General features: G+C 53.7%; 54 protein-coding genes. 36 read left to right on the top strand and 18 right to left on the bottom strand.

Annotation, left to right across the window (positions count from 1 at the left end):
- Nucleotides 1-64: 64 nt before the first annotated feature.
- Nucleotides 65-676 carry a MotA/TolQ/ExbB proton channel family protein gene (locus C8R21_RS07510; RefSeq protein WP_107762144.1) on the bottom strand — a complete coding sequence of 204 codons (612 nt, stop codon included), beginning with the start codon at nt 674-676 and terminating at the stop codon, nt 65-67.
- A 335-nt stretch (nt 677-1011) separates the two neighbouring features.
- Between C8R21_RS07510 and xseA the strand changes: the two genes are divergently transcribed.
- The 5 genes from xseA to htpX all read left to right on the top strand — a co-directional run bounded on the left by xseA (nt 1012) and on the right by htpX (nt 5834).
- Nucleotides 1012-2355 (top strand): exodeoxyribonuclease VII large subunit, encoded by a 1344-nt coding sequence (gene xseA / locus C8R21_RS07505; RefSeq protein ID WP_107762143.1) that lies wholly within the window; start codon nt 1012-1014, stop codon nt 2353-2355.
- A 251-nt stretch (nt 2356-2606) separates the two neighbouring features.
- Nucleotides 2607-2984: a DUF423 domain-containing protein gene (locus C8R21_RS07500; RefSeq protein ID WP_107762142.1), complete on the top strand. Its 378-nt coding sequence runs from the start codon at nt 2607-2609 to the stop codon at nt 2982-2984.
- Between the two features lie 68 nt (nt 2985-3052).
- Nucleotides 3053-4252, top strand: coding sequence for a THUMP domain-containing class I SAM-dependent RNA methyltransferase (locus C8R21_RS07495; RefSeq protein ID WP_107762141.1), 1200 nt, complete (start codon nt 3053-3055; stop codon nt 4250-4252).
- Entirely contained in the window at nt 4245-4748 is a 504-nt protein-coding gene (locus tag C8R21_RS07490; RefSeq protein WP_107762140.1) for a disulfide bond formation protein B, read from the top strand. Before C8R21_RS07495 ends, C8R21_RS07490 begins: the two co-directional genes overlap by 8 nt.
- A 204-nt stretch (nt 4749-4952) precedes the next feature.
- Nucleotides 4953-5834 carry a protease HtpX gene (gene htpX / locus C8R21_RS07485; RefSeq protein ID WP_107762139.1) on the top strand — a complete coding sequence of 294 codons (882 nt, stop codon included), beginning with the start codon at nt 4953-4955 and terminating at the stop codon, nt 5832-5834.
- A gap of 128 nt (nt 5835-5962) precedes the next feature.
- On the opposite strand, the gene C8R21_RS07480 is transcribed toward htpX, so the two are convergent.
- Both C8R21_RS07480 and murJ read right to left on the bottom strand, forming a co-directional pair.
- Nucleotides 5963-6763, bottom strand: a complete 801-nt coding sequence (locus C8R21_RS07480; protein ID WP_258192306.1) for an MlaA family lipoprotein — start codon at nt 6761-6763, stop codon at nt 5963-5965.
- Between the two features lie 357 nt (nt 6764-7120).
- Nucleotides 7121-8656: a murein biosynthesis integral membrane protein MurJ gene (gene murJ, locus C8R21_RS07475; protein ID WP_107762138.1), complete on the bottom strand. Its 1536-nt coding sequence runs from the start codon at nt 8654-8656 to the stop codon at nt 7121-7123.
- A gap of 208 nt (nt 8657-8864) precedes the next feature.
- On the opposite strand from murJ, the gene rpsT reads away from it, so the two are divergent.
- Nucleotides 8865-9128 (top strand): 30S ribosomal protein S20, encoded by a 264-nt coding sequence (gene rpsT, locus C8R21_RS07470; RefSeq protein ID WP_074973352.1) that lies wholly within the window; start codon nt 8865-8867, stop codon nt 9126-9128.
- A gap of 197 nt (nt 9129-9325) precedes the next feature.
- Here rpsT and C8R21_RS07465 read toward each other — a convergent pair whose 3' ends face one another.
- Entirely contained in the window at nt 9326-10129 is an 804-nt protein-coding gene (locus C8R21_RS07465) for a slipin family protein (RefSeq protein ID WP_107762137.1), read from the bottom strand.
- Nucleotides 10130-10142: 13 nt separating this feature from the next.
- On the bottom strand, nt 10143-11513 hold the full coding sequence (locus tag C8R21_RS07460; protein WP_107762136.1) for an NfeD family protein: 1371 nt from the start codon (nt 11511-11513) through the stop codon (nt 10143-10145).
- 114 nt (nt 11514-11627) lie between these two features.
- Here C8R21_RS07460 and C8R21_RS07455 point away from each other — a divergent pair, with 114 nt between their 5' ends.
- From C8R21_RS07455 to C8R21_RS07435, 5 genes are all read left to right on the top strand, one after another.
- A complete protein-coding gene (locus C8R21_RS07455) occupies nt 11628-13607 on the top strand; it encodes an aminotransferase class I/II-fold pyridoxal phosphate-dependent enzyme (RefSeq protein ID WP_107762135.1) in 1980 nt (659 codons plus the stop codon).
- Nucleotides 13608-13707: 100 nt separating this feature from the next.
- Nucleotides 13708-14880 (top strand): aspartate aminotransferase family protein, encoded by a 1173-nt coding sequence (locus tag C8R21_RS07450; RefSeq protein ID WP_107762134.1) that lies wholly within the window; start codon nt 13708-13710, stop codon nt 14878-14880.
- Nucleotides 14881-14963: 83 nt separating this feature from the next.
- Entirely contained in the window at nt 14964-15887 is a 924-nt protein-coding gene (argF, locus tag C8R21_RS07445; RefSeq protein WP_107762179.1) for an ornithine carbamoyltransferase, read from the top strand.
- Between the two features lie 69 nt (nt 15888-15956).
- Entirely contained in the window at nt 15957-17198 is a 1242-nt protein-coding gene (locus C8R21_RS07440; protein WP_107762133.1) for an argininosuccinate synthase, read from the top strand.
- A gap of 172 nt (nt 17199-17370) precedes the next feature.
- On the top strand, nt 17371-17856 hold the full coding sequence (locus C8R21_RS07435) for a YajQ family cyclic di-GMP-binding protein (protein ID WP_107762132.1): 486 nt from the start codon (nt 17371-17373) through the stop codon (nt 17854-17856).
- Here the strand turns inward: C8R21_RS07435 and C8R21_RS07430 are convergent, their stop codons facing one another.
- The 6 genes from C8R21_RS07430 to C8R21_RS07405 form a co-directional block, all read right to left on the bottom strand.
- Entirely contained in the window at nt 17857-18561 is a 705-nt protein-coding gene (locus C8R21_RS07430; protein ID WP_107762131.1) for a type 1 glutamine amidotransferase, read from the bottom strand. It lies immediately after the preceding gene.
- Nucleotides 18562-18621: 60 nt separating this feature from the next.
- Nucleotides 18622-19146: a FecR family protein gene (locus C8R21_RS07425; RefSeq protein ID WP_107762130.1), complete on the bottom strand. Its 525-nt coding sequence runs from the start codon at nt 19144-19146 to the stop codon at nt 18622-18624.
- Nucleotides 19147-19247: 101 nt separating this feature from the next.
- Nucleotides 19248-19667 (bottom strand): ExbD/TolR family protein, encoded by a 420-nt coding sequence (locus C8R21_RS07420; protein ID WP_074973334.1) that lies wholly within the window; start codon nt 19665-19667, stop codon nt 19248-19250.
- Nucleotides 19667-20431, bottom strand: coding sequence for a MotA/TolQ/ExbB proton channel family protein (locus C8R21_RS07415; RefSeq protein ID WP_107762129.1), 765 nt, complete (start codon nt 20429-20431; stop codon nt 19667-19669). Before C8R21_RS07415 ends, C8R21_RS07420 begins: the two co-directional genes overlap by 1 nt.
- A gap of 4 nt (nt 20432-20435) precedes the next feature.
- Nucleotides 20436-21107 carry an energy transducer TonB gene (locus C8R21_RS07410; protein WP_107762178.1) on the bottom strand — a complete coding sequence of 224 codons (672 nt, stop codon included), beginning with the start codon at nt 21105-21107 and terminating at the stop codon, nt 20436-20438.
- A 16-nt stretch (nt 21108-21123) separates the two neighbouring features.
- Nucleotides 21124-21636: a redoxin domain-containing protein gene (locus tag C8R21_RS07405; protein ID WP_258192305.1), complete on the bottom strand. Its 513-nt coding sequence runs from the start codon at nt 21634-21636 to the stop codon at nt 21124-21126.
- Nucleotides 21637-22149: 513 nt separating this feature from the next.
- On the opposite strand from C8R21_RS07405, the gene C8R21_RS07400 reads away from it, so the two are divergent.
- From C8R21_RS07400 to C8R21_RS07385, 4 genes are all read left to right on the top strand, one after another.
- Complete coding sequence (locus C8R21_RS07400) at nt 22150-22725, top strand: RNA polymerase sigma factor (RefSeq protein WP_074973328.1); 576 nt, start codon at nt 22150-22152, stop codon at nt 22723-22725.
- A complete protein-coding gene (locus C8R21_RS07395; RefSeq protein ID WP_107762127.1) occupies nt 22722-23099 on the top strand; it encodes a DUF3619 family protein in 378 nt (125 codons plus the stop codon). The genes C8R21_RS07400 and C8R21_RS07395 overlap by 4 nt, the downstream gene beginning before the upstream one ends.
- Complete coding sequence (locus C8R21_RS07390; RefSeq protein WP_107762126.1) at nt 23081-23446, top strand: DUF3106 domain-containing protein; 366 nt, start codon at nt 23081-23083, stop codon at nt 23444-23446. Before C8R21_RS07395 ends, C8R21_RS07390 begins: the two co-directional genes overlap by 19 nt.
- Nucleotides 23447-23588: 142 nt before the next feature.
- Nucleotides 23589-24005, top strand: coding sequence for an RDD family protein (locus C8R21_RS07385; protein ID WP_107762125.1), 417 nt, complete (start codon nt 23589-23591; stop codon nt 24003-24005).
- Nucleotides 24006-24132: 127 nt separating this feature from the next.
- Here C8R21_RS07385 and tldD read toward each other — a convergent pair whose 3' ends face one another.
- The 3 genes from tldD to C8R21_RS07370 form a co-directional block, all read right to left on the bottom strand.
- Nucleotides 24133-25593: a metalloprotease TldD gene (gene tldD, locus C8R21_RS07380; protein WP_107762124.1), complete on the bottom strand. Its 1461-nt coding sequence runs from the start codon at nt 25591-25593 to the stop codon at nt 24133-24135.
- 41 nt (nt 25594-25634) lie between these two features.
- Nucleotides 25635-26495, bottom strand: coding sequence for a carbon-nitrogen hydrolase family protein (locus C8R21_RS07375; RefSeq protein ID WP_074973319.1), 861 nt, complete (start codon nt 26493-26495; stop codon nt 25635-25637).
- A gap of 219 nt (nt 26496-26714) precedes the next feature.
- Nucleotides 26715-30557, bottom strand: coding sequence for a YhdP family protein (locus tag C8R21_RS07370; RefSeq protein ID WP_258192304.1), 3843 nt, complete (start codon nt 30555-30557; stop codon nt 26715-26717).
- Nucleotides 30558-30804: 247 nt separating this feature from the next.
- Here C8R21_RS07370 and glnE point away from each other — a divergent pair, with 247 nt between their 5' ends.
- From glnE to C8R21_RS07340, 6 genes are all read left to right on the top strand, one after another.
- Entirely contained in the window at nt 30805-33585 is a 2781-nt protein-coding gene (gene glnE / locus C8R21_RS07365; protein WP_107762176.1) for a bifunctional [glutamate--ammonia ligase]-adenylyl-L-tyrosine phosphorylase/[glutamate--ammonia-ligase] adenylyltransferase, read from the top strand.
- A 231-nt stretch (nt 33586-33816) separates the two neighbouring features.
- Complete coding sequence (locus C8R21_RS07360) at nt 33817-34728, top strand: PEP-CTERM sorting domain-containing protein (RefSeq protein ID WP_107762123.1); 912 nt, start codon at nt 33817-33819, stop codon at nt 34726-34728.
- A 490-nt stretch (nt 34729-35218) separates the two neighbouring features.
- Nucleotides 35219-36136: a branched-chain amino acid transaminase gene (locus tag C8R21_RS07355; RefSeq protein WP_107762122.1), complete on the top strand. Its 918-nt coding sequence runs from the start codon at nt 35219-35221 to the stop codon at nt 36134-36136.
- Between the two features lie 54 nt (nt 36137-36190).
- Nucleotides 36191-36394: a zinc-finger domain-containing protein gene (locus C8R21_RS07350; protein ID WP_107762121.1), complete on the top strand. Its 204-nt coding sequence runs from the start codon at nt 36191-36193 to the stop codon at nt 36392-36394.
- Between the two features lie 130 nt (nt 36395-36524).
- The gene (locus tag C8R21_RS07345) at nt 36525-37931 is read left to right on the top strand and encodes a phosphomannomutase/phosphoglucomutase (protein ID WP_107762120.1); all 1407 of its coding nucleotides are present in this window, start codon (nt 36525-36527) and stop codon (nt 37929-37931) included.
- An 89-nt stretch (nt 37932-38020) separates the two neighbouring features.
- Nucleotides 38021-38542: a low molecular weight protein-tyrosine-phosphatase gene (locus C8R21_RS07340; RefSeq protein ID WP_107762119.1), complete on the top strand. Its 522-nt coding sequence runs from the start codon at nt 38021-38023 to the stop codon at nt 38540-38542.
- Between the two features lie 163 nt (nt 38543-38705).
- Here C8R21_RS07340 and C8R21_RS07335 read toward each other — a convergent pair whose 3' ends face one another.
- Nucleotides 38706-41627 carry a ribonuclease E/G gene (locus C8R21_RS07335; RefSeq protein ID WP_107762118.1) on the bottom strand — a complete coding sequence of 974 codons (2922 nt, stop codon included), beginning with the start codon at nt 41625-41627 and terminating at the stop codon, nt 38706-38708.
- A gap of 491 nt (nt 41628-42118) precedes the next feature.
- Here C8R21_RS07335 and C8R21_RS07330 point away from each other — a divergent pair, with 491 nt between their 5' ends.
- Nucleotides 42119-43105: an RluA family pseudouridine synthase gene (locus C8R21_RS07330; RefSeq protein WP_107762117.1), complete on the top strand. Its 987-nt coding sequence runs from the start codon at nt 42119-42121 to the stop codon at nt 43103-43105.
- 122 nt (nt 43106-43227) lie between these two features.
- Nucleotides 43228-44178, top strand: a complete 951-nt coding sequence (locus C8R21_RS07325) for a S49 family peptidase (RefSeq protein ID WP_107762116.1) — start codon at nt 43228-43230, stop codon at nt 44176-44178.
- A gap of 262 nt (nt 44179-44440) precedes the next feature.
- Here C8R21_RS07325 and C8R21_RS07320 read toward each other — a convergent pair whose 3' ends face one another.
- The 3 genes from C8R21_RS07320 to C8R21_RS16400 form a co-directional block, all read right to left on the bottom strand.
- Complete coding sequence (locus C8R21_RS07320; RefSeq protein WP_107762115.1) at nt 44441-45163, bottom strand: SAM-dependent methyltransferase; 723 nt, start codon at nt 45161-45163, stop codon at nt 44441-44443.
- Nucleotides 45160-45756, bottom strand: a complete 597-nt coding sequence (locus C8R21_RS07315; RefSeq protein ID WP_181258877.1) for a Maf family nucleotide pyrophosphatase — start codon at nt 45754-45756, stop codon at nt 45160-45162. Before C8R21_RS07315 ends, C8R21_RS07320 begins: the two co-directional genes overlap by 4 nt.
- A 171-nt stretch (nt 45757-45927) precedes the next feature.
- Nucleotides 45928-46263: a hypothetical protein gene (locus C8R21_RS16400; RefSeq protein WP_258192312.1), complete on the bottom strand. Its 336-nt coding sequence runs from the start codon at nt 46261-46263 to the stop codon at nt 45928-45930.
- On the opposite strand from C8R21_RS16400, the gene C8R21_RS07310 reads away from it, so the two are divergent.
- The 13 genes from C8R21_RS07310 (at nt 46183) to C8R21_RS07250 (ending at nt 57326) form a co-directional block, all read left to right on the top strand.
- A complete protein-coding gene (locus tag C8R21_RS07310) occupies nt 46183-46512 on the top strand; it encodes a YceD family protein (protein ID WP_258192310.1) in 330 nt (109 codons plus the stop codon). The genes C8R21_RS16400 and C8R21_RS07310 overlap by 81 nt on opposite strands.
- Before the next feature lie 21 nt (nt 46513-46533).
- Nucleotides 46534-46713: a 50S ribosomal protein L32 gene (rpmF, locus tag C8R21_RS07305; protein ID WP_107762114.1), complete on the top strand. Its 180-nt coding sequence runs from the start codon at nt 46534-46536 to the stop codon at nt 46711-46713.
- A 54-nt stretch (nt 46714-46767) separates the two neighbouring features.
- Nucleotides 46768-47829: a phosphate acyltransferase PlsX gene (gene plsX, locus C8R21_RS07300; protein WP_107762113.1), complete on the top strand. Its 1062-nt coding sequence runs from the start codon at nt 46768-46770 to the stop codon at nt 47827-47829.
- Entirely contained in the window at nt 47826-48785 is a 960-nt protein-coding gene (locus tag C8R21_RS07295; RefSeq protein ID WP_107762112.1) for a beta-ketoacyl-ACP synthase III, read from the top strand. The genes plsX and C8R21_RS07295 overlap by 4 nt, the downstream gene beginning before the upstream one ends.
- A 149-nt stretch (nt 48786-48934) precedes the next feature.
- Entirely contained in the window at nt 48935-49885 is a 951-nt protein-coding gene (fabD, locus tag C8R21_RS07290) for an ACP S-malonyltransferase (protein ID WP_074973291.1), read from the top strand.
- 63 nt (nt 49886-49948) lie between these two features.
- On the top strand, nt 49949-50689 hold the full coding sequence (gene fabG / locus C8R21_RS07285; RefSeq protein WP_074973289.1) for a 3-oxoacyl-ACP reductase FabG: 741 nt from the start codon (nt 49949-49951) through the stop codon (nt 50687-50689).
- Nucleotides 50690-50874: 185 nt separating this feature from the next.
- Nucleotides 50875-51111, top strand: coding sequence for an acyl carrier protein (gene acpP, locus C8R21_RS07280; RefSeq protein ID WP_074973287.1), 237 nt, complete (start codon nt 50875-50877; stop codon nt 51109-51111).
- Between the two features lie 33 nt (nt 51112-51144).
- The gene (gene fabF, locus C8R21_RS07275) at nt 51145-52392 is read left to right on the top strand and encodes a beta-ketoacyl-ACP synthase II (protein WP_107762110.1); all 1248 of its coding nucleotides are present in this window, start codon (nt 51145-51147) and stop codon (nt 52390-52392) included.
- 10 nt (nt 52393-52402) lie between these two features.
- Nucleotides 52403-53395, top strand: coding sequence for an endolytic transglycosylase MltG (mltG, locus tag C8R21_RS07270; protein WP_107762109.1), 993 nt, complete (start codon nt 52403-52405; stop codon nt 53393-53395).
- A 248-nt stretch (nt 53396-53643) separates the two neighbouring features.
- Nucleotides 53644-54594, top strand: a complete 951-nt coding sequence (locus C8R21_RS07265) for an HpcH/HpaI aldolase/citrate lyase family protein (protein ID WP_074973280.1) — start codon at nt 53644-53646, stop codon at nt 54592-54594.
- A 220-nt stretch (nt 54595-54814) separates the two neighbouring features.
- Complete coding sequence (locus C8R21_RS07260; protein ID WP_107762108.1) at nt 54815-56005, top strand: malate--CoA ligase subunit beta; 1191 nt, start codon at nt 54815-54817, stop codon at nt 56003-56005.
- The gene (sucD, locus tag C8R21_RS07255; protein WP_074973276.1) at nt 56006-56893 is read left to right on the top strand and encodes a succinate--CoA ligase subunit alpha; all 888 of its coding nucleotides are present in this window, start codon (nt 56006-56008) and stop codon (nt 56891-56893) included. It begins immediately after the preceding gene.
- Nucleotides 56894-56954: 61 nt separating this feature from the next.
- Nucleotides 56955-57326 carry a hypothetical protein gene (locus tag C8R21_RS07250; RefSeq protein ID WP_146162459.1) on the top strand — a complete coding sequence of 124 codons (372 nt, stop codon included), beginning with the start codon at nt 56955-56957 and terminating at the stop codon, nt 57324-57326.
- Nucleotides 57327-57671: the final 345 nt, after the last annotated feature.

The following is a 57671-nucleotide window of genomic DNA, read 5'->3' as shown; positions in this document are numbered from 1 at the left end:
AGAGCGGATAAGAGCAGTTTCAGATGCGCGGGTTATAATGGATCGGGCATAACGTCTCCAGTAATCAGCCCTTTCTTTCGCCATGAATGATTTCCACCAGTTTCAATGCCTGCAATTCCATCTCTATTATCAGCTCATCCACCTTCGCGCGGAAATACCGGTAAAACATGATACTGGGAATGGCGACAAGGATGCCAAAAGCGGCATTATAAAGCGCTACGGAGATGCCGTGCGCCAGTTGCGCCGGGTTGTTGCCGCTGCCAGGAGTGGTTGCGCCGAATATTTCGATCATGCCGACCAGTGTCCCGAACAGGCCCATCAACGGGCTTATGGAGCCGATCGTTCCCAGAGTGGTGAGATAGCGTTCCAGTTGATGGGCAACGGCACGGCCGGCTTCTTCTATGGATTCTTTCATGACTTCCCGCGTACTGGTGTCATTTTTCAGTCCGGCAGAAAAAATCTGACCGAGGGGAGAATGCTTCTGGAGACGCCCGAGCATTTCGGAAGACACGCCCGCTTCGCGGTACTCACGCACTACCAGAGGCAAGAGATTCCGCGGTGCGACCACGCTGAGGCGCAGCGCCCAGATGCGCTCGCCGATGATGGCTACCGCAACGATGGATGCCAGAATGATCGGCCAGATCGGCCAGCCGGCAGCTTGAATCAACGCGAACACGGAGGGAGTCTCCTCGGCAAAAATACAGAAATAGAGTCCGAATCAGAGCGAATCAGGGCTTCGGGGATGGTCTTAATGTAGCCTGCTGCTGTGATTTCAGCAAGAATGAAAGGTTTTTTATTGTCCACAATTGCTGTGGATAAGTTTGTGGGTAATATGCAGATAGAGCTTTTAAGTCGCCCTTCCATAACAATTTTTTCTGATTAGACTAATTTTTGAACTTATCATATTTTGATTTAAAAACATAAGGTTACATTATACCCAGATTTCGCGCGGGCTGGCGCTGCGTAATATGCTATTTTCGTGACAGGTGTGGATTATTGTAAAATGTCAAGATGAATCACGTTCTGGAAATGGGTTTCGAGCGGGCGGTCATGAGCGTGAGCGAATTGAACCGCAACGCCAAGGAGTTGCTGGAGCAGGCTTTTCCATTGTCCTGGGTGGCTGGCGAGATCTCCAATATCAAGTGTTATGGCTCCGGCCACTGGTACTTCTCCCTGAAAGATGAGATTGCTCAGGTGCGCTGTGTCATGTTCCGGGAAAAAAACCAGTACCTGGACTGGCAGCCCCGGGATGGCATGCGGGTGGAAGTGCGGGCGCTGGTAACGCTATATCATGCGCGCGGCGATTTCCAACTGAACGTCGAGACTATCCGCCACGCCGGACTCGGTTCGCTGTTTGAAGCTTTCGAGCAACTCAAGGCGAGGCTTGGAAAAGAAGGATTGTTCGATTCCGAGCGTAAGAAACCATTGCCCGAGTTTCCAAAGCAGATCGGAATCATCACTTCTCCTGCTGCCGCCGCGCTGCATGATGTGCTGTCCACCTTGCAGCGGCGCATGCCTTCCGTCCCCATAATCGTTTATCCAACGCCTGTTCAGGGCGCCGGCGCTTCAGTAAAGATCGCGAGCGCCATTCAAACCGCTGCAAGCCGGGCTGAGTGCGATGTGCTGATACTGTGCCGGGGCGGTGGTTCTCTGGAAGATCTGTGGGCTTTCAACGAGGAGGTTGTGGCACGCGCAATTGCGGCTTGTTCCATTCCCATTGTCAGCGGAGTAGGTCACGAAACCGATTTTACCATTGCGGATTTTGTCGCCGATGTCCGGGCCCCCACGCCGACCGGCGCATCCCAGCTCGTGTGTCCGGACCGCGCAGAACTGGCGAGACGTGGAGAAATTCTTTGTGGACGCATGCACCGCGCGATGCAGCGGCGCATCGAAAGCCGGATGCAGCATACCGATATGCTGGGATGCCGCCTGGTACATCCGGGAAAGCGTATCGAAGCCCAACGGGTACAGCTTGCGCGTTTGCGCGAACGCCTGGAAAGCGCATGGCAACGTCATGCGAAAGAGCGGTGTTGGCGCTTGCGCGAGCTCCAGCAGCGCATGAAGATTGCAAGGCCCGACGTCCCACGGCTGGAAGAGCGCCAGCAGGAATTCCGTCTACGCCTTCAGCGGGCGATCGCATCCCGGATTGAAACTCTCGGCATGCACTTGCAACGCCGGGGAGCAAATCTTTCTCATCTGAATCCGGATTCCGTTCTGGCGCGAGGCTACAGTATTGCTTATGCCCCCGATGGCACGGTATTGAGAAGAAATGATCAGGTCGGCGTTGGCGATGTCATCCGCATCACGTTTTCGAAAGGATGGAGCAAGGCGTCCGTGGTGGAGAAGGGTGAATAACAGGAATGTGCATTCAGGACCACATTCCTTAACTTTCTGTCGAGTCTGGACATTCAGCCAAGGGTAGTGCAGACTTTGACCGTTGGTGGGATTGTGCCGACTCCACATCGAACTCCCGTTCTTCCGCAGGGGAGAGATAAGTCTTTTCCCGGATAAAGAGATGCTATGGAGATCGTTGCCATTCAATTCCGCTTATATGTTTCTGCCACTGGTCTCTGCCACTGAATCCTATCAGCTCTTTCCACAAAAATATGTCTCCAAAAATCTTTCTCACGCTGGGCGCAGTCAATGCATTTCTCTGTGTCGCTTTGGGTGCGTTCGGTGCACACGGCCTGAAGCAGACGCTTTCCGTTGATATGCTGGCCGTATACCAGACCGGTGTGCAGTATCACTTTTATCATGCGCTCGGCCTTATAGCAGTGGGTCTCGTGCTGTTTCAGTTTCCCGCTTCCAGATGGGTGATGTTATCCGGATGGCTGATGCTTGCGGGAATCGTTCTGTTTTCTGCCAGTCTTTATGCGCTGAGCCTCACGGGTATACGCGGACTCGGTGCCATCACCCCATTGGGCGGTGTGTCATTCCTCACAGCATGGGCCTTGCTTGCCTACGGCTCGTGGGCAGCGAGATAAAACCATTTCTGCGAGTATCGGAGGTCAGGTTCCTCTGATATCGTGACCCGCCTGGATTCTGTCATCCTGTGACGCTTCATCATTTTTTTGCTCCTTGTCCCCGTGGCGTGGAATCCGCGCTCGTTGCCGAGCTGGAGCGCCTCGATGCATCTGCCATAAATCGTCAGGACGGGGGCGTGGAATTCCAGGGGGACTGGGATACCTGCTATCGAACCAATTTGGAAAGCCGTATTGCCAGCCGTGTTCTCTGGCGCGTGGCCAGCGAACCTTACGCTACCGAGATTGATGTATATAAGGTTGCGCGCCACTTGCCCTGGCAAGATTGGTTCGCTCCGGCGCTTACAATCAAGGTCAACGTGGCTGCTATCAAGTGTCCGTTGCAGAGCCTGGATTTCGTTACGCTCAAGATCAAGGATGGAGTCTGCGACAGGTTCCGCGAAGTTGTCGGCAGCCGGCCAAGTGTCGATACCGCGCAACCGGATATCCGGATTCACGGCTTTCTCGATGCCCGCAGGATTTCTCTGTATCTGGATACCTCGGGTGATGCGTTATTCAAGCGCGGCCTCCGAAAGAATATCGGAGAGGCTCCAGTACGGGAAAATCTTGCTGCAGGAATTTTATCGCTGGCAGACTGGCGCCCAGGGATTCCGCTGCTTGATCCCATGTGCGGGAGCGGAACCTTTCTGCTCGAAGCGGCACAAATTGCACTGAATATACCCCCGGGGCTGGAACGGAGTTTTGCTTTCGAAAAGCTCAGGATATTTGACAAAAAACGATGGGAACAGATCAGAAAGGCGGCAATTGCAAAGCAAAAGACGAAATCGCAGCAACCGATATACGGCAGCGATCTGTATGGCAGTGCGATTGCTGTTGCCCAAGCCAATCTGGCGGCTGCCGGGCTTTCTGAAGCAGTTACTCTCAAGCAGGCGAACGTGCTGGAACTGTCCGCGCCGGCGTTCTCTGGCTTTCTTGTCACCAACCCGCCCTACGGGGTGAGATTGGGGGAGCAGAAACAGCTCATGGAGTTTTACCCGAAACTCGGAGATGTGCTCAAGAAGAAATTCAGCGGATGGAATGCCTACATACTGACCGCTGATCCGCAGCTTCCCAAGCTCATACGTTTGACAGCCTCGCGCCGTATTCCGCTCTTCAACGGCGCGCTGGAGTGCCGCTTACTGGAATATAAAATTGTATCGGGCGGGATGCGCAAAACGAAGAAAACTGCCATCGATGAGCTAGGGCGGGTAACGGGAGCCGGGCATGAGTAACCCCATGACGCAGGTACGGAGCATATGGCTGGCGATATTCCTGGGTTGCGCGGCCCTGATCAGCTACGCGCTTTATCTGCAACTCGTGGAAAATCTTTTGCCATGCCCGCTTTGTGTCGTGCAGCGCATTGCCTACTGGTTGATAGGCTTAACCGCGCTGGCCGGTTTTTTTCATATTCCGGGAACAACGGGTCGCCGCATCTATGCCGGCCTGATGACAGTCTTTGCGTTCACCGGCGGGCTGGTTGCCTTGCGTCAGGCCTGGCTCGTGCGCTACCCGGAGGCATTCGAATGCGGTATCAGCCCTGAAGAAGAGTTTCTGAACGCGCTGCCGCTGGCACGATGGTGGTCCGTCATGTTCGAAGTAAATGGCGATTGCGCCGATGTCACGTGGAAATTTGCTTCGCTTACTCTTCCGGATTGGTCGGCAATTTTTTTCATGATCCTTGCCGCGCTCTCGATTTATGTCCTGCTCATCCGCGAGAATCGGCGCTAGTGATACACTAACACCCTCCTGAACTCTTCATCCACCGGGCGCCCTGAGCCTCTTTGACAGGCTCGTTTTTAAGAGGGGCTGAGTCGATCAGGGCAGGACAGGAATATTGCGAGGAGCACGGTTCTACCTGCAGCGTCTCCTTGAAAAATTGAACTCCCATCCCTATATATGATCCATCTTTGATACAAGGAAACGGAACTGCCCATGAAGCGAATTTTTCTATTTGTAGTTACCAACCTGGCCATCTTGCTGGTGCTGAGCATCACTTTGCGCTTGTTGGGTGTTGATCGCATGCTTGATGAGCAGGGGGTGGGCATCAATTACAATTCACTGCTTGTCATGGCGGCAGTGATCGGTTTTGGCGGTTCGCTGATTTCGCTTGCCATGTCCAAGTGGACTGCGAAACGCATGACAGGTGCTGTCGTGATCGAGCAGCCTTCCGATCCGACCGAGCGCTGGCTGGTGGAAACTGTCCGGCGCCAGGCTGAGCGTGTTGGCATCGGTATGCCGGAAGTGGCGATCTACGATGCACCGGACATGAATGCCTTTGCTACCGGCATGAACCGCAACGAGGCATTGGTGGCGGTAAGTACCGGCTTGCTTCAGGCCATGACAAAAGATGAAATCGAGGGGGTACTGGCACATGAAATAAGTCATGTTGCCAACGGCGATATGGTGACGCTTGCGCTGATTCAGGGTGTCGTCAATACCTTCGTGATTTTTTTATCAAGAGTCATCGGCCATTTTGTGGATAGGGTCGTATTCAAAACCGAGCGGGAGTACGGTCCCGCCTTCATGGTTACTACGCTGATCGCTCAAATGGTACTTGGGATATTGGCTAGCATCATTGTGATGTGGTTCAGCCGGCAGCGCGAATTTCGTGCGGACGCGGGTGGAGCGCAGCTGGCCGGACGCAACAAAATGATCGCAGCGCTTGAACGGCTGCAACGCCGGCACGAGCCTTCCCAGTTGCCGGAGCGACTGGAAGCATTCGGTATTTCCGGAGGAGAGGGTGGTCTCAAAACTCTGTTCATGTCTCATCCGCCACTCGAGGTACGTATCGCAGCGCTTCGCGCAATGACCTGATCAGCCATAAAGTAAAAAGGGCGGGAGCATGTTTATGCTCCCGCCCTTTTTTGCGCCCTGTCAGAATTGACACGTCAGGTTTGACAGGCTTTTACTTTCTTGTTCCTTGTCCTTATTCCTTGGGCAGTTCAAATTTCTTCTTCATCCTCCGTATCCTTCGGCGGATTCCCGTCGTGCACCAGATTCTGCCGTCTCTGGAGGTAGGCATCGCGGATAAACTCGTATTTATCGAGCGAAGCTTCTTCGAGAGTTTTCTCGGATTTGAGCAATCCGGCGCGGGTGTCTGTGACCTTGGTGGAACCCACTATCGGGCCTATAAAGGGGGCCACGAAAAAGCTGCCCACAAAAACAGGGTCAGTCACGGTGTCGATGACGCGGCCGCCTGCGTCCCGGGTGGAACTGGGTCCGAGGAAGGGTAATACGACATAAGGCCCGCTTGCGACTCCATAATAGCCCAAGGTTTGCCCAAAATCTTCATCGTGCTTTTCAAATCCGATACCGCTCGCCAGATCCACAATCCCGGCGAGGCCCAACGTGCTATTCACTACGAACCGGGTGCTGCTGGTGAGTGCATTACCGAATTTGAGCTGCAGAAGGTTATTCAAGGTGATCGGTATGTCACCGAGGTTGGAGAACACATTTCCCACCGCTGTTTCGAGGGGGTCCGGCATTATCCATCTATAACCCTTTGCGATCGGTCTCATTAGATAGTCATCAACCGATTCATTGAATGAAAATATCTTGCGGTTGACGGGCTCCCACGGGTCTTTTTTACTGTAGGTCGGGTAAGTGGCAGGCGGAGCCGCATTTTTGAATACAGGTCCCTCAATCGCTTCTGTTTGCCTGTTATCATCAACAGAAGCGGTTTTGGCGGCCGAAGTATTCTTCTCTGAAGGAGAGCTTCCATCAGCCGCAGTGTCCTTAGCCATGACCCCACCGTTAAGGAGAAATCCAAGAAGTAACGGCAATAATAGAGGAGAAGGTTTGACGGAGCGTGCCATAGTCAAGGTAAAATCCTGAAGTTGACAGGGAATATTTTTCGTCATTATATGCCTAATTTCAAGGAAGAAAACACTTTTTTTCTCGCCCAATTCCTGCAGTTTTTTCTGGTAGGTTTGTTCCTGTTCATCTGCTTTACGACGCAATTCTCACGATCTTAATGCCCTTTCCCCTATCCTCTCTCCCACAATGAGAGAGAGGTCCGATAATCCAATCTTTTGCTGTCTATCCAGCAGTCTTTTGCGAGCAGAAATGGAAATGAAGAGTAATGCAGCGCTTCCTGCAAACTATGCAGCGCGCCGGGAGAAATCCTTGAGGCGAAAACCGAGTAGCCATAAGGTGATAAAGTAACTTGCCGCACCGATTGTCACGACTCCTGCCAGGCGTATCCCTCGCACTGCCGCCGTATCCGTCAGCCAGGAAATATCGCTGCCTGAAGCAAACCATAATATGGTCCCCATCATCGCCAGGGCTCCCGATATTTTCGCCATAAAAATGCCCCATCCTGGTTGAGGCTGGTAAATCTGGTGACGCCGTAATTTGTAATAGAGCATGCCCGCGTTGATACAGGCGCCTAATCCAATCGCAAGCGCCAGCCCGGCGTGTTGCAGCGGTATGATGAAGGCGAGATTCATCAACTGGGTCGCGACAAGCGTGATAAGGGCTATTTTTACCGGTGTCTTGATGTTTTGCCTTGCGTAGAAACCAGGCGCCAGCACTTTCACCAGAATCAGTCCCAGCAGACCCACGCTGTACGCGACGAGAGCATTGCGTGTCATCCAGACATCGTTGGTCGAGAACTCGCCGTGATGAAACAGTGTCGTGATAAGCGGCGTGGCAAGCAGTGCCAGTGCCAGCGCTGCGGGCAGCGTCAGCAGCATGGTCAGGCGCAAACCCCAGTCAAGCAGCCGGGAATATTCATCCGTGCTGTTGTCGGCATAGTGCCGCGACAAGGATGGCAGCAGGACCGTTCCGAGTGCAACACCCAGCAGACCGGCGGGAAACTCCATTAACCGATCCGCATAATAAAGCCAGGAAACGCTGCCCGTAACAAGAAAAGAAGCAAATATCGTGTTGATCAGCAGACTGATCTGGCCGATGGACATGCCGAAAACCGCCGGCGCCATTTGCTTGAGAACGCGCCACGCCCCATTGTCTCGGGATTTCAGGCGTGGGCGCGGCATCAATTTGAGGCGCATGAGGAACGGTACCTGGAAGGCAAGCTGGAACACGCCCCCGATGAATACTGCCCACGCGAGCGCCAGCACTGGCGGATCCATGAGTGGTGCCAGCCATAGCGAACAGCCGATAAACGACAGGTTGAGCAGGGCCGGAGTCAGCGCAGGCACCGAAAATCTGCTCCAGGTGTTGAGTATGCCGCCGGCCAGCGACACGAGCGAGATGAACAGGATGTAGGGAAACGTGATCCGCAGCAGTTCCACCGTGAGCTCGAATTTCTCGGGGTTTGCCGTGAATCCTGGCGCACTCACATAGATGACCAGCGGCGCCGCAATAACGCCTGCCAGCGTGACCGCAAATAGCGCAATGAACAGCAGTGTTGCGACATGACTTACCAGTTCGCGCGTATCTTCGGCTGTGCGGCGATTCTTGTATTCGGCAAGTATGGGTACGAAGGCCTGCGAAAACGCCCCTTCGGCGAACAGACGGCGCAACAGGTTGGGGATACGGAATGCCACAAAGAAAGCGTCGGTTTCGACGCCTGCGCCAAAAATGCGGGCAATGATGACATCCCGCACAAATCCCAGAATGCGGGATATGAATGTCATCCCGCTGATGGTGGCAAGGGCTTTGAGCAGATTCATGGATGCGTATGTTAACTGAATACCTGAAGTTTAGGGTTGCTTCACCATGAGCCATTCTTCATTGCCGTTCTCCGGTAGGTGGGATCAAATCAGTACAAGTGCTGCAATGGTTAGCAACAACAGATAGAGTTGTCAGTTTTCTTGCAATCAGGCGTAAACATCCGTATCATTCAGAAATTTTCCGTAAAGGGTAATCCGAGGAATTTTCATGGCCAACAGCGCACAAGCAAGAAAACGTGCTAGACAGAATATCAGTCATCGTAACTGCAACATGAGTTTGCGCTCGGAGTTGCGCACAGCAATCAAGCATGTGAGGAAGGCGATCGGATCGGCTGACAAAAATACTGCCCAGGCCGCATATCAGGCGTCTGTCGGTACCATAGATTCGATTGCGGACAAGGGAATCATTCACAAGAACAAAGCAGCCCGTCATAAAAGCCGTCTCTCGGCAGCCATCAAGGCGATGGCCTGATCGTTCAAATCCCAACAAAAGAGCCCGGGAATCACTCGGGCTTTTTTGTTGGCGCTCCTTTTGTCAATGGTTAGCACAAACCCGATCATGACATGGGTACGCAAAAGTTTCCGGCTTGAGCAGGAAAGGATCGGTTTCGGCTGGGTGGAGTCCGCATTGGCATCGGCATTAGCGGCGTTTACATAGATTCAGCGGGATCATGCATCGGGAGCTTCTGGTCCTTCTGTATCATAAGCTTTCGCCTTCCGGTTTCCGGCCGCCTCTGTCAGCGTCGATACCAGATCCATCGGCACTGGAAAAATAACGGTATTGGATTTATCGCCCGCAATTGTCGTGAGCGTCTGGAGATAGCGCAGTTGCATGGCGCCGGCCTGTCGCGACAGCGTTTCTGCCGCCTGCATGAGTTGCTCGGATGCCTGTAATTCACCCTCTGCGTGAATCACCTTGGCACGGCGCTCGCGTTCCGCCTCCGCCTGCCGGGCAATAGCCCGTATCATGGATTCATCGATGTCCACATGCTTGATCTCGACATTCGAGACCTTGATACCCCAGGCATCGGTTTGAATGTCCAGCACCTTCTGGATATCCATGTTGAGCTTCTCGCGTTCAGCCAGCATTTCATCGAGTTCGTGCTTGCCTAATACCGATCGCAACGTGGTTTGTGCGAACTGACCGGTGGCGGCAAGAAAGTTTTCCACCTGGATGATGGATTTTTGCGGATCCACCACGCGAAAATACACCACGGCACTGACTTTTACAGAGACGTTGTCGCGTGAAATGACATCCTGGCTCGGTACGTCCATCACTATGGTACGCAGATCAACTTTCACCATTTTCTGGATACCGGGAATGATGATGATGAGGCCGGGGCCTTTCACCTTGTAGAAGCGCCCAAGCAGGAACACGACACCGCGTTCATATTCTCGCAGAATCCGGAATATCGAGAATAGGGCGAGGATAAGAATGAGGGCGAGCGTGCCGAATACCGAATTGGCGAGCATAAGTGTCTCCTGGTTATTTTTCAGTTGCGATTACGTGCAGGACGAGGCCGTCGATTCCTGTCACGCGCACCTTCTGGCCCCGGACCAGTGGTTGGGCGGAATGCACAGTCCACAACTCGCCGCGAATACGCGCCATGCCCTCGCCGGAAGTGTCTTCCAGCATTTCTCCCACTGCGCCGACCATATGCTCCTGACCACTCACCAACGGTTTCTGGCGGCTCTTGAGCGCCATGCCGATTACGGAAACCAGGAAGAGGGCGCTGGCGAAGGCTACTCCACCGATGATCGGCCAGGGGATACCGAAACCGGGCACATCGCTGTCAATCAGCATCAGGGAGCCCACGACGAAAGCGATAATTCCGCCGATACCGAGAGCGCCGAAGCTGGGCAAGAACACTTCGGCCACCATGAATCCGATACCGAGCAGGATCAAGGCAAGTCCGGCATAACTCACCGGCAGTAACTGGAAGGCATACATGGCGATAAGCAGACAGATGGCGCCTGCCACACCGGGCAGCACAAAACCGGGGTTGGCAAACTCGAAGAACAGTCCGTAGATGCCGATAAGCATCAGGACATAGGCGATGCTTGGATTGGTGATGATGGCGAGCAGCTGCATGCGCCAGTCGGGCTCTACGACTTCCACAGTGGTGGAGGTGGTATCGAGTGTACGGTCCTGGCCGAGTACGTTCACTTGCCTGCCATCGAGCTGCTTTAACAGATCCGCAATGTCGGCAGCGACATAATCGATGACTTTGAAGTTCAGCGCTTCGGAGGCCGACAGGCTGACTGCTTCGCGGACGGCTCTTTCCGCCCATTCCACATTACGCCCGCGCATCTGTGCCAAACCGCGTATGTATGCCGCAGCGTCATGAACCATTTTGCGGGACATTTCATCCTTTATGGGAAGCTTGTCCTCTTTCTCCGGATTTTGCTCGCGGTTCTCGCCAGATTTCGGTTTGGCCCCGGGTTCAGGTTCTGATCCTGGCAAGCCGCCAATTTCTATTGGCGTTGCGGCACCCAGGTTGGTGCCCGGCGCCATCGCGGCGATATGGCTCGCATAAAGGATATAAGTGCCGGCACTGGCTGCCCGAGCCCCACTGGGCGCCACAAAAGTTGCCACGGGCACGGGTGAAGCCAGGATGCCGCGTATGATCTGCCGCATGGAAGTGTCGAGCCCTCCCGGCGTGTCCAGTTGTAGCACCACAAGCAGCGCGCTCTCATTCGCTGCGCGTTCCAGCCCTCGCTGGATGAAATCGGCGCTGACAGGAGCAATGGGACCATCGACTTTCAACACCACGACGGGGGAGGCCCGAACAATTGACGGCAACAGAAGCAGTATCGTCAGGATACTGGCAGAAAGAGTTCGAATGAGCAGTTTCATTTGTTCAATAGACCGTTTCATCCGTTACAAATTCGCCAAAAAAGCTTGGCAGATGCTTGCAATGCCATTTATTTTGGCGCATAAAGCGACTTCCATATCAAAAGCATTTATTTCATGAAGAGACCGGTAAGCAGAATTCTCGTTATCAATGATGAAAAACTGATACTCAAGGAGCTGATAAAGGGATTGAACGCCGCGGCCAAATCCCTTGAAAACCCTCTCGGCATCACGTTTTCGGGAGTCACTACTGCGCGCGAGGCGCTTCAGGCCATTCAGGAAGATGGCGACATTCAGTCCGTGCTGGTGGACGACACGCTCTACACCCTAAAAAATGGCGAGAAGGGTTCCCGCATCCTGCAGATGACCGCGCTGAAACTGGTGCAGGAAATAACCCGTTTCCGCCCCGAGCTGGATATCTACATCCTGATCGCGCAGGAGAAAGAGGATGAGGTGGTGGATGCGCTGTTTTCTGAAACCGTGGATGGTTATTTCTACCGGGAAGAGCGCGATTACCGGGGCATGTACCGGATTTTGAACGCGCAGCTTCAGGAAAAAGCGCGCACGCCTTTTTACGATCAACTCAAAAATTATGTATTGATGGCAAAGGATGCCTGGCATACGCCGGGGCATTCTTCGGGCGATTCGTTGCGCGATAGTCCCTGGGCCAGCGATTTTTATCAGTTTATCGGCGAGCATATTTTTCGGGCAGATCTGTCGGTATCGGTGCCCATGCTCGATTCGCTCATGGAGCCTTCCGGCGTCATTGCGGAAGCGCAGAAGATTGCGGCAAAGGCGTTTGGCGCCCGCCGCACTTTTTTTGCCACAAACGGCACCTCTACCGCCAACAAGGTGATATTCCAGACGTTGCTCGCCCCCGGCGAAAAGCTGCTGCTGGATCGGAACTGTCATAAATCGGTTCATCATGGGGTTGTCTTATCCGGCGCCCATCCAATCTATCTCAACTCCTCGGTAAACAAGAAATTCGGGGTTTATGGGCCGGTGCCCAAACAGACACTGTTCAGGGCAATCGAAGAACATCCCGATGCCCAGGCGCTCATACTCACGAGTTGCACCTACGATGGTTTCCGCTATGACCTGCCTCCGATCATCGAGGCCGCGCATGCCAAAGGCATCAAGGTGATCATCGATGAAGCCTGGTACGGCTTCGCCCGCTTTCATCCGGCTTTCCGTCCCACTGCCTTGGAAGCAGGCGCTGATTATGCTACTCAAAGTACACATAAGGTGCTGTCGGCTTTTTCCCAGTCCAGCATGATTCATGTCAATGATCCCGAATTCAACGAGCATCTGTTTCGGGAAAATTTCAACATGCATACTTCCACCAGCCCGCAGTACAGCATGATTGCAAGCCTCGACGTGGCGCGCAAACAGGTGGTGATGGAAGGATACAAGTTGCTGTCGCGCACGCTGGAACTGGCGAAGGAAGTACGCGAGCAAATCAATTCGACCGGTGTGTTTCGCGTACTGGAACTGGCGGATCTGCTGCCTGACGAGGTGAAGAACGACAATATCCAGCTCGATTCGACCAAGGTGACGGTTGATATCTCCCGTTGCGGTTTTACCGTGGAAGATCTGATCCGGGAACTGTTCGAGCGATATAATATTCAGGTGGAAAAATCGACTTTCAATACGCTCACTCTGCTGCTGACCATCGGTACCACGCGCAGCAAGGTGTCACGTCTTTATGATGCTCTCATGCGCATTGCACGCGAAGGCAGGGCGCCTCGCAGACTCTACCAGATCCCGGAGCTTCCGGGATTTACCGAATTGAAGTATCTGCCGCGGGATGCTTTTTACTGTGGTGGCGAGATCGTCCCGCTACTCGACGAGCAGGAACGGGTAAATGATAGCCTGAAAGGGAAGATCTGCGCGGACCAGATCACGCCTTACCCGCCGGGTATTCCCGTGCTGGTGCCAGGCCAGACCATTACCTCCGAGGTGGTGCAATATCTGATCGGCATGCTCCGGTCGCAGAAACGGGTGGAAGTGCACGGGATTGTTTATGACGGCTATCTGCCGTGTTTGAGGCTGTTGAGCGAGGTCGAGGAAAAGAGCTTGAAAAAGCTTGCGAAATAGGTAAAACTAAAGGATTACACAGAATAAACCACAATAAATCTCACCACGTCGCACGGCGGCTCATGCCGCCGTGTTGCATTCTGATCTGGCAAATTTACCTATGTCGAATTTGATGAACACCTACCTGCGCCTGCCCGTTACATTTGCGAGGGGGGAAGGGGTGTGGTTATGGGACGAGGAGGGCAAGCGCTATCTCGACGCGCTTGCCGGAGTAGCAGTATGCGGGCTGGGGCATTGCCATCCCGTGCTGGCAAAGACACTTTGCGAACAGGCAAATACCCTTATCCATACTTCCAATCTCTACCATATCAGGAAGCAGGAACAGCTGGCAACGAGATTGACCGGGCTCTCGGGCATGGAGAATGCATTTTTCTGCAATTCCGGAGCCGAGGCCAATGAGGCAGCGATCAAGCTCGCGAGGTTGTATGGACATGGAAAGAATATCGACTTGCCGACTATTATCGTCATGGAAAAATCGTTCCACGGACGTACCATGGCGACCCTGACTGCAAGTGGCAACCGCAAGGTGCAGGCTGGCTTCGAGCCGCTCCTCACCGGTTTTGCACGGGTTCCCTATAATGATCTTGAGGCAGTGGCGCAGGTTGCGGAACACAACAAGAACGTCGTCGCTATTCTGGTTGAACCTTACCAGGGGGAGGGGGGGGTCAACGTGCCGCAGGCAAGTTACCTGCAAGGTCTTCGCCACCTCTGTGACCAGAACGGCTGGCTGCTGATGCTGGATGAAGTGCAGTGTGGAATTGGCCGAACCGGCAACTGGTTCGCTTTTCAATACAGCGGCATCACACCGGATGTCGTCACGCTCGCCAAAGGTCTGGGATCGGGTGTGCCCATTGGCGCCTGCCTGGCGAAAGGCGTTGCAGCAAATGTCTTCAAGCCAGGCAATCATGCCTCCACTTTCGGTGGAAACCCGCTCGCCTGCAGTGCTGCGCTTGCTACGCTCGAAGTAATCGAGGAAGAAGACCTGCTGCGCAATGCAATGGAAGTGGGCGATTTCATGCGCAGCCTGTTCAAGGCGCAGTTGGGGGATTTGCCGGATGTGATTGAAATTCGCGGCCAGGGTCTGATGATAGGCATCGAGCTTTCGAGATCGTGCGGTGAACTGGTGACGGAAGCTTTGAAAAAAGGCCTTCTCATCAATGTAACCTCCGACAAGGTAGTACGTCTGCTACCGCCGCTCGTGATCCAACGAAGCGAGGCTGAGCAGGTAGTCAACACTTTATCTCCCATTGTGAAGGAATTTCTGGCAGCTTGAGTTTTTTGCAATCTTGAAAAGTGAACGGTTGAAGTCATCCGGGCTTGAGTCTTCGCAATGGACTCGCCCCTGACACCAAAAATATGCAGATCAAGCATTTCTTACAGTTCAACGATTTTTCCCGGGAGGAATTCGAGTATCTGTTCGAGCGCACGTGCTGGATCAAGCAGGAGTTCAAACAGTACCGTCGCTACTGGCCGCTGGAAGACCGTACTCTGGCCATGATCTTCGACAAGCATTCAACCCGCACCAGGCTTTCGTTTGAAGCGGGAATGCATCAGCTGGGCGGGGCGGCGATCTATCTTTCCACTCGTGATACCCAGTTGGGGCGCGGCGAGCCGGTCGAAGATGCGGCACGGGTGATTTCGCGGATGGTGGACATCGTCATGATCCGTACCCATGAGCATGATATCGTCAGGCGGTTTGCGGCGCATTCGCGTGTTCCGATCATTAATGGACTGACCGATGAATATCACCCTTGCCAGATCATTGGGGATATTTTTACGTTCATCGAGCACCGTGGCAGCATTACCGGCAAGACAGTGGCGTGGATAGGGGACTCCAACAACGTTTGCAATACGTGGCTTCAGGCAGCGGAAGTATTCGATTTCAATGTCCATGTCTCCACTCCGCCAGGCTACGAAGTGGAGCCGGAACGGGCCGGTCTTTACGGGACAAGCCACTATGAGGAGTTCGCCGATCCACATGAGGCAGTAAAAGGCGCAGATCTCGTTACCACGGACGTCTGGACCAGTATGGGATTCGAGGCCGAAACCGAGGAGCGAAAAAAGGACTTTGCGGATTTTCGGGTGGATGCGGAAATGATGTCACACACTCGCAAGGATGCGCTGTTTATGCATTGCCTGCCTGCTCATCGTGGAGAGGAAGTGGCGGCGGAAGTGATAGACGGACCGCAATCGGTGGTATGGGACGAGGCGGAGAACCGACTTCATACGCAAAAGGCGCTGATTGAATACCTGTTGCTGGGAAGACTGGATAACGTCTGATAGAGCAGGATTTTCAATAGGAGTTATTCGGCGAAGTCCAGTCGGCATTTTTTTATCAATGAGACAAGCATGGGAAAAGAAAACAAGGCGAATGCCGCTGAGATTAAAAAAGTAGTCCTGGCATTTTCCGGGGGTCTGGATACATCGGTAATCCTGAAGTGGCTGCAGGATACCTATCGGTGTGAAGTTGTCACCTTCACCGCTGACATTGGCCAGGGGGAGGAGGTGGAACCTGCCCGGGCAAAGGCGAAGCAACTTGGCGTGAGGGAAATTTTTATCGACGACTTGCGCGAAGAATTCGTGCGCGACTTCGTCTTTCCCATGTTTCGCGCCAATACCATTTATGAAGGAGAGTACCTGCTCGGCACCAGCATTGCACGCCCGCTGATTGCCAAGCGCCAGATCGAAATCGCGCGGGAAACCGGTGCGGACGCCGTGTCGCACGGTGCGACCGGGAAAGGCAATGATCAGGTGCGCTTTGAACTCGGTTACTATGCCCTTCAACCGGATATCCGGGTGATTGCACCGTGGCGCGAATGGGATCTTACATCCCGGGAAAAGCTTCTGAAATACGCGGAGCAGCACGACATCCCGGTGGAAATGAAGAAAAAGGAAGGCTCTCCCTACAGTATGGATGCCAACCTTCTGCATATTTCGTATGAGGGACGTATTCTCGAAGACCCTGCGCAGGAGCCGGAAGAGGCAATGTGGCGCTGGAGTGTTTCACCGGAAAAAGCACCGGACAATCCCGAATATATCGACCTCGAATTCAGGCAGGGCGATATCGTGGCATTGAATGGGGAAGAGCTTTCGCCGGCGCCCCTGCTTGCCAGACTCAATGAACTGGGGGGCAAGCACGGGATAGGGCGCCTGGATCTGGTCGAAAACCGGTATGTCGGTATGAAATCCCGCGGGTGCTACGAGACCCCCGGCGGCACGATCATGCTGCGTGCCCATCGGGCCATGGAGTCCATTACACTGGACCGTGAAGTCGCACATTTGAAAGACGAGCTTATGCCACGTTATGCCGAACTGATTTACAACGGCTATTGGTGGAGTCCCGAACGCAGAATGATGCAGACGATGATCGATGCGTCACAGGCGCATGTGAACGGCTGGGTGCGGGTGAAGCTCTACAAGGGTAATGTGATTGTCGTGGGGAGAGACTCGAAAACAGATTCGCTGTTTGATCCTCATATTGCAACCTTCGAAGATGACCAGGGTGCGTACAATCAGATGGATGCTGCCGGTTTCATCAAATTGAATGCGCTCAGGATGCGGATTGCCGCCAATTTGAGAAATCGCAAATAATAGCGCTGGAATTACCAGCAGCAAGGAACAACAAAGGTGTTGAAAGTTGTGCAAGCATCATGCAATCGGGGGCGAAGCCTGTATATCTTTGATGATCATGAACAGAGCAGCGCCAATGGGCTGGAAAGCCTGCCTTATGAAAACTGCATGAGATTCTTTTGAGAAGATTGATATGCCATCATTCGATATCGTTTCCGAAGTCGACAAGCAGGAAGTTAGAAACGCAGTTGACCAAGTGAATAAGGAAGTGAGCACGCGTTTCGACTTCAAGGGTTCTGACGCCCGCGTGGAACAGACGGATTACACGCTTACTGTTTTTGCCGACGATGAATTCAAGCTGGACCAGGTGTTCGACATCCTGACCGCCAAACTGGCCAAGCGGAGTGTCGATGTGCGCTCCCTGGATAAGGGTCAGGTGGAAAAAATCAGCGGCAACAAGGTGAAGCAGCTCGTCACGGTTAAAACCGGCGTGGAAAGCGAGCTGGCTAAAAAAATTATCAGGGTTATCAAGGACAGTAAACTCAAGGTACAAGGCAGCATTCAGGGGGATACCGTGCGCATTTCAGGCGCAAAGCGGGATACCCTGCAAGAGGCCATCCAGCTAGTCAAGAAATCGGTCACGGATTTTCCCCTGCAATTTCAGAATTTCCGCGATTGATCAATGAGCGATTCCGGTGATCCATTTTGCATATAAGCGATTGGCTACCTGGTTTAACGCCCATATCCGGCTGGACAGATCCACTTGCATTGCCTCTGCGGACTGCACCGCAGGGCCTGGGCTCGAAGCAATTTCCTCCGTACCGTGACTGCACCAAGCTTTCACCATTCCTTCGGTCATTTCTACATGGCACTGCAATCCCAAGTGTTTATCCAGTGCGAATGCCTGATTTTTACACCAGGGGCTGGAAAGCAGCAGTGTGGCGTTATCCGGGAGAGTAAAAATCTCGCCATGCCAGTGGAACACCTCGCATTTTGAGAGATTCCCGAACCACTCCCGGGCTGGCTGATTATCGGCAGTGCTCGCCTCACCCCAGCCTATTTCCTTGACTGGGCTTTTGGAAACCACTCCTCCCAGCGCCTTCGCCATTAATTGACCCCCGAGACAGTGCCCCAATACAGGAATATTGCTTGCCACTGCCTGGCGGATCAATGAGAGTTCATTTCTGATCCAGAGCAAATCATCATTTACGCTCATCGGGCCGCCCATGAATACCAGACCGCCGAATTGACGCGCGTCGGCAGGTACACTTTCACCGGCATCGATTTTTATGAGTTGCCAGGGAATTGCATGGCGATCGAGAAACGTGGCGAAATAGCCTGGCCCTTCGATTGGAAAATGCCTGAAGATTGCGACCGGCTTCATGGATACAATTGCACTCCGCTGGCTGGCGAGTAGGAATGGGAGGAAAGGGAATTTAGATGTTTAGTACCGGTCAGCGTGGCGCCAGGGGGCTATCTCGGTATCCGCAATCACCCTCTGGCCGGTAACCTGGATACCATCAAAATCTGCGCGCTCGTGTGCACCTACGAGGTAAGTTCCAGTCTTAACCAGGATCTCCACCTGTCCATTCGCCACGGCGACACTACCGCCACCGGTGCGCTTGCTGACACTGAAACGGGTGCCAGTGTCCCTGATGTAGGTGGTGCCCACCTTCAGATTCAGTTTTCCGGGCTGGTTGCCGCTGACATCAAAAAAGGCGTTGCCCCGCAACAGTTCAATTCCGCTGGGTTCCGTATTGGTGACAGCAACACTGCTGTCGGCATCGAGGCTGATCGCGATATCGGGCGTTGCAAGGACAGTGAGCCGCTGGCCGGAAATGGTTTCATGGAGACGCGTCTTTATCGGCGCGGCAATGAACCAGGATAACAGGCCGAGCCCTACGGCGGTGGCTACGATGGAGCCATGCACCACGAACGGCAGCCACCGGTCGCGGATTATGTCAGGCATGCAACTATACCCTCGCAATGACGAAGCGTTTGCCGGTGTGTCTGTCAGTGCTTGAATTGACCGTGATTGATATTCCTTCTGCAGTCGTGCTTCGGCAACTGTTATTTTTTTGAAGGGTCGGTAACGAAACCTATTCGCACCAGTCCCGCCTTTGCTGCAATGGACATCACCTGCGCTACATGCTCGTAGTGGACATGTTTGTCGGCGCGGATATGAAGCTCGATATTTGGATTTTGCCCTACCGCCTCAGTGAACCGGGGTGCCAGTTGATCCATTGTAACCGATTCACCGTTCCAGTAAAGACTGGAGTCGTCACGCAGTGCGAATTCCACGTGCTCTGGTTGAGTGATGTTTGGGCTGCTCGATGCCTTCGGCAGGTCGATTTTAACGGAATGCGTAAGCAGCGGTGCCGTAATGATAAAAATCACCAGCAGTACCAGCATCACGTCCACCAATGGTACGACGTTGATTTCAGCCATCGGTAGCTGCCGGTTACTGCTGTTCATGCTGCCGAATGCCATTACAGCCTCCTTTCGCCGGGTGCCGCTGCGGGGGAAACCAACGGAGTAACCACCCGCAAGGAACGCTCATCGCCGGGAGATCCGCCTGCTTTTGTTCCAACCGTGATCAGGACGAAAAGATCATGGGCAAAGGCATCCAGTCGTGCCAGCCAGATGCGATTGCGCCGTACAAATGTGTTATAGGCCAAAACCGCGGGAATTGCCACCGCCAGCCCGAGCGCTGTCATGATCAACGCTTCTCCCACGGGACCTGCTACCTTGTCCAGCGTACCCTGGCCGGATAATCCGATTTGGATCAAGGCGTGATAGATGCCCCATACCGTGCCAAACAAGCCAATATAGGGGGCAGCCGAACCTGCGGATGCGATCACGGTGAGACCATTTTCCACCTGCGCTGCTTCCTGGTCGAGGCCATTGCGCAGTATGCGGGTGATGAATTCGCTCGCGCCACCTGCTGCCGCGAGATTTTGCAATCCATGTTTCTCCGAGTCGGCGGCTGCGTTCATTGCCAACCTGGCAAGTTGCGCAAAGGCGTTGTCATCCGAATCCTCTTTCAGCGTCGAATTTACTTCCTGCAATGAACCCGCGCTCCAGAAACGCTTGAGAAAGGTGTCAGCCCGCTTTCCTGCCATGATATTGGAGATACCTTTGGTCAGTATGAGATACCAGCTTGCTACAGAGAGCGCAAGCAGCAGTATGAGCACCGTCATACCGACGCCGTCGAGCTGCGCCAGAAAATTTGAAAATCCGAGACCTGTTTGCATTAGGTTAATCTCCTTGGAGTACAAAGTTGAAGGGTTGCAGGGCAACAGCCCGCACCGGTTGACCATTGCGTACGGTGGGTGTGCAGCGCCAGGTTTTGACAGCGGTCATGGCAGCTTCGTCCAGCCGCTTGAAACCACTGCTGTTCACTACGTGTGCCACATTGACGTATCCTTTTTCATCCAGTTCCACTCTTAATACGAGCTTTCCTTCCTCGCCGAGCCGTTTCGAAAGCGCTGGATAAGTCGGCGCATTCAAGTGAGGGCATGCGACCGATAATTCCGAGGAAAGCGAAACCGGGCCAGCCGGCATTTGCGGCGCAGGGGCTGCTTCCACTACTGGTTCGGGTTCGGCTTCAGGCTCGGCTTCGAGTTCCGGTTCCGGTGGAGGAGGCGGCGCGACCGGCTCGCTTTCGGTCAGTGGCGGCGCCTTTGCAACGAGTTGCTGAGGTTGCGGTTTCTTTACAGGTTTAGGTTTAGGCTTCGGCGGAGGAGGTGGCGTTTCAGGCTTGGCCTCTTCCTTTGGTTGAGGCGAAGGAATGAAATTTACTATCAATGTCGCTAATTGTTCCGGCGGGGGAATCAGCTGTTGTTTGAACAGGAAATAAAGCAATCCGGCGTGGATCACAACGACGAACATCAAACCAGACAAGGATATGCTGTTGTGCTTCAAGTTCATTGCCTGTCCTGCCATCTCAATGCTTTCCATCCTGCTTTCCGGTCGCGGTATCGACAGTATTTCGCGACAGCCATTCCTCGACGAGCGACTTGTTGATCAGGCCCATCCTGACTGTGCGCTGGTGTTTCTGATCATAGAAATAAGTCCGCGGTACTTCGCCGTACCAGCGGCCATCGATTTCCTGGCGCAGGCGTTCCGGCATATCCTCTGCGAAAACCCATTGTTCGAACCTGGCAGTTCCATAGCTTGCCGCCCGATCAGCGAGTTGAGGCATATCATCGATCGTATCGGTAGCAATCAGTACCACATCCAGTCCCGGGTGACTCTTTTCAAGCTCGCTCAGCATTTTGAGTTCAGTGGGGCAATACTGGCAATCGAGGGACCAGAGGACGAGAATGAAAGGTTTGTTCGGCCGGGATGCAAGCACTTGCTCGAGGCTTCCCGATGTAAAAGGGCGAATAATTTCCGCCGCGCCGACAATGCCGACAGCACCGAGGAAGAGCATCAGTACGAGCGCCATCCAAAGCATAGTGCTACCAGAGCTACGGGCCAGCTCGTTGGGCGATGGGACGGGTTGGAATTTCAGAATACCTGACATTGGTAGTGTAAATCTAATTAAGAATCACTCGCAATTCAAGGCGGAATTGTACCACTAACAGGCGGCTGCACAAATATTCGAACGCAGTTTCGGATTTTTTGGGCAACTTGAGAAGGAATTTTCGATATCTGCGACGATCGCCGCCATGATAGGCAGGAAAAAGGATTATCGCAATGTGACAAATTGTCGCAGGAGCAGAATAGAGCCCCTCCGAAAAACCTCCTCTATGACTCAAACTCGACCGCCTGGTTTTCGCGCCTCTCCAATATCGGACGCCGTCAGCAGAAGGGCAAGCGGAGGGGCATGCAGATAAACTTCACCTAACATTACCTGCCTTATTAAAACAGCTACAGTAGCGTGCTAAAAGTTTGCTAACATTGCCGCCGGTGAGGAGTTTGCTCCTGTTCTTTCATCTTCCAAGAGTCTTCCAAGAGGCGAATCGTCCTGGCTACAAAACAGGAATTTTCGAATTTTCTGGCTGAAGTCGAACGGCGCGCCTATAAGCAAGCTTTATTTGCCGTGCGGGATGAACATCTCGCCCTGGATATTGTTCAGGATTCGATGATGAAGCTTGTCGAGAAGTATTCGGCCAAACCCCTGGAAGAATTACCTCTCCTGTTTCAACGCATCCTGCAAAATACTATCCGGGATTTTTATCGTCGACAGAAAACGCGCTCATTGTGGACGACACTGTTTTCGGCATTCATTCCTTCCGATCATGAAAAGGAAAGCGAAGATTTCGATCTGCTGGAAACTTTGCAATCCGATGCGTCATCATCTAAGGTTAATGATCCCCACCAACAGCTCGAGCAGTCGCAACTTATCAATCTGCTCGAGAGAGCTATTGAAACCCTACCGGCACGTCAACGCGAGGCTTTTCTATTGCGTTACTGGGAGGAAATGGATGTTATGGAAACAGCGAAAATCATGGGGTGCTCCGAAGGGAGTGTGAAAACACACTGTTCCCGTGCAACCCATGCACTTGCCGCAATGTTGAAAAAACATGGAATCGGGCTATGAGTGAAACTGATGTAGGGAGGGAAGTGGCGCGGTTGCTGGATCGTGGAGTTGATGACATCAAGCAGGGCACATTAAATCGTCTCCAGTCTGCACGTCGGGCTTCTCTGGAAAATTACCATGTGGCGGAAACAGTCGTCCGGCTTGGCCAGAGCGGGCAGGTCGCTTCATCGCGAGGTGGGCATCATGGTCATTCGCGGGCTGGCAAGTTGTTATCGGTGATAACATTGTTGCTGGCTTTAGCGGGCGCCATTTATTGGCAGAATTTGCAGCAGATTGATGAGAATGAGGAAATCGAGATAATGCTGCTCGTGGATGATCTGCCGATAGATGCCTATCTGGACGATGAGTTGGGTGAATGGTTAAATCAGTCATAGCCGTCACATCGGCGCTGTGCCTGTTATTTTCGGTCCCGGTTGAAGCAGGTCAACCTGCCTGGGAAGAATTGAAGCCGCAGCAAAAGGAGGCGTTGGCTCCGCTCGCACAAGAGTGGAACGGGATGGACCCTGTAAAAAAGAAGAAATGGCTGGGCATTGCCAAACGCTATCCGCATATGACACCCGAAGAGCAGCACAGGACCCAGTTGCAGATGCGGGATTGGTATTCGCTGACCCCGGAACAGCGGGAGCGGGTACGTGAGAAGTATAAAACCATCAAGAAATTACCGCCGGAAAAGCGCCAGGAAATAAAGCGCAAATGGCGTGAGCATGAGCATCAGCAATGAAGCATTCCACTGTAGCAGGTGATTCAACACAGGCAGACAGGCAGACGCGTCTCCCGGTTTTCTGAGTTGTTTTCTGTTTTTTCTCAATACTGCACTGCAATAAAACCAATACGAAAGCCTTCCTGATGGACTTCCCGACACCATGAAAATTTCCGCGCCGGGACTGGGGCGGAGATTACTGAGTATGCTGTATGAATCGCTGATTCTGGTTGCGGTTCTGTTTATCGCCAGTTTCGTTTTTCATCTTCTCTTCCGGGATACCAGTTCCGTTTTTTTCCGGCCCGCCTTCCAGCTTTACCTGCTCGTGGTCGCAGGTATTTATTTCATCTGGTTCTGGACCCACGGTGGACAGACATTACCCATGCAAACCTGGAAGCTGCGTGTAATCCGCGCCGACGGAGGTCCCCTTAATCTGAAGCAGGCGCTCGCACGCTATCTGTTTGCCGTCATCGGCATCTTTTTGTTCGGCTGCGGGATATTGTGGGGGTTATTCGATCGGGATGGATTGTTCCTGCATGACCGGCTTGCGGGTACCCGGATCGTGAAGATCGAGCAGTGAGAATACCTGACAGGATCGAACGTATTATGGGGCGGAGGCTGCGGCTGGGACCGCGGCCAAAGCCGCAACTCCAGGGTCGCCCTGGATCAGGCCTGGAACTGAGGCGTATCTGGATCAGGCATTGAGGCTATGCCGTTCCTCCCACTGTCAGCCCATCTATGCGAAGGGTTGGCTGACCCACGCCTACCGGCACGCTCTGGCCTTCCTTACCACAAGTGCCCACACCGGGATCAAGCGACAGATCGTTACCGATCATCGAAACGCGGGTGAGTATATCGGGACCGTTGCCGATCAGGGTAGCGCCTTTCACCGGATACGAAATTTTTCCGTTTTCGATCATGTAGGCTTCCGCAGCCGAAAATACGAATTTCCCGCTGGTGATATCCACCTGTCCCCCGCCGAAATTGACCGCATATAACCCGTGTTTCACGGAAGCGATGATTTCTTCCGGGGTTTTGTCCCCATTCAGCATATACGTATTCGTCATGCGCGGCATGGGAATGTGCGCAAACGATTCACGTCTTGCATTTCCAGTAACGGGAACGTTCATCAGCCGTGCATTCAGGCTGTCCTGCAAATAACCCTTGAGTATTCCGTTTTCGATCAGCACTGTGCACTGCGTGGGATTCCCTTCATCATCGACATTGAGCGAGCCCCGTCGGCGTGCAATAGTGCCGTCATCCACCACCGTCACTCCCGGTGCAGCCACGCGTTCGCCGATTCGACCCGCAAATGCGGAACTCCCCTTGCGGTTGAAGTCTCCTTCCAGCCCGTGGCCGATGGCCTCATGCAACAGTATGCCCGGCCAGCCCGCGCCGAGCACCACCGTCATGGTCCCCGCAGGCGCCGGTTTTGCATGCAGGTTGACGACCGCCTGGTGAACCGCTTTTGCAGCATAGTCGCGCAGCACTTCGTCCGTGAAGTATGCATAGTCGAATCGTCCTCCTCCTCCCGCAACTCCTTGCTCACGATTGCCGTTTTCCTCGGCGATAACCTGCAGTGAGAGACGTACAAGCGGGCGCACATCGGCTGCCAGAAGACCATCACTGCGGGCAACGAGAACCACTTCGTATTCCCCTGAGAGGGAGGCCATGACCTGGATAACACGTTTGTCCAGCGCCCGTGCATAACTCTCGAGCTTTTCGAGCAAAGCCACCTTGTCCGTATCCTTGAGGCTGGCAATCGGATCCTCCGGCAGATAAAGCTCGCGCCCCTTGCTGCGCTTGACGGCCTGCACCGATTGTGTGACGCCATGGCGAGCGATGGCCCGTGTGGCCTGTGCGGCGGACACCAGCGCAGGCATGCTGATGTCGTCCGAATACGCAAAGGCGGTCTTGTCTCCGCTGACTGCCCGTACACCCACACCCTGATCGATATTAAAGCTGCCGGATTTGACTATGCCTTCTTCCAGAGCCCAGCCTTCAGCCCGGCTATACTGAAAATACAGGTCGGCATAATCGATGCGGTGCGCAAGCATCTGGCCGAACACGTTCTGCAAGCCGGGTGCATCCAATTCATGAGGTGCAAGCAGACAACTGTGGGCCGTCGCGAAAAGATCGTTAACCTGGATAGTCTGTTCTGTAATCATGGTAGTTAGTGGTGGAGAAGGAGAACAAGGTTCAATGGAATTCAGCAGTGACGCAGTGTGCGGTGATTCAAGGCGGGCAGGCTGCTGCGCAAGCTCGCCTGGTATTCCGGATCAATATCCGCGATGACGACTCCGGGCCCGCGCGGGAGGCGGTCCAACACCACGCCCCAGGGATCGACTATCATGCTGTCCCCATGGGTTTCCCGTCCATTGATATGGTATCCCCCCTGGGCAGGCGCAACGACGTATGCCAGGTTTTCGATAGCGCGAGCGCGGATCAAGGTTTCCCAGTGCGCCTTGCCCGTGGTAGCGGTGAAAGCCGCCGGGGCGAAGATAATGTCTACCTGCCCCATGGAACGGTAAAGCTCGGGAAAGCGGATATCGTAGCAGATGGAAAGGCCGATGCGGCCAAAGGGGGATTCCAGGGCAACGACACCCTGGCCTGCCTCAATGGTTTCTTCTTCGGCATAGCGTTCAGTCCCCAGCTCCAGACCGAACAAATGTATTTTGTCGTACCGTGCGACCTGCTCACCATTGTCGTTGTATACCAGGCAACTGTTTCGTACCTTGTCAGGGCGGGAAGAAACCAGGGGCACCGAGCCGCCTACGAGCCAGAGGCCGAGACGCCTGGCAGTATTGCCCAGGAATTCCTGTATCGGCCCCTGATTATCCTGCTCACGTGCCGCTACTCTATCAGCATCTTCCATTCCCATCAGACAGAAATACTCGGGGAGCGCCGCCAGCTTTGCGCCGCGTGATGCAGCCATATCCAGAAGCCGCCCGGCTTCTTCCAGATTGGCGTAGATATTTGGACCTGCCGCCATTTGAATGGCAGCAACACGAATCGGCCCCCTGTGGGCTGTTTCAGGAGGAAGCGAGTTACAGGCTACGGAGTCTTGCATATTTGAAGTGTATTTTCCGGGCAGCGGGGAATACAGAGTAACTTAAAAGATTGTCTTTATAAAGTATTGTGGTTGATACCACGTCCGACATTGTCCCAGGCCGCCTTGGGGCTCCTATGTACTGGATTTAATGCAGGTGCTAGTTTGGCGAGCGTCATATAACGGGCATGGTCAGTCAATGCGACCGTTGCCGGCAGACCTCGCGCGAGGAGACTCGGGTCATGGTTGAGGTCCCGCCAGTTCCGGGGGGGGGTGCCCTATCCGGGTTACGACAGGATCTGCCCAGGTGCCGGTAATGTTGTAGTCCCTCGATGGAGCAGAGGTTTGTTTCATGGCTGTGCTTGCAATTACCGATGCCATCCCGACTACGGGAGACGCAAGTCCATAGGAAGGGGTAACCCTGATGTGAAGTTTTTGCGTTTCCGCTTCGAGATTCATCTGTCCATTCATGGTAACCCTTGCAGCCGGCCCGTTGATTTTAAGCTCATCCGTCGATGCAATGCCACTCGCGATATTTATGCTGCCGGAAATATCGTCAAATCCGAAACCTTCACTGAACACATCGCGAAAGTCCAACGTGATCCGCCGCGGCAGCGAACGGAGATTGAAAATGCCAAAAAGCCTGCCGATTCCTGGCTCAAACCCGGGAAACTGTCCGCGTCTTGCGTCAAGCTTAAACCTGCCGGACAAGGTGGAGTAATCTATCGACAAGGGATCCCCCTGCCAGGACAGGATGCCCTCAAGCGTGCCGCTTCCACTGGTTATGCGATCAGGAAGGTCGAACCGTTCCAGGAATTTGCCAATGTCATCTGCTTTCAGCATGACCGTAGCCTGCGTCTGCGGAGTTGCAGTCCGGCTTTTCCATAGACCTCGCATTGTTATCGAACTGTCCGGATTGACAATGTGCAGTTTGTCGATGTACCAGTTCCGTTCTTCCTGATTTGCAATCAGTTCCAGCTTACCCAGTTGTTTCTCGCCAAAGACAAAGTCGTCCGCGATTACATCGAGCGCCGGCAGATCCTTTTCCTGTTGGCCGCTCCTGGATACAGTACCTGGCCCGGAAGGAGAAATTGCAGGAATGATCAGCCTGTTCAGGCGCGCCACTATCTTGCCGGTGCCGGATGGGTTCCAGGTGATGCCTCCATTGACCTCCTCGCTTGCAATCATGCAATACCACAGACTGTCTTTTCTGTCAGCATCCAGCCTGACATCATCGAACTGCCTGCCCAGAAAGCCAAGCGATCCTATATACAGGTTTAAGCCGCTCAAACTGGAAGGGGCGGCAGATTGAATTTCGAGCTGCTTGAGCAAGAGGCGCCAGCGGTCGAGATTCAATACGGGCAATGCACCCTTTATCACGATACCGGGCTCTTCAGGAAGAAAAACGGTTGAGGGACCGAAAACGACGGAACCGCGCTCCATGTAAAAATGACCGGCATCGTCCCGGTTGCGCCTGATCTTTGCCTTGATGCCCTCGCCATAGCTCAGGTGCAGTTCCTCGCTCTGTATACCTGTTGCCTTTCTTTCGAATTTCACTGGTATTGCATCATGCGCGGCCTTCGACAACGGCTCGGGCAGATCCGATGAAATTCCCTTCAAGGATGATTCAACGATCACATTCGTGGACCGGTTGTCTACGAGCACCGCTGCTTGCCAATCGCTGCTGCCATGTACGTGCCGAGTCCAGAAAGGGGCGCTGCGTGACGTGCTGGCTTGGGAGGCTTCAGCCAGGTTGTCGAAATTGACCTTGCCGATAGCGGAAAAACGTGTGCCACCGCCTGGCATATCAGAGGAAGTGATCAGCACGGGACCGCCGAGAAGACGGCCACTCAGGTTTTCCGTTCTTATTTCAGAACCGGTAAAGGTCAGTGCGCCGTTCAATTGCTCCAGCTCGGGAATATGTGGACCCGGATCGATCCGGTTGTTCATGAATCGGTAGTTGCCCCACAGTTTGATTTCCCCTGACCCGCGCAAAGGAATATCAAGTTTGAGCAGCAATCTCCCGTCGCCAGAAATATGGGTATTGTCCACCAGCCAGTTGTCGTAAGTGCCTGGGGTTTTTGCGGCAGCGAATGCCAAAAACTGATGGGTGGCGCCGCTCGCTTCCAGTTCGGTTTTGAGCCTCGCCTCGGCGGCAGTCATGTCAGGAATGATCAGTCTTGCGTTCCCCAGGCGCGCTCCAAGGATGTCCCCTTTGGAAACATTGATCTCCATGCGATTATCGTTAAGACGTACGTTGCCTGCGAGATTCTCTATCCGGGGCCAGCCGGGGAGGTGATCGAGCAGCATGCCCGATATCTTTGCGGCAAATTCGAAGACGCCGGGATTGCTTGAGACGGAGGGAGGTCGAGCCAGATTCCCCTTGAGGTGAAGCCGGGCATTCGAAATATTCCCTGCAACAATGGATTCTCCCAGCCAGTCAGGAAAATACTCTCTCCCTTTCCCGGACAGGAGACGCAGCAGAGAAGGCGCGTCAGCGCGGGTGAGATGAGCTGTCAAGTCGAGGATACCCGGGCTGCCAGGCACTGTCTGGTAATTTCCATAGGCTGACCCGGCTGCATATGCACTGGAGAAGGAGATATTGCTGAACTTTATCGACTTTGAACCGTTGCTGGTCAGGTTCCACCTTATCTGTCCCGTAAGTATATTCAGCGTTATCGGTTCAACAGGTGTATCCGGCGGTTGCAGCACGGTGTTTTGGGAATCCAGATTCAGCGTGCCCCCCTGTTCGGTAATGTCAATATTCCCGCTGACACCAGTAAAGGCAGGCATGCTATCGGACCTTTTCATTCCCAGTCTGGTAAATCTCCCCGTGGCATGGAAAGAAGAGGGTGTCGGCCATTCGCCCGTCCATTTTATCAACATCGAATGCAGTTTGCCGCGGGGGGAAACAGCGCGGATTTTAGTCCGCAGCGGCTCGCTCAGCGGCAGGTATTTCGTCAACTCCTCCAGTTTATCCAGTCTCAGGTTCTGGACGCTCAATGTGTTGCTATCCGGTTTGCCGGCATCCTGGTGAAGCTGCTGCAACGAAAAATCCAGCAAAGGCAAGGGCGGTTTGCCATAAAACGCAGCGGTGAGCCGACGTGCGAAAAGTTGACTGCCGTTGCTGCCTTTATCATCTATCTTGTGCCACCCGACCCTGCCTGCCAGCCTGGTCAGGTTCAATTCCGGCAGAGTCGGCGCGAGCCGCGCCTTTACATTCTGCAGGCGCATGTCTGCCGTAACTTTGTTCATATCTGCTCCGTCGATACCCGCCCAGATACGCAGCGCGCCAACACCCTGATTCAACTTTATTTCCTCGGGGAAGGGCAGCCAGGCACGCCAGGCTGCTATATCGGCGCGGGTTATCTGCATGAAAAGCCGGCCCCGCCATAATCCGGGATTTGCGAGCGACTCTCCCTTGAAATCCCCGCGCATATCGAGATGGGCGGCAAGCCGCGCGGGGGGTACGGCACTGATGCCGAAGCGATGATGTCTGCCCCGGTTCTCGAGGCGCAGGTTGACCAGCAGTTCCAGCTGCGGGGCAGCGCGCTGATCATCCTGCCAGAGGATATTGGCATTGTTTATGATGACTTGCCTCTGGTTGAGGAGCCAGTCGAAAAAGCCATCTTCACTTCCGGCAAATTCCTGCTTCAGTGCGAATCCGGCGACATGAATGACGCCGGCAGCGTCTCGACGTACGATCAAATCAGGCTGATCGATTGCGATTTCACGAAAGAGCAATTCGCCATGCAATATCGAACGCCATGAAAACGTGCCTTCAAGGCGATTCAGCAGCAAGGTGACACCCTCGTTATCATGCACGCGCACATCACGCAACATCATGTGAGGCCGGAACCCGTCCCAGTTCGCGCTGACCTCGCCCAGCATTACATATTGGCCGGAAGCATGGCTGATGGCGGAAGCGATGTTTTCACGGTACTGTTCGATATTCGGCAACAGCCAATAGCGGAGAGACAACAGCAGAACCGAAAAGACGGCTGCAACTGCAATCAGCACCCACATGGAAAGCCGGAACAGGAAGCTCCGTAGCACAAAAAATGAAATTGCTGACAGGTTCAATAAATTGTTCCGATACGGGTACTGGGGGAAGGACTCAGGAACATTCGGACCCCTGATGATTATTCGTTAAATCATACTCAAAGGAATCTGATCCGGAGGTGAATGCCGAGGGGAGACGTGACAAAGCGGATTAGATGCAGCAACGGGTTCTTTGTTCAATCCTTCAATAGAAGCTGCGGCATAGGTTATGCAGGAATTATCTACTCCACTCATTATCCTCCCGTTTTATTTTAACCTGAATTCAATCATGCTTTCCCATAGTCCCGCCAGAGAAATAGTGCAATCTATCCTGCCGCTGAGCCGTTACGTCCAAGGTCAGGTGGCAAGCGACCCCGGCCTGCTGGCTGAGCTGGAGCAAAACCTGCAGCGACCTTTCATGCGAGAGGAAATGCAGGCATTTCTGCAGGCATCCGCTCAAGGAATAAATGATGAGGAAGGACTGCACGCGGTCCTGCGCGGCTTGCGCAAACAGGTGCTGCTGCGGGTAGCGTCGCGGGACCTGGCAGGACTGGCTGATCTGGCCGAGGTGATGTCATCCATGACAGCTCTGGCGGAGCTTACCATCGGTTTCGCGCTGGAGCGCTTGTACGCCTGGCTAGCTGAGCCAGGGCGTTACGGTCAACCGAAAAGCGCCGATAGCCGGGTTCAGCAGATGCTGGTCATCGGGATGGGAAAGCTTGGCGGTGGCGAACTCAATGTTTCCTCTGACGTGGATCTTATTTTCGTATATCCGGAAGATGGCGAGACCGATGGGCACCGGTCAATTTCCAATCAGGATTTTTTCGTTCGCCTGGGACGGAAACTGATTACAAGTCTTAATGACATTACCGCAGACGGTTTCGTTTTCCGAGTGGATATGCGATTGCGGCCGTATGGGGAAAGCGGGCCGCTGACGATGAGCTTTGCCATGCTGGAAGAATATCTGATCACCCAGGGACGGGAATGGGAGCGTTATGCGTGGATCAAAGGCCGTGTCGTAGCAGGTCCGCGCGAAGAAAAACCAGCCCCTGTAGAGCAGATCACGCAACCCTTCGTGTTTCGCAAATACCTGGACTTCGGTGCCTACGAATCCATGCGCGCACTTCACGCCCAAATCCGCCGGGAGGTTCAGCGCCGGGAAATGTACGGAAATATCAAACTTGGGTCGGGCGGTATCCGCGAAATCGAGTTCATTGCCCAGGTATTCCAGCTGATCCGGGGTGGACGCGATCCGGATTTCCGCATCCGGCCCACGCTTGCTGTACTGCACTTGCTGGGGGAAAAACAACAGTTACCGGGGGAAACGGTGGCAGAACTGGTGGAGGCATACACTTTTTTACGCAACCTTGAGCATCGCCTGCAGTATCTTGACGATCAACAGACCCACGTTCTGCCTGAAAGCTCCCCGGATCAGTCGCTGATTGCAGCTTCGATGGGTTTTGCATCCTATGACGGATTTTTAAAGAAGCTCAACGACCATCGCTCGAATATAACGCGACATTTTGAGGCTATCTTCGCGACCCCCCGTACTTCTGAGGCCTCCAATGCGCTTGCCGACCTGTGGAAGACTGGAGAAGACGGCGTTCAAGCCGAAGGCGCGCAGACGCAACTCGCTAAACTGGGATTTTCCAATCCGGAGAAAATTCTTGAGTGTGTGGAGGAATTTCGCTCGGGCACCCGCTACAGGCAACTGCCGCAAACGAGCAAAAAACGCATCGATGCGCTTGTTCCTGCCCTGATCGAAGTGGCTGCAAGGTTTCCTTCCGCAGACCTCACGCTGGAACGACTGATGCAGTTGCTGGAAACCGTCAGCAGGCGTTCGGCTTATCTGGCCCTGCTGCGCGAGCATCCCCACGCGTTGGGACGGGTAGCCAAGCTCGTCAGCGCAAGTCACTGGGCCAGTGAATACTTGAACAGGCATCCGATCCTGCTGGACGAACTGCTCCCGGGACAGTTCCGAGATCCGCTCGATTGGTCTCGTGCGGGGGAAAGGCTGATGCGCCAATTGCAGGATGCGGAGGGTTCCGGCGGCACCGATGTCGAACAGCAAATGGATATATTGCGGCATTTCCACCATGCCCAGGTATTTCAGTTGCTGGCGCGGGATGTGGAAGGATTGCTGCCCCTTGAGACCTTGAGTGATCATCTTTCCGATCTTGCCGACTTGTTGCTCGATACCGTATTGCACCTTGCCTGGTCGGGGTTGAGGAGGAGGCATAGAGATATACCTGCTTTTGCCATCATCGGCTATGGCAAGCTCGGCGGCAAGGAACTTGGTTATGCCTCCGACCTCGATATCATTTTTCTCTATGACGATCCCCATGCCGACGCTCCAGAAAGCTATGCCCGGCTGAGCCAGCGTATCAACTCATGGCTCACCAGTTACACTTCAGCGGGATTGCTCTACCAGACAGACCTGCGTTTGCGCCCCAACGGTAGCAGCGGCCTGCTGGTGAGTTCGATTCAGGCATTTGCTGAATACCAGCATCATCATGCGTGGGTCTGGGAGCATCAGGCGTTGACCCGGGCGCGATTTGTAGCCGGAGATGTACAGGTAGGGGAGGCATTCGAGCGTATTCGCAGGGAAGTGCTGCGTCACCCGCGGGAATTGCCGGATCTGAAACGGGAAGTATTGGTAATGCGGCAAAAAATGCTCGACGCTCACCCCAATACCAGCGGGTTGTTCGATATCAAGCATGATCGTGGAGGCCTTATCGATGTCGAGTTCATCGTGCAGTACCTGGTCCTTGGACACGCCTGCCATCACAAGGAATTGACCGGCAATATCGGTAATATCGCGTTGTTGAAGCTGGCGGCAAAGCTGGGATTGATCAGGAATGAAGTCGCAGAGCCGGCCCTTAATGCCTACCGGGAATTCCGGCGGACGCAGCACTGGCTGAGATTGAGCGGTTACTCCGACCTCGCGGGTTCGTCTTCCGCGAACGGCAAATCGCAAAAGTTTGCGCGTGTTGAAGCAGATTATTTTGAGAATGAAATCGCGGCAGTATCTCGGTTGTGGAATGAGGTTTTCGGCGCATCCACGGTTTAGTCCTCCCTGGATTCAGGGGTACACCTCCATCGTAATTCAGCAGTTCGGTGAGAATGAATGCGCACGTGCTGGAAATACTTTTTTAACCAATGGAGCAATTATCTCTTGCGGTTTGCGTACGAAGTGCTATACCTCTAAAAAGTCCTGAAAAAATTCGACGTTTTCTTTGGTTATAGGTCCGTAAAGCCTATTAAATCTTTTAAGAAAGAGGGGAGAAAAGGGAGGTTTACCATGCACTCAGTCAAAATGCTCGCCGGAGCAACGTTTGCTACCGCCATTCTTTGCAGTCCCTCCGCCTGGTCCGCCGCCCCCGTGGTGTACAGCGGATCGGGTGCCAACGCAACTACCGCTCTTGACGCTTTTCGCACCGCAATCGGAGGCGTCAAGAATACCGGCGCGCCCGAGACGAGCGGTCGCCGCGAAATCAGTTGGGATGGAGTCAGGCTTGATGGCACCGACGCGAATCCGAACACTCAAGTGGTTGACAGCGGTCATACAGTTATCATCCCCGTCGATCGTTTCCAGAACCAGGGGGCGTTATTCGAGGACCCCTATGCGGTAAGCGGGGATGGCTTCGCCAGCGTTAACCCCGCTACCGCAGGACAGTTTCCTGCCTTTAGTCCCAACAATACCTTTGTCATGCAGGATGATACTCCATACCAGTTCGATGACCGCTTCATCGGGCAAAGCTTCACCATTCCCGGCACGGCGACGGCAGCGGGCACCCGCGGTTTTGGTGCCATTTTTGTCGATGTGGAAAAAGCTGGCAGCAGCAGCATCGAATACTTCGGTCATGACAGCGGCGGCCACGAGGTCAGCCTTGGCACCTTTAATGTGCCCACGGGTACGAGCGGCGAGCCGCAGTTCCTCGGCGTGCTGTTCGATCAGCCGGTGGTGACGGACGTGAAACTGGCTGTGGGGACAAACACCCTGTTCAACTTCGATGGCACCCACTTTCAGTCGTTTGGCAGTGAAAATCTTGCTGGCGGTACTGATCTTGCCGTCACCGATGATTTCGTCTACGGGGAACCGACTATGGCAGCAGCCATTCCCGAGCCGTCATCTTATGCCTTGATGCTGGCGGGCCTTAGCCTGCTTGGTTTGATTGCCTATCGCAAAAAACCCGCGTTTAACCAGCTCTAGCATCATTTCAAACAAACCCCATCTCAGCGATGGGGTTTGTTCTTCAGCGGCATTATTTTTGTAGCCGTACTGCTGAGAAGGATTCAAAGCAACCGACTGTTCCCGCAAACGGCTCAAACGCTCTCAGACCATCTGCAATCGTATTTGTCTATAACGGTAACGGGCTTATACTTATCGGCAAATCGCCGGGATGGCACTCAATCCTAAAAACTGCCTGCCGTTAATTAAGCTGTCTGTCAGCAGTAAATTCTGGTCTTGACGTTTGTTGCGAAACCGGATCTATTCCGCTGGCATTCAGTATAAATTCCCCTTTGATAGTAATTCCAGAATAATTCCAGGCACTAACGGACGAGCCGGGATAGGTATGTGGAACGATTGCAAGTCCGGTGCAAACAGTCCGTTTTCCTGCATCCCTTCTCTTGAAAGGGAGTCCAGAGGATCAGGAAATACGTTAGAATATACGAACTTAAATTCTCTCCGGAGTCTGTGAATGTCAATGGCTGATCGCGATGGTGTGATCTGGAGTGATGGAAAGATGATTCCGTGGCGTGAGGCTACCACCCATGTGCTCACCCACACCTTGCACTACGGAATGGGGGTATTCGAAGGATTGCGTGCCTACGAAACCCCCCGTGGTCCTGCAATTTTCCGTCTGAAAGAACACACCGATCGTTTATTCAATTCCGCGCACATCTTCATGATGAAGATGCCCTATGACAGGGCTACATTGATGCAGGCGCAGTGCGATGTCGTAAGGCAGAACGATCTCAAGTCGGGCTATATCCGTCCCATCGTATTTTACGGTTCGGAAGCGATGGGCATCTCAGCCAAAACACTTTCCGTGCATGTGGCTATTGCAGCCTGGGCGTGGGGCACGTATCTCGGCCCTGATGGTCTCGAAAAAGGTATCCGTGTCAAGACATCGTCATTTACGCGGCATCATGTGAATGTCAATATGTGCCGCGCCAAATCAGTCACGACTTATGCAAATTCCATCCTGGCGCATCAGGAAGTAGCGCACGACGGCTATGACGAGGCGCTGCTTCTAGACGTGGACGGCTATGTTGCAGAAGGAGCGGGTGAAAACATATTCATCGTGAAGCAGGGCAAATTGTATACCCCTGACATGACTTCCTGTCTGGAAGGCATTACACGCGCGTCTCTCATAGAGCTCGCGGGAGAAATCGGCATTCCGGTTATCGAGAAGCGCATCACCCGAGATGAAGTCTATTGCGCGGATGAAGCCTTTTTTACCGGTACCGCAGCCGAGGTAACCCCGATCAGGGAGTTGGATAACCGCACGATCGGCAGCGGCAGGCGCGGCCCTGTCACGGAAAAGCTCCAGGCCCTCTTTTTTGAATGCGCCAGGGGAAATGGCAAACATGCCGACTGGCTCACCTATGTCTGATAAAACTTTATATCCTCATCGATCCATTTAAGCGATACGTCTTAGGAAAATCTGATGCAGAAGCTTGCCGCCAACACCCAGCGCCAGATCGAGGTAACGCCCGATGATCTGCCGCTTCATTGTCCCACGCCTTCCATGCTGTTATGGAATTCGCATCCCCGCGTTTTTCTGCCCATAGAAGATACGGGAGAAGCGCTGTGTCCCTACTGCGGCACACATTACGTACTCAAGGGCGGTGCAGTTGCAGGCCACCACTGACCTGAATATACCTTAAAGCCCAAATACGAAATACGAGCAGCACAGTCGTAACCAGTGTAAATGCTGCCACTGAAGATACCATTGCGACCATTGATACAGCTGAAGCTCAGCTCTTATCCACCTATCATCCATGCGCCAACTTCCACCAGAAATCTTCAAAGCCTATGACATCCGAGGGATTTTCGGAAAAACACTGACCGTTGAAGGTGCCGAAGCGATTGGTCACGCCATCGGCTCTGAGGGGCGTGCACGCGGACTTGCCGCCATCACCATAGGGCGCGACGGAAGGTTGTCGGGTCCCGCGCTGGTGCAAGCCCTGGCCAGGGGTCTGCAAAAAAGCGGCGTCAACGTAATCGATGTCGGTACTGTCGCGACCCCGATGCTCTACTATGCGGCGCATGAGTTGTCCGGTTATTCCGGCGTGATGGTAACCGGGAGCCATAATCCGCCGGAATACAACGGCTTTAAAATGGTACTGGGGGGAGAAACGCTTGCTGCGGAATCAATACAGGCCTTGCGTGCGCGCATCGAAAATGAAGACCTTGCTCACGGCAATGGCAGCTACCACAAGCAGGACATTGCGGAAGGATATCTCCGACGCATAACCGCGGACATAAAGCTGGCGCGGCCCATGAAGATTATCGTCGATTGTGGCAATGGGATACCCGGTTTATACGCTCCGGAGTTGTACCGCAGGCTCGGATGCGACGTAACGGAGCTGTTTTGCGAGGTGGACGGCAATTTTCCCAATCATCATCCGGATCCCTCGGTACCGGAGAATCTGCGGGATGTGGTGCAAGCGCTTGAAACGACTGACGCCGAGATAGGGCTGGCCTTCGATGGAGATGGTGACCGCGTGGGCGTGGTTACCAAAAGTGGAGCGATCATTTATCCGGATCGGCAATTGATGCTGTTTGCAGCCGACGTGTTGTCGCGGAATCCGGGGGGGCGGATCATTTTCGATGTGAAATGTACGCGTAATCTGGCACCGTGGATCGTGCAGCACGGAGGCGAGCCGATCATGTGGAAAACCGGTCACTCCTTCATCAAGGGGAAACTGAAGGAAACCGGGGCGCTGCTGGCGGGAGAGATGAGTGGCCATATCTTTTTCAAGGAGCGCTGGTATGGCTTCGACGACGGGCTCTATGCCGGAGCGCGTTTGCTGGAGCTGCTCAGTTCCAGGGTGGATATTGATGCTGCATTCAACTCGATTCCGGACGCGGTCAGCACGCCAGAGTTGCAGATCAGGTTGAAGGAAGGGGAAAACTACGCGATTATCGCGCAAATGCAGAAAACAGCCGGCTTTGACCGGGCTGAACGCATTATTACTACCGATGGAATGCGAGTCGAATATGAAGATGGTTTCGGCCTCGCGCGCTCATCCAATACCATGCCGGTAATCGTGCTGCGCTTCGAGGCAGACAGCGAGGCAGCTTTGAGGCGTATCCAGAATGATTTTTGCAGAGCGATCCTGCAAATCAAACCGGACGCGGAACTGCCTCATCAACTGGGGGGAAATCTTTCCGCCACATGCTGATGAGCTGCTGGAATGTTCTGAAGGACGTTGCCAGCAAGTTACAGGAATGGAAATGTCCCGAGTGGGAAGTCAAACTGATATAACCGAATATGATGAACAGGAGAGAGGGCACCAGGACCAACGTTTTGTTCGTTTGCATGGGCAACATCTGCCGCTCGCCCACCGCTGAGGCCGTTTTCCGGCACCAGGTCATCGCGGCTGGGGTGGAGGACGAAATCCACATCGACTCTGCCGGTACACATGATTATCACATCGGCGAGCCGCCGGATGAAAGGGCGCAAAGAGCAGCGGGAAGAAGGGGATATGACACAAAAGCATTGCGTGCTCGCATGGTAGATGAAAAGGACTTCGAGTTTTTTCACTATATTCTGGCAATGGACAGGGCGAACCTGGCTGTCCTTCAGAGAGAATGCCCAGCGGAATACAGTCATAAACTCGGATTACTGATGCAGTACAGTGAAAAGTTCTCCGAAGGAGTACAGGAAGTGCCAGATCCTTATTTTGGGGGGAGCCAGGGCTTCGAGCATGTACTCAATCTGGTGGAGGATGCCGGGCGGGGGTTGCTCAACCGGATTCGTACGGAAAATCGGGAAATGGGTTGCGCTGAATAACCGGAGTTGCGCATGCAGTTCAAGCCCAAGCGAAATTTCATCAAGCTGCTGGATGAGGTGGCGCGCAGTGCGGCCAAATGAGTGTCGATGCCGCGATATCGATGTGTATAAAGGCGGGAGAGTCTATCCCGCCTTTTTTCGTGAATCAGGTTGAACCGAGCTTTTACTTATGGGTTTCGACCTGTACCAACGATTCGTGCTGCTCGATTACCGGTGGAGGAGGCGTTCTTTTACGTCGAGGCTGCGCTTTCATTGCTTCCGCTTCAGTTTCAGTTTCAGCAGGTCTTATCTTTTCGGGAAGGGTCTCGATCATGATCAGGCCCGCTGCACTTAAATCGAGGGATTGCGTGGCCCCTGGTTGCTGAGGAGGCTCAGCTTGCTGCCCCTCTTGTGCAGGAACTTCTTCCTGTTCGATTTCTGCGGTTTCTGCACGGGGCATAGCCATTTCCAGGGCGCTCACGAGAACCCTAGAGGTGTCGTCCTCCGGAACGCTCCTTGCTGCTTCAACCGGCGGCTCTGATACCGGCGGTTCTGATGCCATTAAAATCGACGCACCCATAACCGCTGCTTTGGTCGCTGCCTCCCTCCGGTCCTCAGACAGCTTGTCGGATGGCTCATAAGCAATCTGGTGTTCATTCGCTGGAGCCACTTTTTCGGTTATCGTAGTTGCCGGAGCAGGGGCAGATTCCACTGCAGCCACCTCGGGCACAACTTCGGGCACAACCACCGGCAGAGCTCTATCCGCATGCAAAGGTGCGGAATGGGTGTCATCCCTTGCCCCCGCAGGGGATTCCATCAATGCCTCTTTTTCGTCCAGGAGGACAGAAGCCAGGGCAAGCGACGGTGTTCCATTTATCGGGCTCGAAATGATATCCGCCGCAGGATTGTCCTCATGCGCGACCTGATCGGCAGATTGCTGGAAAGGAGAATCCTTTGCAATTGTCTGCCCGGCTTCACGCGCTGCACGATCCGGGCGCTCGCTCCGGTCGCGTTGCCTGCCACCACGCCGTCTGCGGCGGCTGCCTTCCTCACTTGACTGTACGACTTCTTCCGTGGCGGACGGTTGCTCGGAAGAGAGCTTGAGGTCCGTCCGCGGTTTTTCTTCACGCTGCGGCCGGGGATGCTTTTTAGCAGCAGCTTTTTCGCCCGGAGTTTTTGCCTCGCTGCGTTCCTGGCGCTGGGGCACAGCTTCGCGCACCGACCCTGGGGCACCGCCTGGGCCGACTTCGCTCCCGCGCGCTGCGCGCTCATCACGTGGACGTTGGGCGGTGCGTGCCGCCTTTTCACTTTCACCGTTGCGTCCTTCCCGGCGGTCGCGGCGTCCCTGGCCCCGTTCCTCACGATGTGCAGCAGCGGCAGCCGGTTCGTGCCGAACAGTCTTTTCGCCGACCCCCCCCTGTTTAAACCAGCCGAATATTTTATCGAGCAGGGAAAGCGGTTCCGGTTCATGCTGCGGTTTTTGCTCGCGTATCGGCGCAGGTTGGGACGGCGTGATGCCTCTTACCGCTGCCTGTTGCCGCACAGGCTTGGCTTCCTGTCCGCTAGAAGGGAGGGGGATCTCCTGGGGCGGTTTCTCCACCAACTGATAACTCGTCTGAACTTCACCAAGTTTTACGTCGTCATGACGCAGGCGCGTGATGCTGTAATTGGGCGTTTCGAGATGGATGTTGGGAATCAGAACGACACTTACTTTCAGGCGTGCTTCGATTGCATGAATTTCCGCACGTTTTTCGTTCAGCAGGTAGGTCGCTACATCTACCGGCACCTGAGCATGCAGCACCGCCGTATTTTCCTTCATCGCTTCTTCCTGAATGATTCTGAGGATATGCAACGCCGAGGAATCGGTGCCCCGGATGTGACCGGTGCCGTGGCAGCGTGGACAGGAAATGTAGCTGCTTTCACCCAGGGAAGGCCGCAGTCGCTGGCGCGATAATTCGAGCAAACCGAAGCGGGAAATCTTGCCCATCTGCACGCGTGCCCGATCGTAGCGCAACGCGTCGTGCAACCGGTTTTCCACCTCGCGCTGGTTGCGCGAAACTTCCATGTCAATAAAGTCGATCACCACAAGGCCCCCGAGGTCGCGCAGCCGCAGTTGCCGCGCAATTTCGTCTGCCGCCTCCAAATTGGTAGCCAAGGCCGTCTGTTCGATGTCGGAACCACGGGTGGCACGGGCTGAATTTACGTCCACCGATACCAGGGCTTCCGTATGATCGATCACGATCGACCCACCTGAAGGAAGGGTAACCTGTCGTGAATATGCGGTTTCGATCTGGTGTTCGATTTGAAAGCGGGAAAACAGGGGCACGTCGTCGCGATAGAGCTTGACCCGCGCTACATTGCCTGGCATGACATGCCCCATGAACTGGCATGCCTGCTCATAGATGCTTTCCGTGTCAATCAGGATTTCACCGATTTCCTGATTGAAGTAATCCCGAATTGCCCTGATGACGAGGCTGCTTTCCTGGTAAATCAGGAAAGCGCCGCTCTGGCCTTTGGAAGCATCTTCAATAGCGCGCCACAACTGCAGCAGGTAGTTGAGGTCCCACTGCAACTCTTCTTCGCTGCGTCCTATCCCTGCCGTCCGGGCTATGATGCTCATGCCTTGGGGAATGTTCAAATGCGACATGACATCGCGCAGTTCGGCGCGATCTTCGCCCTCTATGCGGCGCGAGACACCTCCCCCGCGCGGGTTATTGGGCATCAGCACCAGATAACGGCCCGCGAGTGAGATATAGGTGGTAAGTGCGGCTCCTTTTGTTCCCCGTTCGTCCTTGTCCACCTGGACGATGAGCTCCTGGCCTTCATGAAGCGCGTCCTGGACTCGAACCCGACCCGGGTCCGGGCTCTCTTTCAAATAAGAGCGGGAAATTTCCTTGAACGGCAGAAAACCATGCCGCTCACCCCCGTACTCGACGAAGGCGGCTTCGAGGCTTGGTTCAAGACGGGTGATAACAGCTTTGTAGATATTGCTCTTGCGTTGTTCCTTGCCGGCAGATTCAATGTCGAGATCGATGAGTTTTTGACCGTCGACAATAGCGACACGCAATTCCTCCGGCTGTGTCGCATTAAATAACATGCGTTTCATTTTTTATGCCTCCCGCGCTCTAGTCACGGGCAGACAGCCTACGCGCGCAGGAAAACATGTCCTGCGCGCGTATACGAGAGCTTTTAGTCAGACAACTTGATCATGGCGTGGTAGCTGCTTATTAGTAGCTGCTTGTTAAAAATGGCCACTTCTCTGGCTTATTCTCTGGCTTGTCACTGTGGCCCTGCTTTATTTCGCAAGCAGAACCAGGAAATTAGTTTCAATCAGGTTTCGACTAGGGCTGCCCGTAACCAGGCGCTTCGAAACTGAAAACTGAAATCGACGTGTGCTTTGAGCGCGTAAATCCATTACTATCGCTACTTTATTGGTGAGCGACATTAACCATATCTTGGGGTCAGCTCTTTTCCCTCGGATAAAATCCCATCAACAGTACCACCTCGTGCACCGGATAAAGGATAGGCTGGAACCCTGACTTGACAAGTATAAGTAGAGTTAAAGATTTACGCAAAGAATTTCCTCCAAGTCCTGCGGTGAAGGAAATCATAGGGGAGGACAGCAAAGGGCAGCGTATTGATAATTTTTTAATCAAACGCTTGAAAAACGTGCCCAAAAGTCACATCTACCAGTTGTTGCGCAGCGGGCAGGTGCGGATTAACAGCAAGCGAGCCGCTCCGGACTACCATCTCCAGTCTGGAGATACCGTTCGCATACCTCCGGTGAGAATGGTGGAAAGATCGGCGCCGCCCCCGAAGAAATTGAGCAAACCGGGTTTTATTGCATTCCAGGTTTTGTTCGAGGATGATGCACTGATTGCCGTCAACAAGCCTCCCGGAGTTGCCGTGCATGGAGGAAGCGGCATAAGTTTCGGAGTGATAGAGCAATTGCGCGCCCAGCATCCTGACTGGAGGTTTCTGGAACTCGTGCATCGACTGGACAGGGAAACTTCCGGCGTATTGCTTCTTGCCAAGAACCGGCCGGCACTTGTAGAGTTGCATCAACAACTTCGTGCTGGAGAGGTGGAAAAGCACTACCTGACCCTGGTCAAGGGGCGGTGGCGTAATGCACGACAGAGTGTCAGGCTGTCGCTCAGAAAATATCTGACACCCGCCGGCGAGCGGCGTGTAGCAGTGGAAAAGGATGCAGATAAAAAAAAAGGTGGAATGAGCGCCCATACTATTTTCATCCTGCGAAAATCTTGGCTGAGCTTCAGCCTGCTGGAGGCTGAACTGAAAACCGGGCGTACCCATCAGATTCGCGTGCACCTTGCCTATCTCGGGTTTCCTATAGCGGGAGATGACAAGTATGGTGATTTTGCCTTGAATAAGGATATTGCCCGGCGTGTTCCTGGTTTGGAGCGCATGTTTCTCCATGCCCGGGCGGTCGAATTCACGCATCCCGTTACGCATGAAAAACTTCGTCTCGAAGCGCCGCTGCCGGATGATCTGCAAAAATTTCTGAATGCGATGGATAACCACGATAAACCATCGAAGTTTCCGGCGGAAAGGACGTTCTCCTGACTAGAGATCGCTACAGGTATGGTGGCCGGGGGCGGAAGCCAATGAGCAGTTTTGGCGGTTTTATGTTTGTGGCCTGTCGCTGCGGCAGGGCGCTTTATTTGACTTGAAGGATCGAAATAATTATGTCTGATTCACAGAATCGAAATGAAGATTGGGACAGGCAGGTGCTGGAAAAGCTGGTGTTCTCCACCTTGCAGGAACAGCGCCGCACGCGGCAGTGGGGGGTATTTTTCAAGTCTATTACTTTTATCTGGCTGTTTATCCTGCTATTTTTCGGTCTTGGCTGGTTTGAGGACAGTAGTATGTCCATTTCCGGCAAGCATACCGCTCTCGTCGATTTGCGCGGTGTAATCTCTCCCGACAGCATCAGCAGCGCGGAAAACATTACCGCAGGTTTGCAGCAGGCATTCAAGGACGCAAAAACGCAGGGTGTGATCCTGCGCATCAACAGTCCTGGGGGAAGTCCCGTCCAGGCAGGATACATCAATGATGAGATACGCCGCCTGCGTGCAGAATATCCTGAAATACCGCTCTACGCGGTCGTGGAAGATATCTGCGCTTCAGGGGGCTATTATGTAGCAGTTGCCGCCGACAAGATATATGTGGACAAGGCAAGTATTATTGGTTCCATCGGCGTCCTGATAAACGGGTTCGGTTTCACGAAAGCAATGGAAAAGCTTGGTATCGAAAGGCGGCTGATCACGGCAGGGGAAAGCAAGGCCTTTCTCGATCCATTTTCTCCCAACAATCGCGAGCAGGAGGAATATGCAAAGAAAATGCTGGGTGATATCCATGAGCAATTCATTCAGGTAGTTCAGCAAGGCCGGGGCGAACGCCTGAAAGAAAAGCCGGAAATATTCAGCGGCAAGGTATGGACAGGTCAAAAAAGTGTCGAACTGGGGCTTGCTGACGGAATGGGCAGCGCGGAGTACGTGGCGCGGGAAATTATCAAGGCGGAACACATTGTCGACTACACGACCCGCGAAGGAGTTGCCGAGCGCCTCGCCAAGCGCTTTGGAGGAGTCTTGGCGGAAACGCTGAGTGGTTTGGGAACGAGTGCGGGATTCCACTAATCCGGATATTTCGCCAGATTATTCTCGGGGCGACCGTGGCGGGTGGAGCAGTGGCTCCGAAGGAAGATGCGACCCCGAAACGGGAAACTGCAAGGCGACCGTGCGGGGAAAAAGTACTCTGTGTACGATACGCTTTCCCTAAGCGTACACCCTGACATAGGGGCGCGGTCGCGGCGCCCCTCCGCTGCCCGATCCCGCTTCACGGGTCCCTCGTGCCTCGCTTCGGGGCGCCCTGCCCAATCCCGCTTGCGGGCCCCTCGGACTACGCTCTCGGGCGCCCCCCATGCAACAAAAAGACAGCAGGTTTGTTGCTGAGTTCGGGCGAGACGCGCTTCCACTCCTTGATGGTCCTGGTTGCGATGAATTCGTCTGCAAGGGTGAGATTGCATGCGATACAGAGAGCCGTTCCTTCGCGGCAGGCGGCAGTGATCGCCTCCAGCAACTTCTGGTTGCGATAAGGCGTTTCGATGAATATCTGGGTTTGATTGCCGGTGATGGAGTTCTTTTCCAGTTCAAGGATTTTTTTTATACGCTTGCTATTTTCAACCGGCAGGTAGCCATGAAACGCAAAGCGCTGGCCATTCAATCCGGAGGACATCAGCGCGAGAAGAATGGAGGAGGGACCGACGAGAGGAACTACCTGGATATTCTTCTGGTGAGCGAGGCGCACCAATCCAGCTCCCGGATCGGCTATTGCGGGGCAGCCAGCTTCCGATAACAATCCTGTATCTATTCCCGCGAGCAGTGGCGCAAGCAGGTTCTCAAATTCCCTGGCGTGAGTGTGTTCGTCCAACACCTGCATGGTAATCTGCTGCAAAGGGAGAGCACAGCCCACCTGTTTCAGGAATTGCCTGGCTGTTTTTGGATGCTCGACAATATAATGATCAAGCCGCGCAATACATTCACGAACCGCGGGAGGCACTATCCAGCCAATATCGCTGTTGCCTAGTGGTGCAGGGATAAGATAGAGCGTTCCTGTACTCAAACTATCTCGACACCTTCAAGCATCAGCATTTCAACAAGCGCAATGAGCGGTAAACCGATTAATGCAGTGGGATCCTCGCTTTCCATATGCTCTATCAGCGCGATCCCCAGTCCTTCGAGCTTCGCACTGCCGGCACAGTGATACGGTTGTTCCTTATCGAGATAATTTTCTATCTGATGATCGCTTAACAGACGGAATTTGATACGAGAGGGCACGAGGCGTGCCTGCATGTTGCTTTGATCGCTGTTGAAAAGGCAAAGTGCAGTATAAAACAGAACTTCTTTTCCACGGACAAGCTGCAACTGCCGGGTTGCGTTGTGATGGTTCAGTGGTTTTCCGAGCTGGATACCTTCGAAAACCGCCACCTGGTCGGCGCCAATAATTAAAGCGCCGGGATGAGTTGCTGCAACTGCACGGGTTTTCGCAGCAGCCAGGCGAACGGCAGTAGCGTCCGGACTTTCACCGGGCAGAGGCGTTTCATCGATATCCGGATTACTGACGTCGAAGGGGATCTGCAGGCGCTGGAGAAGCTCCCGGCGATAAATGGAACTGGACCCTAATATAAGCTGTTGCGCAATCTGCTTTGTTTTCAATGTTTATTATTTTGGAGGGGAGGGAGCTTTTTTGACACTCAAGGGCAAAAAATATATCATGCGCGCCGTGTAACGCTGCAAATTGACCAGGATTGTAATACCAAGTGTGCGCCGACATCAATTGAGTATCAGGCGCGACTTGCGGATATAAAGCATATAAGAAGTTATGTCCTATGTCAGGGTAACCGCAATATGGGGTATTTCCAGAAAAGCAGCGAGATTTTGAAGCCGGTAGAAGACAAGAGCGCAATGTTTATGGGTGTCCCGCTCGTCATAGATTCCCTGGATTTCGCGTGTAAGGCAGAAGTGTGCCGTGGTAAGATCGCAATTGCCGGATTTCAGCGTCTGCAGGATTATCTGGTTAACAACTCCGGTGAGTTGGGATATGCGGTTATTGGAGCGCTGGATGAAAACAGAAGGCCAGTTTTGCGCGTAGACATTCAAGGTGTCGTAAACCTCCAATGCCAGCGTTGCCTGGAGGAACTCGAACATGTGCTCGACATCCATACAGAGTTGCTACTGGCGCAAAATGAGCAAGAGCTCCAGAGCTTTGATGAGGACAAGTACGTGGACTGCATTCTGGCTCAGCCCGACATGGATGTTCTGGCGCTTATCGAGGATGAAATCATTCTGGGTCTGCCCGTATCTCCACGCCACGAACAGAGCGAATGCACGTCTGGCGGACGGGAGGAGGGGAAGGCAATAAGGGAAGTATCTCCCTTTGCCGCTCTGGCGGCACTGAAAAAAACGCATTGAATTTATTGAGGAGTTGAATTTATGGCAGTGCAACAAAACAAGAAGTCCCCCTCCAAGCGGGGCATGCACCGGTCGCATGATTTTCTGAGGACGACCTCTCTGTCGGTTGACTCCGGCACGGGTGAGGTGCATTTGCGTCATCACATCAGTCCCACCGGCTATTATCGCGGCAAAAAGGTCGTCAAAACAAAAGAAGATTGAATTTCGCCCGTTGATTTTTCGGTCCGAAGTTTATTCCGGCCTCAAGGGCAGAAATTGACTATAACCGTAGCTGTAGACTGCATGGGCGGCGATCACGGCCCTCATGTGACGGTTCCCGCAGTCGTCGACTATCTCCAGCGCAACCCTGCGATCGACGTGGTTCTGGTAGGGTTGTCCGATGTTATCGAATCCGAGCTGCGTGCCATGAGGTGTACGCAGAACCCTCGGCTCAGGATTCATGCTGCAAGCGAGGTCGTCGGCATGGACGAATCTCCAGCGACGGCGTTGCGGGGTAAAAAAAATTCTTCGATGCGCGTTGCGCTCGACCTGGTCAAGAGCGGTGAAGCTCAGGCCTGCATCAGCGCCGGTAACACCGGAGCATTGTTAGCGACTTCCCGGTTTGTGTTGAAGACGCTCCCGGGTATCGATCGGCCGGCTCTTGCGGTGGTATTGCCCACCATGAAAGGGCACACCTATGTGCTTGATCTCGGCGCAAACGTGGATTGCACTGCGGAGCATCTGCTTCAATTCGGTGTGATGGGCGCCACCTTGGTCTCGAGTATCGAGAACAAGGAAAAACCGAGCATCGGTTTGTTGAATATCGGCGAGGAAGAGATCAAAGGAAATGATGTGGTGAAGCGCGCGGCGGAACTGCTACGTGACAGTGGGCTTAATTTCTACGGAAATATCGAGGGAAACGACATCTATAAAGGAACGACCGATGTGGTTGTGTGCGATGGCTTCGTCGGCAATGTTGCGCTGAAAACCTCGGAAGGCGTAGCGCAAATGCTCTCGCATTACCTGCGCGAAGAATTCAGGCGGAACCTTCTCACTAAACTTGCGGGGCTTATCGCCATGCCCGTGATCAGAGCCTTCAAGCGCCGTGTCGATCACCGGCGCTACAACGGGGCTAGTCTGCTCGGACTCCGCGGCATCGTCATCAAGAGCCATGGTTCGGCTGACAGGCGGGCATTCGGTTTTGCGATTGCGCGCGCCGTGGATGAAGTACGGGGCGGAATGTTGCGCCATATAAGCGAGCGGGTGGCGCAATTACCGCATCAATCCATGTCATCCTCCTCTTACACCCAATCGTTGGCGGAAGAGAGTCCGGTATGAAGTATGCCAGAGTCATTGGAACCGGCAGTTATTTGCCCGATAAAATTCTCACTAATCATGATCTGGAGCGCATTGTCGACACGAGCGACGAGTGGATCCGGACCCGTACCGGCATTGCGCAACGGCATATCGCCGCCGACTCGGAAATGGCAAGCGATCTCGCTTTGAATGCGAGCCGTGAAGCAATAAAGGCAGGTGGGATCGATCCGCGGGAGATCGAACTGGTGATTGTCGCCACCACCACGCCCGACATGATATTTCCCAGCACGGCATGCATCCTGCAAGATAAGCTCGGTATCGGGGATTGCGCAGCATTTGATGTACAGGCGGTATGCAGCGGTTTTATCTACGCGCTTGCCACTGCAGATATGTTCATTCGAACCGGGAAATGCCGGACGGCGCTGGTTGTCGGCGCAGAAGTCTATTCACGCATACTGGACTGGAGCGACCGCAACACTTGCGTACTGTTTGGTGACGGCGCGGGCGCTGTGCTGTTGAGGGGCGATGAACAGCCCGGAATCCTTTCAACGCATTTGCATGCGGACGGGAGCCAGAGCAAGATTCTTTCCGCACCGGCTAACATCTGTGGCGGCAAAGTGCAAGGTAAACCCTTTGTCGTGATGGAGGGTAATACGGTTTTCAAGTTTGCGGTAAAGGTTCTGGAAGAAGTCGTACACGAGGCTTTGGCTGAAAACAACCTGGAGTCATCGGATATCGATTGGCTGATTCCGCATCAGGCCAATATCCGTATTATTGCTTCGACCGCAAAAAAACTCGGCATTTCCATGGATAAGGTCGTCGCCACCGTGGATAAGCACGGTAACACTTCCGCCGCCTCGATTCCATTGGCCATCGATATCGCTGTCCGAGACGGGCGCATCAAATCTGGCCAGCATGTGCTTCTGGAAGGCGTGGGGGGAGGTTTTACCTGGGGAGCGGCATTAATCCGCTGGTAAGCCAGTTCCTGCTGCTGGACTCCCGTATTTTAATTGTTCTTGTTTCAGTTCCCTTTCCAGCGGGGTTTTAAAAACTTTTCTTTCCTCGGCTCGAAGGTTTTTTCGTTGCCTGCCGCAGATGGAACCGTCGAAGGGTTGTACTGATACTGATGAGCGTACAGGTTAAATTTGCATGTGTTTTCCCGGGACAGGGGTCTCAGTCCATAGGGATGATGGCCGGATACGGCAGTTTTCCAGTGGTACGGCAGACTTTTGCTGAAGCATCCGATGTGTTGAAGCAGGATTTGTGGGGGATGGTGTGCGACGGTCCGGCCGAAACCCTCAATCTGACCGTTAATACCCAGCCGCTGATGCTGACTGCCGGAGTAGCGGTTTACCGGGCGTGGCAGACCCTGGGCAAAGTCAGGCCGGCCTTCATGGCGGGGCACAGTCTCGGGGAATATACAGCGCTGGTAGCGTCCGAGGCATTGTCTTTTGCTGACGCCTTGCCGTTGGTACGCTTCCGCGCGGAGATAATGCAGCAGGCTGTGCCTGAAGGAGTGGGCGCGATGGCGGCGATTCTCGGACTCGATGATGACATTGTACGCTCGATCTGCCGGGAGGTTACAGAAGCATCGGATGGGGAATCGCTGGAACCGGCAAATTTCAATTCACCCGGACAGATCGTGGTTGCGGGTCACAAAGACGCGGTGGTTCGTGGCATGGAAGCGGCAAGGTCTAAAGGCGCAAAGCGGACCGTCATATTGCCCATGAGCATTCCTTCGCACTGCTCCCTGATGAAACCCGCAGCGGAAAAAATGCGCCAGCAACTGGCGCAAGTCACGCTTCGTTCACCCAAGATCCCACTATTGCATAATGCGGATGTAGAACAGCACGAGGATGCTGAGAGCATCAAGGAAATTCTGGTCCGGCAGTTGTTCAATCCTGTCCGCTGGACGGAGATCATCCGTTTTATTTCTGGCGCTGGCATCCATCACGTGGTGGAATGCGGGCCGGGCAAGGTTCTGTCCGGACTCAATAAACGTATAGATGCAAATTTGCAGAGCCTCGCATTGAGCGACGATGCGGCGCTTGGCCATGCGGCGGCTTTGGCAGGATAAAGGTCAAGCGGACATATCCAGCGTGGCCGCATTGCTCATCATTGAACGACGTATTGGAAGATCATGCCGCAAAATCAGACAGCACTTGTAACCGGCGCCAGTCGGGGAATCGGGCAAGCCATTGCCCTTGAACTCGGTAGACAGGGGGTTACCGTTATCGGTACAGCGACAACAGAGGATGGCGCCCGAAATATCGATCACTTCCTGAAAGAGGCAGGCTTCAGGGGAACGGGGATGGCATTGAACGTGAATAACCCCGCACAGGTCGAAAGCGTTATCAAGACAGTACAAGAGGAATTCGGCGAGATCGCAATCCTGGTGAACAATGCCGGCATCACCCGCGACAACCTGCTTCTCCGCATGAAGGATGAGGAATGGGATGAGATCATGGAAACGGATCTCAAATCGGTGTTTCGCTTGAGCCGCGCCGTGCTGAGGTCAATGATGAGAGTGCGTTACGGGCGCATAATCAATATTTCCTCGATAGTCGGGGCTACCGGAAATATCGGCCAGGCCAATTATGCCGCTGCAAAGGCCGGAATATTCGGTTTCAGCAAGTCCCTTGCCCGGGAAGTGGCGAGTCGCAATATCACGGTCAATTGCATCGCGCCCGGGTTCATTGCAACAGACATGACTCAATCCCTTACAGAAAAACAACAGCAGGTATTATTTCAGCAGATTCCAGTCGGAAGGCTTGGATGCCCCGAGGATGTGGCGACAGCAGTGGCTTTTATTGCCTCACCCGCTGCCGCATACATAACGGGCGCCACCCTTCACGTGAACGGCGGAATGTATATGGATTAGCAATGGGAACGGCGCGCCAAAGATGGATTCCGCCTCATCCAGTCGCGCCATGTGACTGTATGGCTGTCAGAATGGGAGATGGGGTTTTGGTGTCCGGTGTATTCGGTCTGGAATGTGTCGATTTTACTAATATGGAAAACTTGCTAGAATGGCGGCGTTTTTTCTTACGGAGAGAGGTTACCTAGATGGAAAACGTGGAACAACGTATAAAAAAAATTGTAGCGGAGCAGTTGGGCGTGAACGAGGCTGATGTCAAAAACGAATCTTCCTTTGTGGATGATCTGGGCGCCGATTCGCTTGATACGGTGGAGCTTGTGATGGCGCTGGAAGAGGAGTTCGAGTGCGAAATTCCTGACGAACAGGCTGAGAAAATAAATACTGTTCAACAGGCAATCGACTATATCAATTCTCACAGCAACTGATTTTGTTTCCAGTAAATCCATATCGGAGTCATTTTGTCGAAACGTAGGGTAGTGATCACCGGACTAGGCATAATTTCGCCAGTCGGTAATTCGGTTTCAGATGCCTGGGCCAATATTCTTGCCGGGAAATCCGGGGTTACTCGAATCAACCGTTTCGACTCTTCCGCATTCGCTTCTCAGATAGCCGGAGAAGTCAAAGGTTTTGATATCACGAATTATCTTACCGCCAAGGACGCGCGTCGAATGGATGTATTCATTCATTACGGCATGGCTGCAGGAATTCAGGCGGTAAAGGATGCGGGTATTGAAGACATGGCTGCCAGCAATCTCGATCCTGAACGAATCGGCGTCAATATCGGCTCCGGGATTGGGGGGCTGTCCATGATCGAGGGAACGTACGACGCCTATCACGCCGGTGGTGTGCGCAAGATTTCCCCATTTTTCATTCCCAGCACCATCATCAACATGATCGCAGGTAATCTGTCCATCATGTATGGTTTTCAAGGGCCGAATCTGGCCATTGTTACCGCTTGCACCACCGCTACCCACTGTGTGGGGGATTCAGCCCGGCTGATAGAATATGGCGATGTGGATGTAATGATCGCGGGTGGAGCCGAATCCTGCGTAACACCCCTTGCAATAGGTGGATTTGCGGCAGCGCGAGCCCTTTCCACCCGCAATGACGACCCTGCCACTGCCAGTCGGCCGTGGGATAAGGGCCGCGATGGTTTCGTCCTGGGCGAGGGGGCTGGTGTTCTGGTGCTGGAAGAGATGGAGCATGCCATGCGTCGCGGAGCCAGGATTTATGCTGAGCTTGCCGGTTTTGGCATGAGCGCCGATGCGTACCACATGACCGCACCCTCTGAAGACGGAGAGGGCGCCGCGCGTTGCATGACGAATGCGCTCCGAAATGCCAAGCTGAACGCGGATGACGTCGACTACATCAATGCCCACGGCACATCGACGCCGCTAGGAGATGTTGCAGAAACCGTTGCAGTAAAGCGATGCTTTGGAGAGCATGCAAAGCAGCTCGTGGTGAATTCTACAAAATCCATGACGGGTCATCTGCTCGGCGCAGCAGGCGGGGTAGAAGCAATATTCAGCGCGCTGGCCGTACACCACCAGGTTTCACCTCCCACGATCAATATTTTCAATCAGGATCCGGAGTGCGATCTGGATTATGTTCCCAACCATGCGCGAGAAATGAAGATCGATGTGGCAATGTCGAACTCATTTGGTTTTGGCGGTACGAATGGCACCTTGATTTTCCGAAGAACCTGATTTCTGCTTTGTGGCGAAACTACTGAAGCGCTTCATCCGCGTCGTTTTTCTGGGAACGGCGCTCTTTTCCGCATGGGTGGGGTATAGGGTCAGCAAACCCGTTGAGCTTCCCATTGTTCCTTATGAGTTTTCGATCGAGCAAGGCAGCAGTGTAAAAACCATCGCCAGTCAACTGGCGAATGCCGGTGTTTTGCCTGATGCCTGGTCTTTTGTCCTGTTGTCACGCTTGATGGGTGTCGCTACATCACTCAAGGCGGGAGACTATGAGATTACTGCGAGCATTTCGCCATTTCAGTTGCTACAGCGAATAACCAGGGGTGATAGCAGCCAGAGTGAAATCAGATTCATCGAGGGCTGGACTTTTTCCCAGCTCAGGCGAATGCTGGATGAGCATCCCGCTCTCCGCCACCAGACCACTCACCTGAGCAACGGGGAGATTCTGCGGCTGATCGGAGCAACCGAGGCTGCGGCAGAGGGATTGTTTTTTCCGGATACCTATTTCTTTGCGCGTGGGAGCAGCGATGTGGCAGTATTAAAACGCGCTTACCGCGCCATGCACAACCACATGGATATCGCCTGGGCACAGCGGGCAGTAAACCTTCCTCTGAAAGATCCGTACGAGGCCCTGATCCTGGCATCGATCATTGAAAAGGAAACAGGTCGGGAGGATGATCGCAGAATGGTCGCCGCCGTGTTTATCAACCGCTTGCGGTCACGCATGTTGCTACAGACAGATCCGGTAGTCATTTATGGTCTGGGCGATAAATTCGATGGCAACCTGCGTAAAAAAGATCTCTTGAGCGACCAGGAATATAATACTTACACACGTCCTGGCCTGCCGCCAACTCCCATTGCCTTGCCTGGTTTGGCTTCAATCCGCGCCGCGCTCAATCCCGCAACGACCGATGCTCTGTATTTTGTTGCAAAGGGGAACGGAGAGTCCCATTTTTCCAGCAATCTGTCTGACCATAACCAAGCCGTTTCCAAATACCAGAAACGGTAGTATCCGCCCAATGACACGTGTACTGGGGCCCCGCGCGCAAGGGGGGCGCTTTTTCCACTGTTTGATCCTGATTCCGATCTCTTCACAAAAGTTAAATTGAACATTATCTTCTTCAAAAGTAAAATAGTGCGTTATTTATCACAACGATAAGCAGAACTGAGCCAGGATGCGCTCCAGCAATCCGGGCCACGCCAGTTCCCCTCCCAATCCCGTCTCCAAAATTAAATAACTCAATCAGGAAGGAGCAAATGAGCCATACACTATATGAAGCCTCTGTCATTCGTGTGCAACGATGCGAACTGGCTGTTCCCGGTTCGAACCCTGGCATGTTCGAGAAAGCCCTGAAAAGCGGTGTGGATTTTGTTTTTCTCGATCTCGAAGACGCCGTTGCCCCGGATGACAAGCTGACTGCACGAAAAAACGTTATCGAGGCGCTCAATGACCTGGACTGGAGAGGTCACGGGGTGACTGTTTCGGTACGGATAAACGGTCTGGATACCCAGTTCATGGTTCGTGATGTGGTTGACGTGGTCGAAAAAGCAGGTCACAAGCTGGATACCATACTGATCCCGAAGGTGGGGATATATTCGGATGTCTATATGGTTGAAGCCATGCTCAACCAGCTGGAGATGCAGCAGGGACTGAAAAACCGGATAGGCATTGAAGCATTGATTGAAACGGCCTTGGGTATGGCGAATGTGGAAGACATTGCCCGCAATGGCGTGCGCGGGCGGCTTGAGGCGCTCCATTTCGGCGTAGCGGATTACGCCGCCAGCAATCGCGCCAGAACGACAAACATCGGCGGTCTCAATCCCGATTATCCGGGAGACCAGTGGCACGCTGCCATCAGTCGGATGACTGTCGCCTGTCGTGCTTATGGCTTGAGGCCGATAGACGGTCCTTTTGGCGATATCAAGGATCCGGAAGGCTATAAAGCGGCGGCAAGACGAGCTGCCGCTTTGGGCTGTGAAGGTAAATGGGCTATCCATCCGTCGCAAATCGATCTTGCCAATGAGGTTTTCACCCCACCTCCATCCGAAGTTGAAAAAGCACAACGTATCCTCGCGGCATTGCAGGAGGCGGCAGCTCAAGGGAAAGGGGCGGCTGCACTGGATGGGCGCCTGATCGATGCCGCATCGGCAAGAATGGCCAATAACGTGGTAAAAATGGCAGAGGCGATAGGCGCAACCGCGACATAGCGTACTTCCGACCGCATCGAGCGGTCTTTCTTTTTCTCCTGATCCTGCCGGTGGGGATACTCAGGTTGACGGATACATTACTGTGAAGTGTGACGCCGTTTCCATCAGGCAGGTTCGCTTTGTGCTTGAGCAATTCAAGGAATCCATGAAGCTTCCTGGATTGCGAGAGCCGTGACCTCGGAAAATAGTGAAAATTATTGTTGATAAATAAGGTGACGCATTGGATATACATGAGTATCAGGCAAAAGAAATTTTAATGAGGTATGGGGTCAAGACAGCGGAAGGGGGATTGGCATATACGATAGAAGAAAGTGTGCAGCGTGCCAGGGAAATCGATGGCAATGTATGGGTGGTGAAGGCGCAGATCCATTCGGGAGGACGCGGCAAGGCGGGGGGCATCAAGGTATGCAGGACTCATGACGAAGTCCGGGAGGCCGCTGAGGAGTTGCTGGGAAAGATTCTGGTGACTCGTCAGACCGGATCTGTGGGAAAGGTGTGTACACGAGTATATGTGGAAGCGGGCACGCACATTGCCAGGGAGATGTATCTCTGCTTTCTAATAGACAGAAGTTCGGAGCGTATCGTCATGATAGGCTCGGGGCAGGGTGGAATGGAAATCGAGGAGCTGGCTCACACAAATCCCCATGCCATCAAGAAGATTTTTATCGAACCCGCAGTTGGGTTGCAGGATTTTCAGGCGAGAGAGATGGCTTTTGCACTGGGCATGGAAGCGGCACAACTGCCTCATGCCGTTAAAACCATCCGGGGCTGCTATCGCGCCTTGCGTGATCTGGATGCAAACATGGTGGAAATCAACCCCCTTGTGATCACCGGGAGCGGTGAACTCATTGCTCTTGACGCGAAAATGAGCTTCGACGAAAACGCCTTGTTTCGCCGGCACGAGGTTGCCGAACTGCGTGATAAAACACAAGCCGATCCTCGGGAGATGGCAGCCTCCGATCATGGGTTGAGCTACATCGGATTGAACGGTGATATCGGATGCATGATAAACGGTGCCGGACTCGCCATGGCAACGATGGATATGATCAAGCTCGCGGGCGGGGAGCCGGCAAATTTCCTTGACGTGGGAGGTGGCGCGTCGGCTGAACGTACGGAAAAGGCATTTCGCCTGGTGCTGGCTGATAAAGGAGTCAAGGCGATGCTGGTCAATATCTTTGCAGGTATTAACCGCTGCGACTGGATTGCGCAAGGCGTCGTGCAGGCGGTAAGAAATATCGATATGAAAATACCGCTGGTGGTGCGCTTGTCCGGTACCAATGTCGAGGAGGGCCAGCGGATCATTGCTGAAAGCGGCTTGTCGATCATCACAGCGGGAACGCTGGCGGAGGCGGCCGAGAAGGTTGTCCAGGCGCGCAATGGCGCGGTTGCAGAAGAGTGCAAAGGGATATAAATGGCGATTTTAATTGATGAGAGCACACGGATCATAGTTCAGGGCTTCACCGGCAAGATCGGTACTTTTCATGCACAGGATATGATCAATTACGGTTCCAACATTGTCGGCGGCGTAACCCCTGGCAAAGGGGGGCAGCAGCATCTGGGGAGACCGGTTTTCAATACGGTGAAAGAGGCTGTTCAGCAAGTCGGTGCGAATGCAAGCATCGTGTTTGTGCCTCCGGCATTTGCGGCGGATTCAATCATGGAAGCAGCCGACGCAGGCATCAAATACTGCGTTGCCATTACTGATGGTATTCCTACGCAGGATATGATGACGGTCAAGAACTTTTTACGCCGCTTTCCTATCGAAGAACGCATGGTGCTTACCGGCCCGAATTGTGCTGGTACGATCAGCCCAGGCAGGTCGATACTGGGAATCATGCCGGGCCATATCTACATGCAGGGAGATGTGGGCGTCGTTGGCCGTTCCGGAACGCTGGGGTACGAAGCCGCGGATCAAATGCGGACGCTGGGCATCGGCATATCGACATCGGTTGGTATTGGCGGGGACCCGATTATTGGCAGTTCGCATCGCGATATTCTAGAGAGATTCGAAGAGGACCCGGAAACAAAAGTAGTGGTCATGATTGGAGAAATTGGAGGGCCTCAGGAAGTCGAGGCAGGCATTTTCTCCAGAGACCACATGAGTAAACCACTCGTGGCGTATATTGCAGGCCTGACAGCGCCAGAAGGCCGCCGCATGGGACATGCGGGTGCGATTATCTCCGCAGCGGGTGAAAGTGCTGCGGAAAAAGTTGCCATCTTGAAAGAGCTGGGCGTCACTATTTCCCCCACCCCTTCGGCCATAGGGGAGACAGTCGCAAAGGTCTTGGCCAGAATGTAAGCGCGCAGGAGATTTCGCCACACACTTTTTAATGGCGACGAACGAACGTGGAGGCTTGGATATGTCAATCTGGATGACAGCGTTAAAAATCATTCCTTGGGGGAATGTGGTGGAATCCGCACCGCATATCGTAAAGGCGGCCAAGCACCTTTTTTCTGCCACAAAGAAGGAGACAGCCGATTTCTCGGCAGATTGGCAGACAGGAGATTCCTCGGGCAGCCTGGACAAACGTGTTCGTTTCCTGGAGGCGAAACTCATCGAGTTGAGTGATGAGCAGAGGTCTTCCGCCGAATTGATAAAATCGCTTGCTGAGCAGAACGCCCTGATGGTCGAAGCGATCGAGGTTTTTCGGGTTCGTGTGAAAATGCTGCTTACTGTTTGTATCCTGCTGCTGGGAGGACTTGCAGTTGTCATATTCAGGTTCGTGGTCTGATCTCAATTTTCTTGACATGGGATGTGGGTCCGGTTAGGCTACGCGCTGTTTTGGTCTGACCCGGTTACGCGGGTTTTCCAGCGCAGCGGATATGTGCAGGGGAGGCCGTATTCAATATGGATGCGGTAATGCAGATATCCGGGGAACATTGAATAATTTCACGGGATTACAGCATTTCTTGCGTCTTCCGGTTATCCCGATTTTACTCTGCAGCGTCCTTTTGCAAGGACTTGTTCAACGTTCCTGATAAACAACAACATCATTACGGAGTAAAGGAGAGAAGCAGATGTTAATGAAGCCTTGGCTGAGGCTGGTTACGCTTGCGTGTGGGGTGCTGTTTGCGGG

The organism is Nitrosospira multiformis (assembly GCF_003050865.1).
In the GTDB taxonomy this organism is placed as follows: Bacteria; Pseudomonadota; Gammaproteobacteria; order Burkholderiales; family Nitrosomonadaceae; genus Nitrosospira; species Nitrosospira multiformis_E.
Note: the sequence above shows the minus strand (reverse complement) of the source record. Positions and strands in the feature narration are given on the sequence as shown.

Coding starts and splice junctions, on each gene's coding strand:
- xseA (WP_107762143.1), top strand. CDS start 1,012: ATGAATCACGTTCTGGAAATGGGTTTCGAGCGGGCGGTCATGAGCGTG.
- C8R21_RS07500 (WP_107762142.1), top strand. CDS start 2,607: ATGTCTCCAAAAATCTTTCTCACGCTGGGCGCAGTCAATGCATTTCTC.
- C8R21_RS07490 (WP_107762140.1), top strand. CDS start 4,245: ATGAGTAACCCCATGACGCAGGTACGGAGCATATGGCTGGCGATATTC.
- htpX (WP_107762139.1), top strand. CDS start 4,953: ATGAAGCGAATTTTTCTATTTGTAGTTACCAACCTGGCCATCTTGCTG.
- C8R21_RS07480 (WP_258192306.1), bottom strand. CDS start 6,763: ATGGCTAAGGACACTGCGGCTGATGGAAGCTCTCCTTCAGAGAAGAAT.
- murJ (WP_107762138.1), bottom strand. CDS start 8,656: ATGAATCTGCTCAAAGCCCTTGCCACCATCAGCGGGATGACATTCATA.
- rpsT (WP_074973352.1), top strand. CDS start 8,865: ATGGCCAACAGCGCACAAGCAAGAAAACGTGCTAGACAGAATATCAGT.
- C8R21_RS07465 (WP_107762137.1), bottom strand. CDS start 10,129: ATGCTCGCCAATTCGGTATTCGGCACGCTCGCCCTCATTCTTATCCTC.
- C8R21_RS07460 (WP_107762136.1), bottom strand. CDS start 11,513: ATGAAACTGCTCATTCGAACTCTTTCTGCCAGTATCCTGACGATACTG.
- C8R21_RS07455 (WP_107762135.1), top strand. CDS start 11,628: ATGAAGAGACCGGTAAGCAGAATTCTCGTTATCAATGATGAAAAACTG.
- C8R21_RS07450 (WP_107762134.1), top strand. CDS start 13,708: ATGTCGAATTTGATGAACACCTACCTGCGCCTGCCCGTTACATTTGCG.
- argF (WP_107762179.1), top strand. CDS start 14,964: ATGCAGATCAAGCATTTCTTACAGTTCAACGATTTTTCCCGGGAGGAA.
- C8R21_RS07440 (WP_107762133.1), top strand. CDS start 15,957: ATGGGAAAAGAAAACAAGGCGAATGCCGCTGAGATTAAAAAAGTAGTC.
- C8R21_RS07435 (WP_107762132.1), top strand. CDS start 17,371: ATGCCATCATTCGATATCGTTTCCGAAGTCGACAAGCAGGAAGTTAGA.
- C8R21_RS07430 (WP_107762131.1), bottom strand. CDS start 18,561: ATGAAGCCGGTCGCAATCTTCAGGCATTTTCCAATCGAAGGGCCAGGC.
- C8R21_RS07425 (WP_107762130.1), bottom strand. CDS start 19,146: ATGCCTGACATAATCCGCGACCGGTGGCTGCCGTTCGTGGTGCATGGC.
- C8R21_RS07420 (WP_074973334.1), bottom strand. CDS start 19,667: ATGGCATTCGGCAGCATGAACAGCAGTAACCGGCAGCTACCGATGGCT.
- C8R21_RS07415 (WP_107762129.1), bottom strand. CDS start 20,431: ATGCAAACAGGTCTCGGATTTTCAAATTTTCTGGCGCAGCTCGACGGC.
- C8R21_RS07410 (WP_107762178.1), bottom strand. CDS start 21,107: ATGAACTTGAAGCACAACAGCATATCCTTGTCTGGTTTGATGTTCGTC.
- C8R21_RS07405 (WP_258192305.1), bottom strand. CDS start 21,636: ATGCTTTGGATGGCGCTCGTACTGATGCTCTTCCTCGGTGCTGTCGGC.
- C8R21_RS07395 (WP_107762127.1), top strand. CDS start 22,722: ATGAGTGAAACTGATGTAGGGAGGGAAGTGGCGCGGTTGCTGGATCGT.
- C8R21_RS07390 (WP_107762126.1), top strand. CDS start 23,081: ATGGTTAAATCAGTCATAGCCGTCACATCGGCGCTGTGCCTGTTATTT.
- C8R21_RS07385 (WP_107762125.1), top strand. CDS start 23,589: ATGAAAATTTCCGCGCCGGGACTGGGGCGGAGATTACTGAGTATGCTG.
- tldD (WP_107762124.1), bottom strand. CDS start 25,593: ATGATTACAGAACAGACTATCCAGGTTAACGATCTTTTCGCGACGGCC.
- C8R21_RS07375 (WP_074973319.1), bottom strand. CDS start 26,495: ATGCAAGACTCCGTAGCCTGTAACTCGCTTCCTCCTGAAACAGCCCAC.
- glnE (WP_107762176.1), top strand. CDS start 30,805: ATGCTTTCCCATAGTCCCGCCAGAGAAATAGTGCAATCTATCCTGCCG.
- C8R21_RS07360 (WP_107762123.1), top strand. CDS start 33,817: ATGCACTCAGTCAAAATGCTCGCCGGAGCAACGTTTGCTACCGCCATT.
- C8R21_RS07355 (WP_107762122.1), top strand. CDS start 35,219: ATGTCAATGGCTGATCGCGATGGTGTGATCTGGAGTGATGGAAAGATG.
- C8R21_RS07350 (WP_107762121.1), top strand. CDS start 36,191: ATGCAGAAGCTTGCCGCCAACACCCAGCGCCAGATCGAGGTAACGCCC.
- C8R21_RS07345 (WP_107762120.1), top strand. CDS start 36,525: ATGCGCCAACTTCCACCAGAAATCTTCAAAGCCTATGACATCCGAGGG.
- C8R21_RS07340 (WP_107762119.1), top strand. CDS start 38,021: ATGATGAACAGGAGAGAGGGCACCAGGACCAACGTTTTGTTCGTTTGC.
- C8R21_RS07335 (WP_107762118.1), bottom strand. CDS start 41,627: ATGAAACGCATGTTATTTAATGCGACACAGCCGGAGGAATTGCGTGTC.
- C8R21_RS07325 (WP_107762116.1), top strand. CDS start 43,228: ATGTCTGATTCACAGAATCGAAATGAAGATTGGGACAGGCAGGTGCTG.
- C8R21_RS16400 (WP_258192312.1), bottom strand. CDS start 46,263: ATGGATGTCGAGCACATGTTCGAGTTCCTCCAGGCAACGCTGGCATTG.
- rpmF (WP_107762114.1), top strand. CDS start 46,534: ATGGCAGTGCAACAAAACAAGAAGTCCCCCTCCAAGCGGGGCATGCAC.
- C8R21_RS07295 (WP_107762112.1), top strand. CDS start 47,826: ATGAAGTATGCCAGAGTCATTGGAACCGGCAGTTATTTGCCCGATAAA.
- fabD (WP_074973291.1), top strand. CDS start 48,935: ATGAGCGTACAGGTTAAATTTGCATGTGTTTTCCCGGGACAGGGGTCT.
- fabG (WP_074973289.1), top strand. CDS start 49,949: ATGCCGCAAAATCAGACAGCACTTGTAACCGGCGCCAGTCGGGGAATC.
- acpP (WP_074973287.1), top strand. CDS start 50,875: ATGGAAAACGTGGAACAACGTATAAAAAAAATTGTAGCGGAGCAGTTG.
- C8R21_RS07265 (WP_074973280.1), top strand. CDS start 53,644: ATGAGCCATACACTATATGAAGCCTCTGTCATTCGTGTGCAACGATGC.
- sucD (WP_074973276.1), top strand. CDS start 56,006: ATGGCGATTTTAATTGATGAGAGCACACGGATCATAGTTCAGGGCTTC.
- C8R21_RS07250 (WP_146162459.1), top strand. CDS start 56,955: ATGTCAATCTGGATGACAGCGTTAAAAATCATTCCTTGGGGGAATGTG.